Below are 57,671 nucleotides of genomic sequence, written 5' to 3'. Positions count from 1 at the left end.
AGGTGGCGGCGGCCTGCATCGCGGGCGCCCTCAGCCTGGACGAGGCCATGCGCATCATCTGCCGCCGCAGCGCGCTGATGCGCCGCACCAGCGGGCAGGGCGCCATGGCCCTGGTCGACATGCCCATGGACGAGGCGCAGCGGCGCCTGGCCGGCCACGAGCACGAGGTCTCGGTGGCGGTGAGCAACAGCCCGCGCTCCAGCGTCATCTCTGGCCGGCCCGAGGCCGTGCAGGCGCTGATGGCCGCCTGGGCCGCGCAGAACGTGTTCTGCCGCCTGGTGAAGGTGGACGTGGCCTCGCACAGCCCGCAGATGCAGCCCCTGGCCGAGGAACTGCGCGCCGAACTCGCGGGGCTGAGCCCCGGGGCGCTGGCCGTGCCGCTGGTCTCCACCGTGCTGGCTCGCCGCGCCGAGGCGCACGAACTGGGCGCCGCCTACTGGGGCGACAACCTGCGCCAGCCGGTGCGCTTCGGCGCCGCCGTGCAGCGCCTGCTCGACGAGGGCGTCACGGTGTTCATCGAACTGGGGCCGCACCCGGTGCTGCTGCCCTCGGTGGAGCAGACCGCGCAGGCGGCGGGCGCCGAGGTGGCCGTGATCGGCTGCGCGCGCCGCGGCGAACCCGAACAGGCGGCCTGGCTCGCGGCCGTGGGCGCCGCGTTCTGCGCCGGCGTGGCGCCCGACTGGTCGCGCCTGATGCCCGAGGGCGGGCGCTTCCTGGCCTTGCCCACCTACCCCTGGCAGCGCGAGAGGCACTGGATCGCCGCCGCCGAGCGGGCGGCCGCGGGCGCCCAGGGCCATGGGCGAACGGTGCCCAGCCAGCACCCGGTGCTGGGCGCGGGCATCGAACTCGCGGGCACCCCGGTGGGCGCGCTGTGGTCCTTGTCGATCGATCCGCAGCGCGTGCCCGCCTGGTTCGGGCACGCCTTGCATGGCAGCGCGCTGCTGCCGGCCTCGGCCTACCTGGAGCTCGCGCTCGCGGCCGCGCGCGCGCTGTCGCCCGAGCAGCCCCTGGTGCTCGAGGGCCTGAGCTTCGAGCGCGCCCTGCACCTGCAGGCCGATGCGGCCTGCGCGCTGCAGCTGCAGGCCAGCGCGGACGGGCAGGGCGGCCTGCGGCTGGCGTTCCAGACGCACAGCGGCAGCGAGTGGCTGCCGCACGCGCGGGCCCGGCTGGCGGCCCCTGCCGCCAGCGGCGCCAGCCCGGCGTCCCCCGTGGACACGGCCGCGCTGCAGCGCGGCGCGGCGCTGTCGGCGGACGCGGTCTACCAGCGGCTGTCGGCGCTGGGCGCCGGCTTCGCCGCGCCGCTGCATGGCATCGGCTGCGCCTGGCTCTCGGCCGACGAAGCGCTGGTGCAGCTCCAGGCCTTGCCCGACGCCGCCGTCCCCGGTTTTTGTTTTGCGCCCGAGGTGCTGGACGCCTGCTTCCAGGCCGCCGCGCTGCTGGCACCCGAGGGCCAGCTGTGCCTGCCGACGGGTCTCGAACAGGTGCGGGCGCACCGCGCGCCAACGGGCCCATCCGGCGCCGTTGGCGCACCCGGCGCGCTCAGCCTGCACCTGCGCCGGCGCGCCGGCGTCGGCCTGATCGACGCCACCTTGCTCGACGAACAAGGCCCCGTGCTGGCGCTGCGTGGCCTGCGCCTGCAGCCCTTCGGCGAGCGCTCCATGGCCAGCCCCAGCGAGGCCTTCTACGACCTGCGGTGGCAGCCCGCCGAGCCGGCCCCCGCCGCCGCGCCACCGGGCGCGCGACGCTGGTGCCTGATCGCCGATCGCGGCGGCCTGGGCCCCGAACTCCTGAAGGCCCTGCGGGAAGCCGGTGAAACCGCCGAGCTGCTGCACGATGCCCTGCCCACCGCCGAGGCGATGGCGGGCGCCACCACCGAGGTGGTGGACCTGCGCGCGCTGGACCTGTCCGCCATCGACGGCACCCTCGCCGCCGCCTTGCACCGCCTGCTGCTCACCGCGCAGGCGCTGGAGCGCCTGCCGCCCGCGTCGCGCACGCGCCTGTGGTGGGTCACGCGCGGCGCGATGGCCGTGTCGCCGGCCGAGGCCACGGCGCTGGCGCTCGCGCAGTCGCCGCTGTCGGGGCTGGCGGCCGTCATGGCGACGGAGCAGGGCGAGCGCTGGGGGGGGCTGATCGATCTCGACCCCGCCGCCACGCCCGGCGACGCGGCGCTCGCGCTGGCCCAGGCCCTCCCGGGCGCCGCGCCGGGCACCCTGGCCCTGCGCGGCGCGCAAGGCTTCGAGCCGCGCTTGCGCCGCGCGCCCTGGGCGCCCGAGGCGCCGCCGCGCTGGCGCCCGGACGCGAGCTACCTCATCACCGGCGGCCTGGGCGGCATCGGCCAGCCGATCGCGCAGCGCCTGGTGGCGCAGGGCGCGCGCCACCTCGTGGTGCTGTCGCGCACGCCGCTGCCGGCGCGCGCCGCCTGGGCGGGCCTGGGCGCGGACACGCCCGCGGGCCGCGCCGTGGCGGCCGTGCGCGGCCTCGAATCGCTGGGCGCCAGCGTGCGCCACGTCGCGCTCGACGTGGCCGACGAAGCCGCCCTGCGCGACTGGCTCGAGGGCTTCGCCGCCGAGGCCCATCCGCCGATCCGTGGCGTCTTCCACGCCGCCGGCCTCACCGACGACCAGCTGGTGCGCGACCTCGACGCCGCTTCGCTCGCCGCCGTGCTGCGCCCGAAGCTGGGCGGCGCCTGGAACCTGCACCGCCTGCTGCCCGAGCTCGATGCCTTCGTGCTGTTCTCGTCCATGGCCGCGCTGATGCCGCAGGCCGGGCAGGCCAGCTACGCGGCGGCCAACGCCTTCCTCGACGGCCTGGCGCGGCACCGGCGCGCCCTGGGCCAGCCCGCGCTCAGCATCGGCTGGGGCGTGTGGTCGCAGACCGGCGTGATGCGGGGCGAGACCGGCCAGCGCCAGCAAGACGAGCTGCAGCGCCAGGGCATCGGCGCCTTCGCGCCGGCCCAGGCCCTGGCCCTGTTCGACGAGGCCCTGCGCTGGCCGCACGGCCACCTGCTGGCCATGCCCATTGACTGGGCGCGGCTGCGCGCGCAGGGCGGCGCGCGCCAGGCGCCGCTGCTGCGCGACCTGTTCGCGTCCGAGGCCGCCCCGGCGCAGCAGGGCGCGGCGTCGGACGCACCGGCACCGGCCGAGCCCGCCGACCCGGCCGAACGCCGCCGCGCCCTGGAGCTCACGGTGCGCGAGGTGGTGGGCCGTGTGCTCAAGCTCAACCCCGCGCGCATCGACCCGCGCAAGCCCCTGGGCAGCCTGGGCCTGACCTCGCTCATGGCGCTGGAACTGCGCAACCGCCTGGAGCCGCTGCACGGCCAGCCGCTGTCGGCCACGCTGGCCTGGAACTACCCCACCATCGAGGCCCTCACGGGCTTTCTCGCCGGGGCGCACGCCACCGCCCCGGTGCCCTCCGCCGCGCCGGTGGCGGCGCCGGACGCCGGCCCCGCGCCCGACATCGCCACCGTGCTCGATGGCGTGAACCAACTCTCCGACGAGGACGCGGCCCTGCTGCTGCGCCGGCGCCGCTGACCCCCATGAGCGACACGCCTTCTTCTCCTTCGCTGGGCCAGCTGTCGGCCATCAAGCTCGCCTTGATGGCGCAGAAGGTGCGCGCGCAGAGCGAGGCCGTGCTGCGCGCCGACCCGATCGCCATCGTCGGCATGGGCTGCCGCTTCCCCGGCGGCGCGGACTCGCCCGAGGCCTTCTGGCAGCTGCTGGTGGACGGCGTGGACGCGGTGCGCCCCGTGCCCGCCGACCGCTGGGACGTGCAGGCCGTGTACGACGCCGACCCCTCGGTGCCCGGCAAGTCGATCGCGCGCGAAGGCGGTTTCCTGGAGCGCATCGACGGCTTCGACGCCGCCTACTTCAACATCCTGCCGCGCGAAGCCGAGCGCATGGACCCGCAGCAGCGCCTGTTCCTCGAGGTGGCGATGGAGGCGCTGGACGACGCCGGCTTCACGCGCGAACAACTGCGCGGCAGCCGCGCCGGCGCCTTCGTGGCCAGCTACCACAACGACTACCAGCTGCTGGAGTACCGCGACCCCGAGGCCATCGACGCGCGCACGCTCACCGGCACGGTGCACAGCGTGCTGGTCAATCGCCTGTCTTATCTGCTGGACCTGCGCGGCCCCAGCGTGTCGGTGGACACCGCCTGCTCGTCCTCGCTGGTCGCCATCCACCTGGCCTGCCAGAGCCTGCGCCACGGCGAGAGCGACATCGCCCTGGCCGGTGGCGTCTCGCTGATGGTCACGCCCGACCTGATGGTGTCGCTGTCCAAGGTCGGCTTCATGGCGCCCGATGGCCGCTGCAAGACCTTCGACGACAGCGCCGACGGCTTCGGCCGCGGCGAGGGCTGCGGCGTCATCGTGCTCAAGCGCCTGAGCGACGCGCTCGCCGACGGCGACCGCGTGCTGGCCGTGGTGCGCGGCTCGGCCGTCAACCAGGATGGCCACTCCACCCTGCTGGCCGCGCCGAACGGCCTGGCCCAGCAGGACCTCATCCGCGAGGCCCTGGCCTCGGCGCAGCTCGAGCCCGGCCGCATCGGCTTCATCGAAGCGCACGGCACCGGCACGCCGCTGGGCGACCCGATCGAGGTGGAGGCCCTGGCGGCCACCGTGGGCCGCGCCGACGTGGGCGGCGGCACCTGCTGGCTGGGCGCGGCCAAGGCCAACCTGGCGCACATGGAAGCCGCCGCGGGCGTGGCCGGCGTCATCAAGACCGTGCTGGCCCTGCGCCACGAGGCGATCCCGCCGCAAATCCATTTCAAGTCGCTCAACAAGCACCTCTCGCTGGACGGCACGCGCCTGGCCGTGCCCACCGCGCTCACGCCCTGGCCGCGCGGCCCGCTCGCGCGCTGCGCCGGCACCAGCTCGTTCGGCGTGGGCGGCACCAACGCGCACGTGGTGCTCGAAGAAGCGCCGCGCCTGGGCGCCGCGCCGCAGGCGACGGCCGAGCAGCGCACCCATCTGTTGCACCTGTCCGCGCAGAGCGGGCCCGCGCTGCGCGAACTCGCCCGGTCGTGGGCCGGGTTTCTGCCGCGCAGCCCGGCCTCGCTGACCGACCTCTGCTTCACCGCGGGCGCGCGCCGCTCCGCGCTGGACCACCGCCTGGCGGTGCTGGGCCGCGACCGCGAGGAACTGCGCGCCCGGCTCGAGGCCTTCGCGCGCGACGGCGAAGCGCCCGGCGCGAGCCTGGGCCGCGTGGCGCCGGACGCCGCGCCGCGGCTGGCCTTCGTCTTCAGCGGCCAGGGCCCGCAGTGGTACGCCATGGGCCGCGAGCTGTTGGCGCAGGAACCGGTGTTCCGCGCGCGCATGGATGAGTGCGACGCGCTGATCCGCGCGGCCACCGGCTGGTCGCTGCTGGCCGAGCTGTCCGTGGACGAAGCGGCCTCGCGCCTGAACCAGACCGAGGTGGCCCAGCCCGCGCTGTTCGCCATCCAGGTGTCGCTGGCCGCGCTCTGGGCCTCGTGGGGTGTGCGCCCCGGCGCGGTGGTCGGCCACAGCGTGGGCGAAATCGCCGCGCTGCAGGTGGCCGGCGTGCTCAGCCTGGCCGAGGCCGTGCGCGTGGTCTGCCTGCGCGCCCGCGTGATGCAACAGGCCACGGGCCACGGCCGCATGGCCGCCGTCGACTGCAGCGCCGCCGAGGCCGAGGCCCTGCTGGCGCCCTTCGGCGAGCGGCTCTCGCTCGCGGCCCTGAACGCGCCGCGCAGCGTGGTGCTCTCCGGCGAGCCCGCCGCGCTGGACGACGCGCTCAATGCCCTGGCGTCGCGCGGCGTGCACCACCGCCTGCTGCCGGTCAACTACGCCTTTCACAGCGCCCAGATGGCGCCGCTGCAGCGCGAGCTGGTGGCGCGCCTGGGCGAGGTGGTGTCCTCGCCGGCGGCCGTGCCGGTGTACTCCACCGTCACCGGCGCCGCCGCGCCGCGCCAGCGCTTCGACGCCGACTACTTCGGCCGCAACGTGCGCGAACCCGTGCGCCTGCAAGCCGCCATCGAGGCCCTGTCGGACGACGGCTTCAACGCCTTCCTGGAGATCGGTCCGCACCCGGTGCTGAGCGGCGCGCTCGGCGACACGCTGCAGGCCCGGGGCCGCGCCGCCACGGTGGCCGCCTCGCTGCGTCGCGGCAAGCCCGAGCGCGACACGCTGCTGGCCTCGGCCGCCGCGCTGCACGTGGTGGGCCACACGCTGGACACCGAGGCCTTGCTTGGCGGTCCGGGCGAGGTGGTGGACCTGCCGCGCTACCCCTGGCAGCGCCAGCGCTACTGGCTGCGCCCCACGCCGGTGGCCGCTGCCGTCCCCTCGCTGCCCAGCGGCGCGCACCCCTTGCTGGGCGCGCGCCTGCCGCTCGCGGCCACCGCCGACCGCGTCTACCAGGCGCAATGGCGCATGGACAGCGCGGGCGCGCTGCGCGACCACCGCATCGGCGGGCGCCTGCTGATGCCGGGCGCGGCCATGCTGGAAACCCTGCACGCGGCCTGGCGCGCCGAGGCCGGCGCGGGCACGCTCGAGGCCTTCGCCGTCGACCGCCCGCTGCCGCTGCCGGACCAGGGCGAACTGACCTGGCAGGTGGTCGTGCGCGACGGCGCGGCGGGCGCGGTGCTGGAGCTGTTCCAGGCCATCGACGCGGCACCCGGCTGGCAGCGCGTGTGCTCGGCCATCGGGCGGCGCGGGGCCGCGCCATCGCCGGGCGCCGCACCCGCCATGACGGAAGGTATGGCCGTCGACCGCGCCACTTTCTATCAACGCTTCGAATCGCTCGGCGTGGCCTTCGGCCCCGGCTTTCGCGGCGTGCAGGTCTTGGCCGCCGGCGACGGCTGGGCCCGGGGCGAGTTGGCCCTGCCGCCCGAACTGGCGCACGAGGCGCCGCGCTTTGGCCTGCACCCGGCCCTGCTCGACGCGGCCCTGCAGCTGTGCGCGGCCGCCGCCTCGGGCGGCTCGGCGGGGCTGCCCACCCAACTCTGGGTGCCCATGGGCGTCGAGCGCTTCGCGCTGTGGCGCCCGGGCCAGGCGCGCCTGCGCGCCACCGCCACCCTGCGCGCCGAACCGGCGCCGGGCGCCGAGGCCTTTGCGGCCGACCTGCGCCTCGACGACGAGGCCGGCGAGCCGGTGGCCTTCATCACCGGCGCCCGTTTCGCGCGCGCCGACGCGCGGCGCCTGGCCGGCGACGCGCCGGACGAGGGCGTGTACGAGGCGCGCTGGCAGCCGGCGCCCGCCGGCGCCGCGTCCCCTGAGCGTCCCGCCGACGGCGCCTGGCTGCTGTTGAGCGACGCCTCGGGCTTGGCGGCCTCGCTGCGCGCGGCGTTGCAGGCGCGTGGCGCGCGCTGCGTCGAGGTGCGGCCGGGCGAGCGCCTGCAATCCCTGGGCGGGGACCGCTGGACCGTGGACCCGCACAGCCCGCAGGACTTCCAGGCGGTGCTGGACGCGGCCCAGGCCAGCGGCCCGCTGCGCGGTGCGGTGCACCTCTGGGGCCTGGACGCCCCGGCGCTGGAGACCGGCGACCCCGAACAGGCCGAGCGGCTGGCCAGCGGCGCGCTGCTGCACCTGGCCCAGGCCCTGGTCGCGGCGCCGGCACCGCTCACCCTGGTGACGCGCTCGGCGCAATCGGTGCACGCCGGCGAAGCACCGGCGGGCCTGGCGGCCGCGGGCGCCTGGGCCTTCCTCGGTGTGCTGCGCGTGGAACACCCCGAGTTGCAGCCGCGCGCGATCGACATCGAGCCCGCGGCCAGCGACGGTGCGGCGCTGCTGCCCTGGCTGCTGAGCGCCGGTCCCGACACCGCGCTGCGCGGTGGCGGCGCCTGGGTGCAGCGGCTGGTGCCGCTGGCGCTGACCCGCCCCGACGCGGCGGTGGCGCCCGTGGCCGACGCGCCCCGGCGTCTGGAAGTGGCGCAGGCCGGCACGCTCGACGGCCTGGCCATCCGCCCCCTGGCGCGCCCGACCCTGCAGGCCGGCGAGGTGCGCCTGCGCGTGGCCGCCGCCGCGCTGAACTTCCGCGACGTGCTGCTGGCCCTGGGCGTCTACCCCGGCACGGGCATCCCGCTCGGCGCCGAATGCGCGGGCACGGTGATCGAATGCGGCGCCGGCGTCGACGGCCTGCGCGTGGGCGACACCGTGTTCGGCTTCGCCCACGGCAGCATGGCCAGCGAGGCCGTGGTGCCCGCGGCCTTCCTGTCGCGCCTGCCCGCCACGCTCTCGTTCGAGCAGGCGGCCGCCTTGCCGGTGGCCTTCCTCACCGCCTTGTTCGGCCTGCAGCGCATCGCCGGGCTGCGGCGCGGCCAGCGCGTGCTGATCCACGCGGGGGCGGGCGGCGTCGGCCTGGCGGCGGTGCAACTGGCCCTGCGCGCGGGCGCCACGGTGTACGCCACCGCGGGCTCCGAGGACAAGCGCGCCTTCCTGCGCTCGCTCGGCGTGGCGCAGGTGATGGACTCGCGCAGCACCGGTTTCGCCGAGGAACTGAAGCGCGCCACGCAAGGCGAGGGCGTGCACGTGCTGCTCAACTCGCTGGCGGGCGATTTCATTCCCGCCGGCCTGTCGGTGGTCGCGCCGGGCGGCTGGTTCCTGGAGCTGGGCAAGCGCGGCATCTGGACGCCCGAGGCCGTGGCCGCGCGCCACCCCGGCCTGCGCTACCGCGCCTACGACTTCGGTGACGAGGCCTACGCCGACCCCGCGCTGGTGGCGCCGCTGCTGGCCGAGGTGCTGGCCGGCCTGGCCGACGGCAGCCTGCGCCCCCTGCCGGTGACGCCCTTCGATTTCGAGCGCGCCAGCGAGGCCTTCCGCCACATGGCCCAGGCCCGGCACACCGGCAAGCTGGTGCTGCGCCTGCCCCCGGCGCCGCCGGCCGTACAGGCCGGTTTCGTGCGCGCCGACGCCAGCTACCTCATCACCGGCGGCCTGGGCGCGCTGGGGCTGCACACCGCGCGCGGGCTGGCCCAGCGCGGCGCGCGCCACCTGGTGCTGCTGGGCCGCCGCGCGCCCTCGGCCCAGGCGCAGGCGGCCGTCGATGCGCTGCGCGAGGGTGGCGTGAATGTGCGCCTGGCCGCGCTGGACGCCGCCGATGCCGCCGCCATGGGCGCGCTCATGGCCGAGCTCGCGCGTGAGTTGCCGCCCCTGCGCGGCGTGGTGCACGCGGCTGGCGCGCTCGACGACGGCGCGCTGATCCGCCAGACCTGGGCGCGCTGCGCCGCCGTGCTGCGCAACAAGGTGGGCGGCGCGCGCGTGCTGCACGCGCTCACGCGCGAGCAGCCGCTGGACTTCTTCGTGCTCTATTCCGCCGCCGGCGGCTGGCTGGGCGCGCCCGGCCAGTGCGCCTATGCCGCCGCCAACGCCGAGCTCGACGCCCTGGCGCGCGCGCGCCGCGCGCTGGGCCTGCCCGCGCTCAGCGTCGGCTGGGGCGCCTGGGCGCAGGGCGGCATGGCCACGCAGCTGGCGGCCTCGGGCCGCGACCCCTGGGCCGAGCGCGGCCTCAAGCCCATCGATCCGGGGCTGGGCCTGCAACGCCTGGAAGCCCTGTGGCGCGAGGGCGCCACGCACGCCCTGGTGTTGCCGATCGATTGGTCGGCCTTCCTCTCGCACCTGCCGGCCGGCGTGGACGCGGCCCTGTTCCCGGCCGCCGCGCGCCGCCCCGCGCCCGCCGCCGAGGCCCTGCCCGACGCCTCCCTGGCCGCCCGCCTGCGCCAGCTGCCCGCCGGCCAGCGCCGCGGCGCGCTCATGGCCCACCTCGCCGAGCGCGCGCTGCAGGTGCTGGGCCTGGACGCCGGCACCGCCATCGACCCCCGGCGCGCGCTCAAGGACATCGGCCTCGACTCGCTGATGGCGGTGGAGCTGCGCAACGCCCTGACGCGCTCCATCGGCCAGCCGCTGTCGGCCACCTTGCTGTTCGACTACCCCAACCTCGACGCGCTCACCGCCTACCTGATGCGCGCGCTCGGCCTGGAGGGCGCGCCCGCGCCCCAGGCCGCGGCCGGCGCGCCGGCCCATGGCGAGCTCGCCGCGCTGTCCGACGAAGAAGCCGAGGCCCTGCTGATGCAGGAACTCTCGGGCGGACCCGAAAGCCCCTGAACATGAACGACCCGCAGCCCGCCACCGAAGCCCTGTCGCCCGTCAAGCGCGCCCTGCTCGAGATCCGCGAGCTCAAGGCGCAGCTGGCGCGCGCGCAGTCGGCCGCGCACGAGCCGCTGGCCATCGTCGGCCTGGCGCTGCGCCTGCCGGGCGGCGTGAAGGACATGGAGGGCCTGGCCGATCTGCTGTGGAACGGGCGCGACGCCATTGGCGCCATTCCCGCCGATCGCTGGCCGCTCGACGCGCTGTACGACGCGGACCCGGACGCGCCCGGCAAGATGACCACGCGCCACGGCGGCTTCCTCGACGGCGTGGACCGCTTCGACGCCGAGTTCTTCGGCATCTCGCCGCGCGAGGCCGCCAGCATGGACCCGCAGCAGCGCCTGCTGCTCGAAGTGGCCTGGGAAGCGCTGGAGAGCGCCGGCCAGGCGCCGGGCGAGCTGGCGGGCACGCGCACCGGCGTCTACATGGGCGTGGGCAACAACGACTACGGCCGCGCCATCTACCGCCACCACGAACTCATCGACCCGTATTTCGGCACCGGCAACTCCTACAGCGTGGCCTCGGGGCGGCTGTCCTACGTGCTGGGCGCGCAGGGTCCCGCCGTCACGGTGGACACGGCCTGTTCGTCGTCCCTGGTGGCCCTGCACCTGGCGGTCCAGGGCCTGCGCCTGGGCGAGTGCGACACCGCCCTGGTGGGCGCGGTGAACCTGATGCTCACGCCCGAGATGAACATCAACTTCTCGAAGGCGCGGATGATGGCCGCCGACGGCCGCTGCAAGACCTTCGACGCCGCCGCCGACGGCTACGTGCGCGGCGAAGGCTGCGTGGTGCTGGTGCTGCGGCGCCTGTCGGACGCGCAGGCGCGGCGCGACCGCGTGCTGGCTGTGGTGCGCGGCAGCGCCATCAATCAGGACGGTCGCAGCGGCGGCCTGACCGCACCCAATGGCCCGGCGCAGGAAGACGTGATCCGCGCCGCGCTGGCCAATGCGCGCGTGCGGCCGGGCGAGATCGGCTACGTCGAAGCGCACGGCACCGGCACGCCGCTGGGCGACCCGATCGAGGTCGGTGCCCTGGGGGCCGTGCTCGGTGCGGGCCGCGAGGCCACGCGGCCCCTGCTCATCGGTTCCATCAAAACCAACGTCGGCCACCTGGAGGCCGCGGCCGGCGTGGCCGGCATCGCCAAGGTGGTGCTGGGCCTGCAGCGCGGCGAGCTGCCGCCGCACCTGCACTTCCGCCAGGGCAACCCGCACATCGACTGGGCCGCCTGGCCGCTGCAGGTGCCCACCGCCGTGACGCCCTGGGCGCCCATCGAAGGGCGCCGGCTCGCGGGTGTCAGCGCCTTCGGCTTCAGCGGCACCAACGCCCACGTGGTCCTGGAGGCCGCGCCCGAGGCGCCCGCGCGCGAGGCCCCGGCGCTTGAGCGCACCACGCACCTGCTGGCCCTGTCGGCGCGCCACGAAGGCGAGCTGGCCGAGCTGGCGCGGCGCTACGCGCAGGCCCTGGCCGCGCCCGACCTGAACCTGGCCGACCTGTGCTTTACCGCCAACGCCGGCCGCGCGCATTTCGCGCACCGCCTGGCCGTGCGCGGCCAGAACGCGGCGCAGATGATCGACGGCCTGCGGGCTTACCTGGACGGGCGCGAGGCCGAGGCGCTGGTGAGCGGCCACAACGAGGGCGCCGCGCGCCCGCGCGTGGCCTTCCTCTTCACGGGGCAGGGCGCCCAGCACGTGGGCATGGGGCGCGCGCTGTACGAACAGCAGCCCGTGTTCCGCGCCACCATGGACGCCTGCGACGCCGCGCTGCGCCCGCACATGGACCGGGGCCTGCTGGCGCTGCTGTACGCCCCGCTTGACGCGGCGGTGTCCATCGACGACACGGTCTACGCCCAGCCGCTCACCTTCGCCATCGAGGTCTCGCTGGCCGCGCTCTGGCGCTCCTGGGGCATCGAGCCCGAGGCCCTGCTGGGCCACAGCCTGGGCGAGTACGCGGCGGCCTGCGTGGCCGGCGCCCTGTCGCTGGAGGACGGCCTGCGCGCCGTGGCCGCGCGCGGGCGCCTCACGCACGCGCTGCCGGCCGACGGCGGCATGGCCGCCGTGTTCGCGCCGCGGGCCACGGTGCAGGCCCAGCTGGCCGCCAGCGGCGACCCGGCGCTGACCATCGCCGCCGACAACGGCCCCGAGCACTTCGTCATCAGCGGCCCGCGCGCCAGCGTGATGGCCGCCGTGGCCGCGCTGGAGGCCCAGGGCGTGCGCGCCAAGTCGCTGCGCGTGCCGCACGCGGCGCACTCCGCCCTCATCGAGCCCGCGCTGCCCGGCCTGCGCGAAGCGCTGGCCAGCGCGCGTTTCTCGCCGCCGGCCATCGCCCTGGTGTCCAACCTCACGGGCGAGCCCGTGGGCCCGAACGAGCTGGCCGACCCCGACTACTGGCTGCGCCACATGCGCCAGCCGGTGCGCTTCGCGCCGGCCCTGCAGGTGCTGCTGCGCCAGGGCATCACGCACTTCATCGAGGTCGGCCCGCACCCGGTGCTGCTGGGCATGGGCGCCGAATGCGCGGCCGGCGCAGCCGTCGAATGGCTGCCCTCGCTGCACCGCGAGCGGCCCGACGCCAGCGACATGCTGGAAGGCCTGCAGAAGCTCTACGCGGCGGGCGCCGAGGTCGACTGGGCCGGCTTCGACGCGCCCTTCGCGCGCCGCCGCGTGGCCGCGCCGGGCTATCCCTGGCGCGCCACGCGCCACTGGATGGACGTGGTCAACCAGGCGCCGGGCATGGCCTTGAACGCGGGCCAGCGCTGGGCCGCGCTGAGCCAGGCGCTGGACCGGCAGGCACAACGCGGCCCGCTGGACCTGGGCATCGCCTCCTACCCCGCCAAATGGGCCTGCCTGGAAGGCATCACCCTCGCGCATGCCGCGCACACGCTGCGCGAGGCGGGCCTGTTCCGCGAAGCCGGCGAATCGCGCACGCTCGACGAGGTGCTGCAGGCCGGCGGCATCGCGGCCGGCTACCGCCACCTGGTGGCGCGCTGGCTGGCCGGCCTGGCCGCGCGCGGCGATCTGCGCGCGCAGGGCGAGGCCTTCGTGGCCGACGCGCCGCTGGCCGCGCCCGACCTGCCCGCGCTGTGGGCCGGCGCCCAGGCCCTGTTCGCCGACAACCAGCCCCTGTTCGACTACCTGCGCCACTGCGGCTCGCTGGTCGAACCCGTGCTGCGTGGCCGCGAAAGCCCGCTGGAAACCCTGTTCCCCGGCGGCTCCTTCGAGCTCGCCGAAAACCTGTACCAGCGCTCGGCCACCATGCGCTACATCAACGGCCTGGCCGCCACCGCCTTCGAGTCGCTGGGCGCCTCGGTGCCGCCCGGGCGCCAGCTGCGCGTGCTGGAGATCGGCGCCGGCACCGGCGGCACCAGCGCCGCGGTGCTGGCCGCGCTGCCGCCCGATCGCGCGCGCTACCACTTCAGCGACGTGTCCGACGTGTTCCTCGACCGCGCGCGCGAGCGCTTCGCCGAGCACCGCTTCCTGAGCTTCGGCGCCTTCGACATGGACCAGGACCCGGCCGCGCAGGGTTATGCGCCCGGCGGCTTCGACGCCATCGTCGCCGCCAACGCGGTGCACGCGAGCAAGGACCTGCGCACCGCGCTGCAGCGCCTGCGCGGCCTGCTCGCCCCGGGCGGCGTGCTGGTGCTGGTGGAGTCCACCACCCACCTGGCGTGGTTCGACATGAGCACCGGCCTGATCGAAGGCTGGCAGCACTTCGCCGACGACCTGCGCACCGACAACCCGCTGCTGCCGCCGGCCACCTGGGTGCGCGCCCTGCGCGAGGCCGGCTTCGACGAGGCCGGCGCCTGGCCGCCCGCCGGCTCGCCCGCCGAGGCCCTGGGCCAGCACCTCATCGTGGCCCGCGCGCCGGGCTCGGCCGAGGCCGGCGGTGGCGCGACGCAGGCGATCGAACCGACCGGTGCCCCGGCGGCCGCGCCCACGCGCTCCGGGCCGCAGGAAGCGGCCGAGGCGCTGCGGCGCCGCGTGCGCGAGGCCCTGCCAGGCGAACGCCTGGACCTCTTGCGTGAATTCGTGCGCGATCGGGTCGTTCGCGTGCTGCGCCTGGACCAGAACGAGCCGCCAGGGCGGCACGATCGGCTGATGGACCTCGGATTCGACTCGCTCATGGCCGTGCAGCTGCGCAACCAGCTCGGCACCGGCCTGGGCCTGGACAAGCCGCTGCCCGCCACGCTGATGTTCGACTACCCCACGATCGACGCGCTGGCCACCCACCTGCTGGGCCGCGTGGCGCCCACCGACACGGCCGCGCCCGCCGCCGCGGCCACGGCCGCCCCGGCCACCGCGCCCGAAGCGCTCGGCGCGGCCGCCGTGGCCGCCATGAGCGACGAAGAGATCGAAGCGCTGCTGCTCGCGCGCCTGGACAAGACCTGAACGATGAACGACGCAAGCCCCCCGGCCCCCGCTGGCGAACCCGCCCTGTCGCCCCTCAAGCGCGCCTTCCTCGCGCTGGAGGCGGCGCAGTCGCGCGTGGCCGCGCTGGAGGCCGCGGCGCGCGAGCCCATCGCCATCATTGGCCTGGGCTGCCGCGTGCCCGGCGGCGGCAACGACGCCGACAGCTTCTGGCGCCTGATGCGCGACGGCGTGGACGCCATCGGCCCGCTGCCCGCCGATCGCTGGGACACCGAGGCCCTGTACGACCCCGACCCCGAGGCGCCCGGGCGCATTGCCACGCGCGCGGGCGGCTTCCTCGGCGCCATCGACGGCTTCGACGCCGGCTTCTTTGGCATCGCACCGCGCGAGGCCCAGGGCATGGACCCGCAGCAGCGCCTGCTGCTCGAAGTGAGCTGGGAGGCCCTGGAGCACGCGGGCCAGGCGCCCGACCGGCTGGAGGGCACGCGCACCGGCGTCTACATGGGCATGTGCAGCAGCGACTACGCCTACCTGCAGCTCATGAGCGGCGACCGCTCGCTGCTCGACGCGCATTTCACCTCGGGCATCGCCCACAGCATCGGCTCGGGCCGCCTCTCGTACCTGCTGGGACTGCAGGGCCCCAGCCTCACGCTGGACACCGCCTGCTCGTCCTCGCTGGTGGCCGTGCACCTGGCCTGCCAGGCGCTGCGCGCGGGCGACTGCCGCATGGCCCTGGCCGGCGGTGTCAATCTCATCCTCTCGCCCGACCTGTACATCGCGCTGTCGCACGCGCGCATGCTCGCGCCCGACGGCCGCTGCAAGACCTTCGACGCGTCCGCCGACGGCTTCGCGCGCGGCGAGGGCTGTGGCGTGGTGGTGCTCAAGCGCCTGAGCGACGCGCAGGCCGACGGCGACCGCGTGCTCGCGGTGATCCGCGGCAGCGCCGTCAACCAGGACGGCCCCAGCAGCGGCCTGACCGCGCCCAACGGCCCGGCGCAGGAAGCGGTGATCCGCGAGGCCCTGGCGCGCGCGGGCCTGCGGCCGCACGAGGTCGGCCTGATCGAGGCGCATGGCACCGGCACGCAGCTGGGCGACCCGCTGGAGGTGCAGGCCTTGGGCGCGGTGTTCGGCGCCGGGCGCGAACAGCCGCTGTGGCTGGGTTCGGTGAAGACCAACCTGGGCCACCTGGAAGCGGCGGCCGGCGTCACCGGGCTCATCAAGCTGGTGCTGTCGCTGCGGCAGCGGCAGATTCCGCCGCACCTGCACTTCAAGACGCCCAGCCCGCACATTCCCTGGGACGATTTCGCCCTGCGCGTGCCCACCGCGCTCACGCCCTGGGAGCCCATCAACGGCCGCCGCATCGCGGGCGTCAGCTCCTTCGGCTTCAGCGGCACCAACGCGCACGTGCTGGTGGAAGAGGCCCCCGAGGCACCGGCGGCGGTGAACAGCCCCGCCGGCCGCCAGTGGCCGTTCGTGCTCTCGGCCAAGAACGACGCCGCGCTGGCCGCGCTGGCCGCGCGCTGCGCCGAGGCCTTCGCGGGCCGGCCCGACGAGCAACTGGCCGATCTCTGCTTCAGCGCCGCCGTGGGCCGCGCGGCCTTCGCGCTGCGCGCCGTGGTGCTGGCGCGCAGCGTGGCCGAACTGGTCGAGGGCCTGCGCGCCCTGGCCGAGGGCCGCGAGGCGCCGAACCTGCGGACCGCGCGCGTGCACCGCCGCGACCCGGCGCGTTTCGCCTTCCTGTTCACGGGGCAGGGCGCGCAGTACCTGGGCATGGGCCGCGCCCTCTATGAGCGCGAGCCGGTGTTCCGCCGCGCGCTCGATGAATGCGCCGCCGGGCTGCAAGGCGCCATCGAGCGCCCCTTGCTCGAGCTGCTGTTCGACCCCGAGGCGCCGGCGAAGCGGCTCGACGACACCGGCTTCACCCAGCCCGCGCTGTTCGCCATCGAGTACTCGCTGGCGCAGCTGTGGATCAGCTGGGGCATCCGGCCCGACGCGGTGATGGGCCATTCGGTGGGCGAACTCGTGGCCGCCTGCCTCGCGGGCGTGATGCCGCTGGAGCGCGCCCTGTGGCTGATCGCCCGGCGCGGCGCGCTGATGCAATCGCTGCCCGCCGGTGGCCGCATGGCGGCCGTGTCCGCGCCCGAGGCCGAGGTGGCCGAGGCGCTCGCCCCGCGCGCGGCGCGGGTCGCCATCGCGGCGGTCAACGGCCCGCGCCAGACCGTGATCGCGGGCGCCGCCGCCGACGTGGACGCCCTGTGCGAGGGCTTCGCGGCGCGCGGCCACCGCTGCCAGGTGCTGCCGGTCTCGCACGCCTTCCATTCCCCGCTGGTCGAGCCGGTGCTCGACGCCTTTGAGCAGGCCGCGTCAAGCGTGCCGTTCGCCGCGCCGCGGCTGCGCCTGGTGTCCAACCTCACGGGCGGCTGGGCCGACCCGGCCGAGGTGACCCAGCCCCGCTACTGGCGCCGCCACGTGCGCGAGGCCGTGCGCTTCGCCGATGGCCTGCGCACGCTGGCCAGCGTCTCGCCCGACGTGTGCATCGAGGTCGGCCCGCACCCCACGCTGCTGCCGTTCGTGGAGGCCACGCTGGGCGCGGGCGCGCCCACCCTGGTGCCCACGCTGCGCAAGGGCCGCGACGACCTGGACCAGCTCGCCGAGTCGCTGGGCGGCCTGTTCCTGGCCGGCGCGCCGCTGGACTGGCGGGCCGTCTGGTCCTCGTCCGGCTGCCGGCCCACCGATTTGCCCGGCACCCCCTTCCAGCGCGAGCGCCAGTGGTTCCGCGCGCGCCCCGTGGCGCCCCGGTCCGCGGGCCGCGACACCGCGCACCCGCTGCTGGGCACGCGCCTGCGCGGCGCCTTGCGCGAGGTGGTGTCGTTCGAACAGCGCCTGCGCGCCGCCGACCTGCCGTACCTGGCCGACCACCGGGTCAACGGGCGCGCCATCCTGCCGGCCACCGGCTTCCTGGAAATGGCGCTGGCCGCCAGCCGCCAGGTCTGGGGCGAGGCGCGCGCGCTGCACGACGTGGCGATCGTCGAGCCCCTGGCCTTCGAGGGCGAGGAGGCCCGCACGGTGCAAGTCATCGTGCGCCGGCCCGAGGGCGAGGCCGCCAGCGTCGAGGTGCTGTCGCAGGCCGATGGCGCCGATGAGGACGCGTGGCAACGGCATGCGCTGGGCCGTTATGCCGATGCGGCCGAGCGCGCCGAAGCGCCCACGCCCGAGCCGCGCGAGGCCGTGCGGGCCCGCTGCACCGACACGCGGGACGGCGCCGCGCACCGCGAGGGCCTGCGCGAGCGCCAACTGGACTTCGGTCCCAGCCTGCACGGCGTGCGCCACCTCCACCGCCAGGACGGCGAGGCCCTGGGCGAGATCGAACTGCCCGCCGCCGCCGGCGCGGGCGACTACCTGCTGCACCCGGCCCTGCTTGACGCCTGCCTGCAGGTGATGGCCGCGGCGCTGCCCGCGCGCACCGCTGCTGGCCAGGCCTACCTGCCGATGGCGATCGAGCGCCTGCAATGGCACCGCACGCCGGGGCCGCGGGTGACCAGCCATGCGCGCATCACCGTGGGCGAGGGCGGGGCGGGGCTGCTCAAGGCCAGCGTCACCGTCAGCGACGACCAGGGGCCCGTGGCCACGCTCGAAGGCATCGCGCTGCGCCCGCTGGGCGCGGGCGAGGCCCCGGTCTACGCCATCGAATGGCCGCGCGCGCCCGACGCCGCCTGGCTGCCCGCGCCCACCGAACTGGCGGCCTTGGCCGGCCCGCTGCTCGACGGCCTGGCGCGCGAGCACGGCCTGGACGACTACCAGCAGGCCTTCCTGGCGCTGGAGTCCCTGAGCGCCGACTGGATCGTGCGCGCCCTGGCCGAGCTGGGCTGGCGCCCCGCGGCCGGCGAGCGGGTCGAGGCCGCCGCGCTGGCGCGCGCGCTCGGCGTGGCGCCGCGCTACCACCGCCTGCTGCCGCGCCTGCTGGCCATCCTGGCCGAGGACGGCGTGCTGCGCGCCGAGGGCGGGGCCTGGACCGTGTTGCACTGGCCCACGCCGGCCGACCCGATGCAGCGCCTGCCCGCGCTGCTGCAGCGCCACCCGGCCGCGCGCCCGCGCTTCACGCTCACTGCGAACTGCGGCGAGGCGCTGGGCGGCATCCTGCGCGGCGCGGTGGACCCGCTGCACCGGCTGTTCCCCGACGGCTCGGCCGCCCTCGCCGAGGCCCTGTACCGCGACGCCCCCGAGGCCAAGGCCTACAACCAGCTGGTGCGCGAAACCGTTCGCGCCGCGCTGCGCCAACTGCCCCCGGGCCAGCGCCTGCGCGTGCTGGAGGTGGGCGGCGGCACCGGTGGCACCACCGCCTGGCTGGCGCCCGCGCTGCCCGCCGGGCGCTGCGACTACCTGTTCACCGACGTCGGCCCCTCGATGGTGGCGCGCGCGAAAGAGGCCTTCGCGGCGCACCGCTTCATGGCCTTCCAGGCCCTGGACCTGGAGCAGGACCTGGCCGCGCAGGGCCTGGACGGGCGCCGCTTCGACCTCGTGATCGCGTCCAACGTGGTCCACGCCACCGCCGACCTGCGCCGCACCCTGGGCCGCCTGCGCGGCGCGCTGGCGCCCGGCGGCACCCTGCTGATGCTGGAGGTGGCCGGCGACGAGCGCTGGATCGACATCACCTTCGGCCTCACCGAAGGCTGGTGGCGCTTCACCGACACCGATCTGCGGCCCCGCCAGCCGCTGCTGTCGCGCGAGCGCTGGCTGTCGCTGCTGGCCGAGACGGGCTTCGAGGCCGCCGCCATCGATGCGCCCGACCCGCGTTCGCGCGAGGTGCTGCTGGCCGCGCGAAAACCGGTGGAAGCGCTGGAGCCGATGCCCACGGGCGGGCGCTGGCTGCTGCTGACCGATCAACAAGGCGTGGGCGATGCCCTGGCCGCTGGCCTGCGTGGCGCGGGCCAGGTGGTGGACCTGCGGCCCGCGAGCGCCGCCACCGGGGCCGACGCCGCCGCGTTGCGCGAGGCCCTGGCGGCCGCCGAGTGGCGGGGCGTGGTCCACCTCGGCAGCCTCGACACACCCCCGGCCCAGGCCGGTGCCGTGGTGCCTTCGCTGCGCGCCGGTCTGGGCTCGCTGCTGGACCTGGTGCAGGCCATGGGCGCCACCGCGTTCGCCACCGCCCCGCGCCTGTGGATCGCCACGCGCGGCGCGATGGCCGTCGATGGCGCCGACGCGGTCGACGCCGCGCAGGCGCCGACCTGGGGCCTGGGCAAGGTCATCGCGCTGGAGCACCCCGAGTGGCGCGCCAGCTGCGTCGATCTCGATCCACGGGCCGATGTGTCCGCGATGGCCGAGGGCCTGCTGCGCGCGCTGGCCACGGCCGATGCCGAGGACCAGGTTGCGCTGCGCGGCGGCCAGCGCCACGTGGCGCGCCTGGCGCCCTTCCCGCTGGCGGCCGCCGACGACGCGCCGGTGCGACTGGAAAAGGCCGCCAGCGGCGTGTTCGACGACATGGCGCTGCGCCCGATGGCGCGGCGCGCGCCCGGCCCGGGCGAGGTCGAGATCGCGGTGCGCGCGGCCGGCCTGAACTTCCGCGACATCATGAACGCCGTCGCCCTGCGCGACGACCCCGAGCCCCTGGGCGGCGAGTGCGCCGGGCGCATCGTGCGCGTGGGCGAGGGCGTCACCCGCTTCGCCGTGGGCGACGCGGTGGTGGCCACGGGCGAAGCCTGCTTCGCCAGCCACGTGACCACGCAGGAACGCCACGTGGCGCCGCTGCCGCGCGGCATGGGCTACGCCCAGGCGGCCACGCTGCCCTTTGCCTTCATGACCGCCTGGCACGCGCTGCACACGCTCGGCGGGCTGCGTCCGGGCCTGCGCGTGCTCATCCACGCCGGGGCCGGTGGCGTGGGCATGGCGGCCCTCCAGCTCGCGCGGCGCGCGGGCGCTCAGGTGTTTGCCACCGCCGGCAGCGAGCCCAAACGCGCCACGCTGCGCGCGCTCGGCGTCGACCACGTCATGGACTCGCGCACGCTGGACTTCGCCGACGAGGTGCTGCGCCTCACGCAGGGCCGCGGCGTGGACCTGGTGCTCAATTCGCTCGCGGGCGACTTCATCGCGGCCAGCGTGCGCTGCCTGGCGGCCGATGGCGTTTTCCTGGAGATCGGCAAGCGCGACATCTGGACGCCCGAGCGCTTCGCGCAGGAGCGCCCCCAGGCGCGCTACCACGCCATCGACCTCAACGCCCAGCGCTACCAGGACCCGGCCGCCGCCCAGGCCCTGTTCGAGCGGGTGATGGGCCTGGTGAACGCGGGTGAGCTGCGCCCGCTGCCGTACCACGCCTTCCCGCTGGCGCGCGGCGCCGAGGCCTTGCGCTTCATGGCCCAGGCGCGCCACACCGGCAAGGTGGTGCTCACGCGCCACGATCCGGCGCAGGCCTGCATGGAATCGCTGTCGCCCGAGGCCAGCTACCTGGTCACGGGCGGCCTGTCGGGCCTGGGCCTGATCAGCGCCATGCGCCTGGCCGAGCAGGGCGCGCGCCACCTGGTGCTGGTGGGCCGCCGCGCGCCCGGCGAGGCCGCCCTGGCCACGCTGGACGCCATGCGCGCGCTCGGTGTGCAGCTGAAGCTGGTGCAGGCCGACATGTCGCGCGCCGACGAAGTGGCGCGCGTGCTGGACCTGATCGGCGAGGACCACCCGCTGCGCGGCGTCATTCACAGCGCCGGCGTGCTGGAAGACGGCGCCCTGCAGCAGCAGACCTGGGAGCGCTTCGCGCGCCCGCTGGGCCCCAAGGTGGAGGGCGCCTGGGCCCTGCACGCGCTCACGCGCGAACGGCCGCTGGACTTCTTCGTTCTGTATTCCTCGGTGGCCGGCCTGCTGGGCTCGTCCGGCCAGGGCAACCACGCGGCCGCCAACGCCTTCCTCGACGCGCTCGCGCTGCACCGCCGCGCGCAAGGCCTGCCGGGCCTGAGCATCGCCTGGGGCGCCTGGAGCGAGGTCGGCGCTGCCGCCGACCGCGCGGTGGACCAGCGCGTGGGCGCGCGCGGCATCGATGCGATCACGCCGCGCATGGGCCTGGACCTGCTGCAGTCGCTGATGCGCGGCGAGGCCGCCAGCGTGGGCGTGTTCCCGGTGCGCTGGGAGCGCTTCCTGGACGCGGGCGTGCCGCCGCTGCTGGAGCGTTTCCGCGCCGCCACGCACGGCGAGGCACCCCGCGCGGCGAGCGCGCCGGCGCCCGCGCGCGGCGCCTCGCTGGCCGACGAACTCAAGGGGCTGCCGGGCGCGCAGCGCGCCGAGCGCCTGCTGGCCTTCGTCGGCGAGCATGTGGCGCGCGTGGTCGACGTGGCCGACGCCCGCCGCATCGACCCGCGCCAGCCGCTCAACGAACTGGGCCTGGATTCGCTGATGGCCGTGGACCTGCGCAACCGCCTGGGCAAGGACCTGGGCCTGGCGCGCGGCCTGCCCGCCACCCTGGTGTTCGACTACCCCACGCTGGACGCGCTGGCCGGGTACATCGGGCAGCTGTTGGCGCCGCAGGCCGAGACCGAAGCCGCCGCCGCACCCGTGCCCACGGCCAGCGGCGCGGTCGAGGCCATCGATGACCTGAGCGACGAGGAGATCGAGGCCTTGTTCGCGAAGAAGCTGCAGAGAAAGCAATCGGATGTCTGACTTCCTCGAACGCATCAGCCACTTTTCGCCCAAGCGCCTGGCGCTGCTGGCCGACGGGCTGCAGGAGCGCGTGACGGCGCTGGAGGCGCGGCTCGCCGAGGCCGGCGGCAGCGGCGCGCGCGAGCCGATCGCCATCGTCGGCATCGGCTGCCGCTTCCCCGGCGGGGCCGACACGCCCGAGCGTTTCTGGACCCTGGTGCGCGACGGCGTGGACGCCATCACCGAGGTGCCGCCGCAGCGCTGGGCCATCGACGACTTCTACGACGCCGACCCCGATGCGCCGGGCAAGATGAACACCCGCTGGGGCGGCTTCGTGGGCGACGTGGACGGCTTCGACCCGCACTTCTTCGGCGTCTCGCCGCGCGAGGCGCGCAGCATGGACCCGCAGCAGCGCCTGCTGCTCGAGGTGGCCTGGGCAGCGCTGGAGCACGCCGGCATCCCGGCCGATCGTCTGGAGGGCAGCCGCACCGGCGTCTTCATCGGGATGTCGGCCGGCGACTACTACCAGCTGCTGCGCGACGGCGGCAAGGAGAGCTTCGACGCTTACACCGCCTCGGGCATCGCGCACAGCATCGCCTCGGGCCGCCTGTCCTACGTGCTGGGCACGCGCGGGCCCAGCCTGTCGATCGACACCGCCTGCTCATCCTCGCTCGTGGCCATCCACGAGGCCGTCATGAGCCTGCGCCGCGGCGAGTGCGACGCCGCGCTCGCTGGCGGCGTCAACCTGATCCTCACGCCCGACGTCAGCGTGGCGCTGTCGCGCTCGCACATGATGGCCCCCGACGGCCGCTGCAAGACCTTCGACGCGCGCGCCGACGGCTTCGTGCGCAGCGAGGGCTGCGGCGTGCTGGTGCTCAAGCGCCTGTCCGACGCGCAGGCCGCGGGCGACAACATCGTCGCGCTCATCCGCGGCAGCGCGGCCAACCAGGACGGCCGCAGCAACGGCCTCACCGCGCCCAATGGCCCCTCGCAGGAGGCCGTGCTGCGCGAGGCCCTGGCCGACGCGCGCGTGGACCCGGCGCGCGTGGGCTTCGTCGAGGCGCATGGCACCGGCACCTCGCTGGGCGACCCGATCGAGGTGCAGGCCCTGGCCAAGGTGCTGGGCGAGCCGCGCCAGGCGGGCGATGCGCCGCTGCTGCTGGGTTCGGTCAAGGCCAACGTGGGCCACATGGAAGCGGCGGCCGGCGTGGGCGGCGTGATCAAGCTGGCCCTGGCCCTGCGCCACGGCCAGGTGCCCGGCCAGCCGCACGTGCAAACGCTCAACCCCTACATCCCCTGGGACGATCTGGCGGTGCGCGTGCCCACCGCGCTCACGCCCTGGCCCGGCGGCACCGGCCCGCGCCTGGGCGGCGTCAGCTCCTTCGGTTTCAGCGGCACCAACGTGCACCTGGTGATGGAGCAGGCGCCCGAACCCGCGCCCGCCCCAGCCCCTGCCGGCCCCGACCGGCCGCTGCACCTGCTCACCGCCACGGCCCGCCAGGACGGCGCGCTGCGCGCCCTCGCGGCGGCCTACGCCGAGGCGCTCGACGGCGCCGGCGCCTCGCTGGCGGACTTCGCCTACAGCGCCAACACCGGCCGCGCGCCCTTCGCGCACCGCCTCTCGGTGCTGGCGGCGTCGCCGCAGGAGGCCGCGTTGCGCCTGCGCGCCCACCTCGCGGGCGAGGACCCGCCCGGCGTGTTCGCCGCCACGGCCGGCGCGCGCGCGCCCAAGATCGCCTTTCTGTTCACTGGCCAGGGCGCGCAGCACGCCGGCATGGCGCGCGAGCTCTTCGCCAGCGAGCCGGTGTTTCGCGCCGCGCTGGAGCGCTGCGCCGGCGGGCTCGACGCCCAGCTGCCGCGCCCGCTGCTGGAGGTGCTGTTCGCGCCCGAGGGCGACGGCGCCATCGACGACACCGCCTTCACCCAGCCCGCGCTGTTCGCGCTGGAGTACGCGCTGGCGCAGCTCTGGCTGTCCTGGGGCGTGCGGCCGGCGGCGGTGATGGGCCACAGCGTGGGCGAATACGTGGCGGCCTGCGTGGCCGGCGTGTTCGGCCTGGACGACGCGCTGCAGCTGATCGCGGCGCGCGGCCGCCTGATGGGCGCCTTGCCGCGCGACGGCGGCATGCTGGCGGTGATGGCCGAGCCCGCGCGCGTGGCCGCGCTCATCGGGGCCTGGCCGCGCGAGCTGTCCATCGCCGCGGTCAACGGGCCGCAGAACGTGGTGGTCTCGGGCCTTCTTCGCGCCATCGAGGCGGTCGAGGCGCAATGCCAGGCCCAGGGCCTGCGCTGCTCGCGGCTCAAGGTGTCGCACGCCTTCCACTCGCCGCTGATGGAGCCCATGCTGGCCGAGTTCGAGCGGCTGGTGGCGTCGGTGGACCTGCGCGCGCCGCGCATCGAGCTGATCTCCAACCTCACGGGCCGCCCGGTGGGCGAGGCCATCACCCGGCCCGGCTACTGGCGCGAGCACGTGCGCGAGGCGGTGCAGTTCGCGCCCGCGGTGCAGGCGCTGGCGCAGGCGGGCGTCGAGGTCTTTCTGGAAGTGGGCCCGCACCCAACCTTGCTGGGCCTGGGCCAGGCCTGCCTGCCGGAAGGTTCGGGCGACGGCCAGCGCCATTGGCTGCCCTCGCTGCGCCGAGGGCGCGGCGACTGGGAGAGCCTGCTCGGCAGCCTGGCGCGCCTGCACGGCCTGGGCGCCGCCATCGACTGGACGGCCTTCGACGCCGGCCGCGCGCGCCGCCGTGTCGCGCTGCCGGGCTACCCCTTCCAGCGCGAGCGCTACTGGGCGCCAGACGACCACGCGCCCGCGCGCGGCGCCGAGCCGCGGCCCGCGGCCCTGCACCCGCTGCTGGGCAGGGAGGTGGCGCAGTCGCTCACCAGCGACCGCCTGTTCGAGACGCGCTGGGGCCTGGCGGTCCAGCCCTGGCTGCGCGACCACCGCATCCTGGGCCGCTGGCTGTTGCCCTCGCCCGTGTACATGGAAATGGCGCGCGCCGCCGCGCAACGGCAGTTCGGCGACGGCCCCGTGGAGATCCGTGATTTCGTGGTGCACCGCGCGATGCCACTCCACGGCGACGAACCGGTGCGCGCGCAACTGGTGCTTGGCGCGCCCGAGGCGGGCGTGAGCGCCCTGCGCATCGCCGCCTTCGACGCCGAGGGGGGCGGCTGGCCGGTGAACGCCAGCGCGCGGCTCGCGGCCGCCACCGCGTCGGTGCCCGCGCACGAGGCGCCCGCCGCGATCGCGGCGCGCCTGGGCGAGGCCATCGACGTGGACCATTACTACGGCTGGCTCAAGACCCTGGGCCTGGAATTCGGCCCGCTGTTCCGCGGCGTCGAGTCGATCCGGCGCGGCGAGGGCGAGGTGCTGGCGCGTTTGTCCTGGCCCGACGGCCTGTCGCCCGAGGCCGGCCTGTTGTGGCACCCCGCCTGCCTGGACGCCTGCTTCCACGTCATCGGCGCCGGCCTGCCCCAGCAGGGGGCGACCCTGGACCAGGCCTTCCTGCTGCTGCAGGTCGACCGCATCCACCTGGACCGCGCGCCGGGGCGCGCGGTCTGGAACCACGTGAGGCTGCGCCCCGGCGAAGGCCGCGACCCGGCCCGGGCAGAGACCTTCAGCGCCGACCTCACGCTGCTCGACGACGCGGGCGCGGTGCTGGCCCGGTTCGAGGGCATGCACTTCAAGCGCGCGCGGCCCGAGGCCCTGGCGCCGCAGGGCCGCGTGCCGGCCAGCGTGCGCCGCATGCTGCATGAGATCGTGTGGCGCGAGCTGCCGCCGAACGCGGCCGGCGCGGCCTCGCCCGTCGCCATCGCCCAGGCCCTGGGCCCGCGCGTGGACGAACTCGCGCGCCAGCACGGCCTGGACCGCTACGCCGGCTTCCTGCCCGAACTCGACGCCCTGGCCGCCGACTACGTGCGCCAGGCCCTGCATGGCCTGGGCCTGGACCCGCGTCCTGGCGAAGCCCTCGGCCCCGCCGCCGCGCTCGCCACGCGCCTGGGCGTGCTGCCGCGCCACGGCCGCCTGTTCGAGCGCATGCTGGGCATGCTGGTGGAAGACGGCGCGCTCGCGCGCGATGCCGGTGGCTACTCGGTGCGGCACTGGCCCGGGGCCGGCGACCCCGAGGCGCGGTACCACGATCTGCTGGCGCGCTTCGCCGACTGCGACGCCGAGCTGAACCTCACCGCGCGCTGCGCGCGCGAACTCGCGGCGGTGCTGCGCGGCCAGGCCGACCCGCTGGCCCTGCTGTTCCCGGGCGGCTCGCTGGCCGACACCGAGCGCCTGTACCAGCACTCGCCACCGGCCCAGGTCTACAACGCCCTCATCGCCGACGCGCTGGCGGCCATCGCCGCGGCCTGGCCCGCCGGGCGGCCCCTGCGCGTGCTGGAGATCGGCGCCGGCACCGGCAGCACCACGCACCACGTGCTCTCGCGCCTGCCCACGGCGAACCTGGACTACACCTTCACCGACGTGTCGCCGCTGTTCCTGCACCGCGCGCGCGAGAAGTTCGCCGCCCACGGCTTCATGCGCTACGCCGTGCTCGACATCGGCGCCGCGCCCGCCGGGCAGGGCTTCGCCGAGGCCGCCTACGACGTGGTGATCGGCGCCAACGTGCTGCACGCCACGCCCGACCTCGACACCACCATGGACCACGTGCGCCGCCTGCTGGCGCCCGGCGGCACCCTGGTGCTGCTGGAGGGCACCACGCCCCAGCGCTTCGGCGACCTCACCGTGGGCCTGCTCGAGGGCTGGTGGGCCTACGCCGACACCCAGCGCCGCCAGTACGCGCTGATGCCGCGCGGGGCCTGGCTCGATCTGTTCCAACAGCACGGCCTGGGCGAGCCGGCCGCGCTGCCCGGCGACACGCCACACCCCGTGCTGCAACAGCAGGCCGTGTTCCTGGCCCGCCAGCCGTTGGCCGAGGCCAAGGCCCACGCGGCGCGGCGCTGGCTGCTGCTGCCCGACGCGGCGGGCCTGCAGCAGGCGCTGGCCCGCGAACTGCGCGCGCGCGGCGACGAGGTGCGCGTGCTGGCCGAGGGCCCGGCCGGCCTGGCCGCCGCGCTGGGCGAGGGCCCCTGGCAGGGCGTCGTGCAACTGCAGCCGCTGGACGCGCGCCTGGACGAGGCGCTGGACCCGGACGCCGTCGAACAGCAGCAGCAGCGCCTGATCGGCGGGCTGTTGCCCACGGTGCAGACCCTGGCCGCCCAGGCGGGCAGCGCCGACGGCGCGCCGGGCCTGTGGCTGGTCACGCGCGGCGCGCAGGCCGCGCGCGCGAACGACAGCGCCGACGCCGCCCAGGCCACGGCCTGGGGCCTGGGCCACGTGGTGGCGGTGGAGCACCCCGAGCTGCGCTGCGTGCGCCTCGACCTCGACCCCGCCAGCGGAGACGCCGAGGCGGCGCGCCAGCTGGCGGACGAACTGCAATCGCCCTCGCGCGAGGACCAGATCGCGCGGCGCGGCGGCGCTCGCCTGGCGCGCCGCCTGGTGCGCCACGACGCGGCCACCGCGCCGGCCGGGGGCCCGACGCGCCTCGCCGCCGACCGCGCCTACCTCGTCACCGGCGGCCTGCGCGGCCTGGGGCTGCGCGTGGCCGCGTGGCTGGTGGAGCGGGGCGCGCGCCACCTCGTGCTGATGGGCCGCCAGGCGCCCGACGCCCGCGCGCTGGCGGTGATCGAAGGCCTGCGGGGGCAGGGCGCCCAGGTGCTGGCCGCGCGCGGCGACGTGGCGCGCCGCGCCGACCTGCAGCGCGTGCTGGCCGAGGCCGCCGCGCTGGCGCCGCTGGCCGGCGTGGTGCACGCGGCCGGCGTGCTGGACGACGGCGTCATCGCGGCGCAGACCTGGCCGCGCTTCGCCACCGTGATGGGGCCCAAGGTGCGGGGCAGCTGGAACCTGCACACGCTGTGCCCGGACCTGGACTTCCTGGTGCTGTTCTCCTCGGGCGCCTCGGTGGCGGGGCCGGCCGGCCAGTCCAACCACGCGGCGGCCAACGCCTTCGAGGACGCGCTGGCCTGGTACCGCCAGGCGCGCGGCCTGCCCACCGTCAGCATCAACTGGGGCCCCTGGGCGGAGATCGGCGCCGCCGCCGACCGCCGGCTGGACAAGCCCGGCTCGCTGCGCGCCATCGCACCCGCCGACGGCCTGGCCGCGCTCGAGCACGCGATGCGCCGGTCCGCGCCCGGCGCGCTGTTCCCGAACGCCCAGCTGGCCGTGCTGGACAGCGATTGGGCGCACCTGGCCGACGGCGCGCCGCCGCTGTTCGGCGAGCTGCTGCGCGGGCTGGCGCGGCCCGGCCAGGTGCCGGCGCCCGGCCAGACCGCCGCCGCACCCGAGCCGTCCTTGCGCGAGCGCCTGGCATCGGCCGCCGCGAACCGGCGCAAAACCCTGCTGCGCGACCACGTGCGCCAGCTCACCGTCAAGGTGCTGGGCCTGCAGCGCGGCGAAGACCTGGACGTGACCGAACCCCTGCGCCAGCTCGGCCTGGACTCGCTGATGGCGGTGGAGCTGCGCAACCGCCTGGGCCAGGCGGTCGGGCGCACCCTGCCGGCCACGCTCACCTTCGACCACCCCAGCGTCGCGGCGCTCACCGAGCACCTGGCGCGCGAGGTGTTCGCCGATCTCATGCCCGCGGCCGGCGCGCCGGCGCCCCAGGTGCCCGTGCCCAACCCCGCGCCCACCGCCGCGCCCACCCCCGCGGCCGCTCCCGATGTCGGCTCCTTCGACGAGCTGTCGGAAGACGAGCTGGCCCAGCAGCTGATGCGCCGCCTCGACGGCCTGGGCTGAAGCGACCCATACCTTTAGGAAACACCGTGACCGAACCCCGCCAAGGCACCGACCACGCCGCGCTGCTCAAGCGCTCGCTGGTGGCCATCGACCAGTTGAAAGCCCAGCTGGCGGCCGCGGAACAGGCCCGCAGCGAACCCATCGCCATCATCGGCATGGGCTGCCGCTTCCCCGGCCAGGCCGACACGCCCGAGGCCTTCTGGTCGCTGCTGCACAGCGGCCGCGACGCCGTGACCGAGGTGCCGCCGCACCGCTGGGACGTGGAGCGCTACTACGACCCCAACCCCGACGCGATGGGCAAGAGCTACACGCGCTGGGGCTCATTCGTCGAGGGCGTGGACCGCTTCGACGCGCCCTTCTTCGGCATCTCGCCGCGCGAGGCCGTGAGCCTGGACCCGCAGCAGCGCCTGCTGCTGGAGGTGTCGTGGGAGGCGCTGGAGCGCGCGGGCCTGGCGCCCTCGTCGCTGGCGGGCTCGCGCACCGCCGTGTACATGGGCATCACCACCAGCGACTACGCCGGCCTCATGAACGAGGAGCGCGGCCCCTGCCACGGCGACGCCTACACGCCCTCGGGCACCGCGCACAGCGTGGCGGCCGGGCGCCTGTCGTACTTCTTCGGCCTGCACGGCCCCAACGTGGCGGTGGACACCGCCTGCTCGTCCTCGCTGGTGGCCATCCACTGGGCCATCCAGTCGCTGCGCAACGGCGAGGCGGAGCTCGCGCTCGCGGGCGGCGTCAACCTCACGCTGGCGCCCAACGGCGCGGTGCTGACCTCGCGCGCCCGCATGATGTCCTTCGACGGTCACTGCAAGACCTTCGACGCCTCGGCCGATGGCTACGTGCGCGGCGAGGGCTGCGGCGTGCTGGTGCTCAAGCGCCTGTCGGACGCGCAGCGCGACGGCGACCGCGTGCTGGCCGTGCTGCGCGGCTCGGCGCTCAACCAGGACGGCCGCAGCAGTGGCCTCACCGCGCCCAATGGCGCCGCGCAGGAGGCGGTGATCCGCGCCGCGCTGGCCAACGCGCGCCTGCAGCCGGGCGACATCGGCTACGTCGAGGCGCACGGCACCGGCACGCCGCTGGGCGACCCGATCGAGATGAAGGCGCTCAACCAGGTCTTCGGCGAGCGCCCGCGCGAGCGCCCGCTCATGGTGGGTTCGGTGAAAACCAACATCGGCCACCTGGAGGCCTCGGCCGGCGTGGCCGGTGTCATGAAGGTCGTGCTGGCCCTGCAGCACGCCACCGTGCCGCCGCACCTGCACCTGCGCCAGCCCAACCCCCTGATCGCCTGGGACCAGTACCCCATCACCGTGCCGACCGCGCCGACCGCCTGGCCGCGCCCCGGCGACGCGCCCCGGCGCGCCTGCGTCAGCTCCTTCGGTTTCAGCGGCACCAACGCGCACGTGGTGCTGGAAGAGGCGCCGCCCCCGCCCGCCGCGCCCGCCACCGGCGAGGCGCCGCGCGCCGAGCACCTGGTGGTGCTGTCGGCGCACACCGCCACCGCCCTGGCCGCGCAGGCGCGCCGCCTGGATGAGGCGCTGGCCGCCGGCCCCGCGCTGCCGCTGGCGCCGGTCGCGGCCACGCTGGCGCTGGGCCGCTCGCACTTCGTGGAGCGCCTGGCCCTGGTGGCCGCCAGCACCGACGAGCTGCGCGCCCAGCTCAAGGCCTTCCTGGACAGCGTGGCCGCCCCGGACGGCGAGAGCGTCGCGCCCGCCGGCGTGGTGCGCGCGCGCGCCACGCTCGGCGCCGCGCCCGAGGTGGTCTTCATGTTCACCGGCCAGGGCGCGCAGTACGCCGGCATGGGCCGCCAGCTCTACGAACAGGAGCCGGTGTTTCGCGCCGCCCTGGACGAGTGCGACCGCCTGGTCTCGCCGCTGCTGCCGCACGGCCTGCTGGACACGGTTTTCGCCAGCGGCGAGGACGCCGCGCGCCTGGACGACACCGCCTTCACCCAGCCCGCGCTGTTCGCCATCGAGTACGCGCTGGCACAGCTCTGGCGTTCCTGGGGCGTGGTGCCCACGGCCGTGATGGGCCACAGCGTGGGCGAGTACGTGGCCGCCTGCCTGGCGGGCGTGTTCAGCCTGGCCGATGGCCTGCGCCTGATCGCCGCGCGCGGCCGCCTGATGGGCCAGCTGCCGCGCGACGGCGGCATGGCGGCGGTGTTCGCCGACGAGGCCACGGTGCGCCAGGCCATCGCGGCCGACGCGGCGGTGCTGTCGATCGCGGCCGTCAACGGCCCGGGCAACACCGTCATCTCCGGCCGCAGCGACGCGCTCGCGGCGGCGCTGGCGCGCCTGCGGGCGCAGGGCGTGGAGTCGCAGCCGCTGGTGGTGTCGCACGCCTTCCACTCGCCGCTCATGGAGCCCATGCTCGAGGCCTTCCGCGCCGAGCTGGCCACGGTGCGGCTGAACCCGCCGAGCATGGACCTGGCCTCCAACCTCACCGGCACCCTGGCCGGCGAGGAGGTGTGCACGCCCGAGTACTGGTGCCAGCACGTGCGCGACGCGGTGCGCTTTGGCGACGGCATCGCCGCGCTGCAGAAAGAGGGCTACCGCGTGTTCGTGGAGGTCGGCCCGGCGCCCACGCTGGTGAACATGGCCCAGCGCGCCAGCGCGCTCGCCGACGCCAGCTTCATCCCCTCCCTGCGCAAGGGGCGGGCGGACACGCGCTGCCTGCTGGAAAGCCTGGGCCGCCTGCACGCGCGCGGCCTGCCGGTGCAGTGGCGCGCGGTGCTCGGCGAGGCCGCCGCGCGCCAGCGTGTGGTGTTGCCCACCTACGCCTTCCAGCGCGAGCGCTACTGGTTCGAGCCGGGCGGCCGGGCCGAGGGCGCCGCGCTCGCGCCCACGCGCAGCGGCCACCCGCTGCTGGGCGGCGTGGTGCCCAGCCCGTTGTCCATCTTCCAGAGCCACATCGGCGTCGCCTCCCAGCCCTGGCTGGCCGACCACCGCATCTTCGAGTTCACGCTGTTCCCGGGCACCGGTTTCCTGGAGCTGGCGCAGATCGCCGGGCGCGAGGCCGCGGGCACCGACGATGGCCAGCTGTTCGACGTGCTCATCCGCGAAGGCCTGCCGCTGCCCGAGGAGGGCCAGCGCACGGTGCAGGTGGTCGTGGACGAACCCGATCAGGGCCGCTACGCGGTGCGCGTGTTCAGCCGCGCCGACGCCGACGCGCCGGGCGCCGACGCGCCGGCCTGGAAGCTGCACGTCGGTGCCAACTTCGTGGTGGGGCAGGGCAGCGCCGCGCCCGCGCCCCTGCGCCGGGCCGGCCTGCTGGGCGCCGCCGCGCGCGAGCACGACGTCGAGGCCTACTACGCGCGGCTCGCCGAGCAAGGCGCGCACTACGGCCCGGCCTTCCGCTGCATCACCGAGATCCGCAGCGAGGGCCGCCAGGTGCTGGGCCGCGTGGCCCTGCCGGCGGGCGTGGCCGCCGCGGCGCCGTCCTTCGTGCTGCACCCGGCCCTGCTCGACGCCTGCCTGCAACTGGTGGGCGTGGGCCTGTCCTGGGGCGATACCGCGCCCGACGGCACGCCCAGCGACGACCTCTGCGTGCCCGTGGGCATGGGCAACTACCGCGTCCACCAGACCGGCCTGTCGCAGGCGTGGTGCCACGTGAGCGTGGACGAGGCGACGCCCGATGCCGAGGCGGTGGGCGCCGACGTCACCCTGTTCGACGACCACGGCGTGGTGGTGGCCGAGGTGCGCCGGCTGGTGCTCAAGCGCGTCACGCGCGCCCTGCTGCAGCGCGCAATGGCCGGCAACGCGCCGGCCACGGAGTGGGCCTTCGAGGCCGACTGGCAGGCGCTGCCGCCGACCCCGGCGCCGGATGCGGACGCCGAGGGGCGCTGGCTGGTGCTGGCCGACGCCAGCGGCGTGGGCCAGGCACTGGCGGCGCGGCTGCGGCGTGACGGCGCGGGCGTGGCGGTGATCGCCCGGGGCGAGGGGACCGCCGAGTGCGGCGCCGACGGCTGGCGGGTGGACCCCTCGGACGCCGCGCAGGTCCGCCGGGCGATCGAGGCCGCGGCCCGCGCCGATGCGCGCGCGCTCAAGGGCATCGTGGTGGCCTGGACGCTCACGCCGCCGGCCGGCGGCGCCGACCTGCAGGACGCGCATCTGGCGCTGCTGGGCGACCTGCTGCGCGTGGTGCAGTCCCTGGGCGAATCCCACGCGCGCCTGTACTGGCTCACGCGCGGCGCGCAGGCCGTGGCCGGCTCGGTGCCCGACCTGCTGCAGGCGCCGCTGTGGGGCCTGGGCGGCGTGGTCGCCTCCGAGTACCCCGCCCTGCGCTGCGTGCGCGTCGACCTCGACCCCACGCACCGCGACGACGAGACCGAGCTGCTGTGGGCCAGCCTGCGCGTGGCCGACGCCGAGGACCGCGTGGCGCTGCGCGGCGGCCTGCGCCACGTCTCGCGCCTGGTGCCCGGCGACTTCGTGCCCGAGCCCCGGCCGCTGCGGCTGGAGATCACCGAGCGCGGGTCGCTGGACCGCCTGGCCCTGCTGCCGGTGCCGCGCGAAGCGCCCGGGCCGGGAGAGGTTGAGATCCGCGTGCACGCCACGGGCCTGAACTTCCGCGACGTGCTCAACGCCCTGGGCATGTACCCGGGCGACCCGGGGCCCTTGGGCAACGAATGCGCGGGCGTCGTCTGCGCCGTGGGCGAGGGCGTCACCGACCTGGCCGTGGGCGACGAGGTGGTCGCCATGGTCGACAAGAGCTTCGCCACCTGGGTCATCGCGCCGGCCGTGATGACGGTGAAGAAGCCGCCCAGCTTGACCTTCGCCGAGGCCGCGACCATCCCCGTCACCTTCCTCACCGCCGAGTACGCGCTGCGCCACCTGGCCGGCATGAAGAAGGGCGACCGCGTGCTGGTGCACGCCGTCACCGGCGGCGTGGGCATGGCCGCGCTGCAGCTGGCGCGCCGCGCGGGCGCCGAGGTCTTCGGCACCGCCGGCTCGCCGGCCAAGCGCGCCCTGGCCACCGAGCTGGGCACCCACCACCTGGCCGATTCGCGCTCGCTGAGCTTCGTGCCCGACGTGCGCCGCGACTCGAAGGGCGAGGGCGTGGACATCGTGCTCAACTCGCTGGCCGGCGATTTCATCCCCGCCAGCCTGGGCCTGCTGCGCCCGGGCGGCCACTTCATCGAGATCGGCAAGACCGGCATCTGGGACGCGGCCAAGGTCGGCGCCGAGTTCCCCGGCGTGCACTACCACCCGCTCTACCTGGGCGAGGTGGCCGCCGAGCGGCCCGAGTTCGTGCGCGACATGCTGCGCGATCTGCTGGCCGACTTCGAGACCGGCGTGCTCAAGCCGCTGCCGCAGCGCCTGTACCCCATCGAAGCCGCGGAGGACGCCTTCCGCTTCATGGGCCAGGGGCACCACGTGGGCAAGATCGTCATCACCCAGCACCACGCGCCCGCCGTGCGCGCGGACGCCAGCTACCTCGTCACCGGCGGCCTCACCGGCCTGGGGCTGGTGACGGCGCGCTGGCTGGCGCGCGAAGGCGCGCGCCACCTGGTGCTGATGGGCCGGCGCGCGCCCTCGGCCGAGGCGCAGGCCGCCATCGCCGAACTGGAAGCGGCGGGCGTGCGCGTGCGCGTGGCGCAGGGGGACGTGGCCGACGCCGCGCAGGCGTCGGCCGTGGTGGACGGTCTGGGCCGCGACATGCCGCGCCTGCGCGGCGTGGTGCACGCCGCCGGCCTGGTGGACGACGGCACCCTGGCCGAACTCGGGCCCGAGCGGTTCGAGGCCGTGCTGTCGCCCAAGGTGCGCGGCGCCTGGAACCTGCACCAGGCCACGGCGCGGCTCGCGCTCGACTTCTTCGTCTGCTTCTCGTCGGGCGCGGCGCTGATGGGCTCGCCCGGCCAGGGCAACTACGCGGCGGCCAATACCTTCATGGACGCGCTGGCGCACCTGCGCCGCAGCCAGGGCCGCCACGCGCTCAGCATCAACTGGGGCAGCTGGGCCGAGGTCGGCATGGCCGCCGGCCTGGGCGAGCTGCACCACCGCCGCTGGGCGGCCATGGGCCTGGGCATGATCACGCCCGACGAGGGCATGCGCATGCTCGGGCAGATGCTGCGCGGCGCGCGCGCGCCGCAGATGGCGGCGATGCCGCTGGTGCGCGCGCGCCTGCCCGCCAACCTGGGTCCCTTCTTCAGCGCGCTGGTCAGCGCGGCGCCGACCAAGGCGGCCGCGCCGGCGGCCGAGGCGGTGGACATCCTGCCGCGCCTGAGCGAGACGCCGGCGCCCGAGCGCCACGCCGTGCTGTCGGACTTCCTGGCCGACCAGGTGGTGCGCGTGCTGGCCCTGGGCGCGGCCCACCACGTCGATCCGCAGCGCTCGCTGATCGACCTGGGCATGGACTCGCTCATGGCCATGGAGCTGCGCAACCGCATCCAGGCCTCGCTCAAGGCCACCGTGGCCGTGGCCGATCTGCTGCAAGGCCCCAGCGTGTCCTCGCTGGCCAGCAGCCTGCTGGACGGCCTGGACCTGCCGTCTGGCGAGGCGGCGCTCGAGGCCGGTACGGTCGAGGGCGTTGAATGGGAGGAGGGAACCCTGTGAACCGTTTGCCGTTCGTGCGCCCCGCGCGCCGCTGGCTGGCCCAGCGCTCCACCCGCCAGGGGGCGGTGCTGTTCGCGCTGGCCTTCGCGCTGGTGTGGTCGCTGGTCGAGGTGCTGGTCACGCAGTTGCACCAGGCCTACAGCCTGGTGCAGGTCGAGGGCGTGCGCTTCGGCGTGCAGCTGCTGCTGATGCTGCTGCTGTGGACCTGGCGCGGCGACGCCGGCCAGCGCTGGTGGCGCAGCCGGCGCGCGCCCTGGCACGTGCTGCGCGGCCTGTCCATGCTGGCCTTGCCCTTCGCCTTCGCCGCCGCGGTCTACTCGGGCGTGTCCATCCCGCTCGCGCTCTCGGGCCTGTGGTTCGCGCCGCTGTTCGCGCTGGCGCTGGCGGCGCTGTGGCTGCGCGAGCGGCCGGCCGCCGTGCTGTGGCTGGGCGCGCTGGCCGGGCTGGGGGCCGTGCTGCTGCTGTTCCAGCCCGCGCTGCCGGGCTCGCTGGCGGCGCTGCTGATGCCGCTGCTGTCGGGCGCGGCCCTCGCGGTCTACCTGGCGCTGACGCGCCTGCTGCGCGACGAACCCGTGCAGACGGGGCTGTTCTTCGTCGCCGCCGTGGGCCTGCTGGTGCTGCTGCCCTTCCTGCCCGGCGTGTGGGTGCGGCCCAGTGGGCGCGACCTGGCGCTGCTGGCGGGCGTCGGCGCCTTCGGCTACCTGGCGCTGTGGCTGCTCGACCAGGCGCTGCGCCGCTGGTCGCTGTCGCACCTGGCGCCCCTGCTGTACGCGCACGTGCTGGTGCTGCAGTGGCTGCCGGGGCTGTTGCGGGGCCAGTGGCCTTCGTGGCGGCTGGTGCTGGCCTCGGCGCTGGTCGGTGGGGTGGTGACCATCGTGTGGTGGCGCGCCTCGGCGCGCCGCGTGGCGGGTGTCGGAACCCGCGATTCGGCGCTCGGCGATTCGGTGCTCGGTGCGCCGGTGTCGGTGCGGGGGGGCCTGTGATGGGCGCCGCCGCGCCGCGCGCCGCACGGAGGGTGGTCCCATGACCACCGGTCTGGCCACGCCGGCCTGGGCCGCGCCGCTGGGCGACGGGCGCCGCGCGCTGCTGCTGCTCGCGCTGTTCGTGCTCTCGTGGACGCTGCTCGAAGGCGTGGTGGGCGCGCAGTTCCAGCAGCCCTACCACCTGATGCAGATCGTGTGGTGCCGCTACGCCGTGCACCTGGCCTGCCTGCTGCTGGTCTGCGGCTGGCGCGAACCCTCGCGGCTGTGGCGCACGCGCCGCCCGCTGTTCCAGCTGCTGCGCTCGCTGTGCATGCTGGTCATGCCCCTGAGCTTCGCGCTGGCCCTGGTCGGCGGTGTGACCGGGCACACCGTGTGGGCGCTGTTCTGGGTCGCTCCGCTGCTGATCCTGGCGCTGGCGCGCGGCTGGCTGCGCGAATCCGTGCCGCCCCTGGCCTGGGCGGCGGCCGCGCTCGGCGCGCTGGCCGCGTTGCTGCTGCTGCAACCCCATTGGCCCGCCGCGCCGGGCCGGCTGGCCTGGCCGCTGGCCATGGCGGCCTCGTTCGCCCTGTACGTGGCCATGACGCGCCAGCTGCGCGAGGAGGCCGTGCAGGCCAATCTGTTCTACACCGCCGCTGGCGTGTTCGCGCTGCTGACGCCGCTCATGCCCTGGGTGTGGGTGACGCCCAGCGCGCACGACGCGCTGGTGCTGGCCGGCATCGGCGTGGTGGGCCTGCTGGGCCTGTGGGCGCTGGACCGCGCCTGCGAGGCCGCGCCGGTGTCGCTGGCCGCGCCGGTGCTGGTGCTGCACCTGGCTGGTATGTTCGGCATCGAATCCCTGGCCCGGGGCGCCGGGCCGTCGCGCGGGCAGTGGCTGGCGCTGTTGTTGATCGGCGTGGCCGTGCTGCTCGCCTGGCGGGTGTCCGCCGGCCCGCGCGGCGCGCCAGGGACCTCCCCATGAAAGGCAATGAGCACGTGTCCGAGGAGCTGAGGCAATGGATGGCCGCCCTGCAGGCGCAGGGCGTGGAGCTGTGGGCGGAGGGCGGCCAGCTGCACTTCCGCGCCCCGCCGGGCGCGCTCTCGCCCGAGACGCGCCAGCAACTGGCGGGCCGCCGCGCGGAGCTGCTGGCCGCGCTCGGCGACAAGGCCGCGCCCACGCCGCTGGCCTCGGGCGGCGTGGCCGATCTGCTGGCGCGCCTGGCGCGGCTGGACATCCGCCTCTCGGTCGACGGCGACAAGCTCAACGTCAGCGCGCCCAAAGGCGCGCTGACCCCGGCGCTGCGCGAGGAGCTCGGCCGGCGCAAGGAAGAGGTCAAGGCGCACCTGGGTGCGCAGGCCGGGGCGGGCGCGGCCCCCGCGCGATCGGCGCTGCCCCCGCTGGTGCCGGTGCCGCGCCAGGCCGACATGCCGGTGTCGCACACCCAGCAGCGCCTGTGGTTCCTGCGCCAGGTCGATCCGCACAGCCACGCCTACAACATCCCGGCGGTGCTGCGCTTCACCGGTGCGCTCGACGACGGCGCGCTGGAGCGCGCGCTGCAGATGCTGGTGGTGCGCCACGAAAGCCTGCGCACGCGCTTCATCACCGTGCAGGGCGAGCCGCGCTGCGTGATCGAGGCGCAGACGCCGCTGGCCATCGAACGAATCGACCTGTCCCACCTGCGGGGCGAGGCGCTGGCGGCGGCGTCCACCCGGGCGGCGGAGGGCATCGTGCAAAAGCCCTTCGACCTCACGCGCGCGCCGCTGCTGCACGTGGGCCTGATCCGCGAGGCCGCCGATCGCCACGTGCTCGCCATCGCGATCGACCACATCGTCTCGGACGGGCTGTCGATCGGCATCTTCATGCTGGAGTTCCAGTCGCTCTACACCCACCTGGTCACCGGGCAGGAACCCAATCTGGCGCCGCCGCCCGTGCAGTACCACGACTACGCCGAGTGGGAGCGTCAGGCCTTCGCGCAGGGCGCGCTGGACGAGCACGCGGCGTTCTGGAAGCGCGAGCTGCACGACCTGCCCTCCCTGCTGCAGTTGCCCACCGACCGGCCGCGCCCGCCGGTGCAGACCACGCGGGGCGCGCGCCGCACGCTGCAGCTCTCGCCGGACCTGTCGCAGCGCCTCAAGGCCTTCGGCCGCCAGGAGGGCGTCACGCTGTACATGGTGCTGATGTCGGCCTTCCAGGTGCTGCTGCACCGCTACAGCGGCGAAACCGACATCGCCATCGGCTCGGCCATCGCCAACCGCAACCGCACCGAGGTCGAACACGTCATTGGCTTCTTCGCCAACAACCTGGTGCTGCGCGCCGACCTCTCGGGCAACCCCAGCGTGCGCGAGCTGATGGCGCGCGTGCGCGACCGCGCTCTGAAGGCCTACCAGCACCAGGCCATGCCCTTCGACATGCTGGTCGACCTGCTGGGCACGCGCCGCGAGCTCGACCACTCGCCGCTGTTCCAGGTGCTGTTCGTGCTGCAGCACATGCAGCTGACCGGCCTGGACCTGCCCGACCTGCGCTGCGAGCCCGTGGAGCTGGAGGTGAAGTCGGCGCGCTTCGACCTCGCCGTCGACGTCTTCGACATCCCCCAGGGCCTGCGCTGCTACTTCGAATACAACGCCGACCTGTTCGACGACAGCACCATCGCGCGCTGGCAGGGCCACTACGAGCGGCTGCTGCGCGGCTTCATCGACGCGCCCGAGGCGCGCATCGCCGACCTGCACCTGCTCACCCCGGCCGAGGAGCGCCAGCTGCTGCTCGACTGGAACGCCACCGCCCGGGACTACCCACGCCAGCAGACCGTGCACGGCCTGTTCGAGGCGCAGGCGGCGCGCACGCCCGAGGCGGTGGCCGTGCGCTTCGAGGAGCAGGCGCTGGGCTACGGCGAGCTGAACGCGCGCGCCAACCGCCTGGCCCACCACCTGCGCTCGCTCGGCGCGGGGGCGGGTTCGCTGGTGGGCGTGTGGATGGAGCGCGGCCTGGACATGGTGGTCGCGGTGCTGGGCATCCTCAAGGCCGGCGCCGCCTACGTGCCGCTGGACCCGGCCTTTCCCAAGGACCGGCTCGACTACATGATGGAAGACGCCGAGCTGGGCATCGTGGTCACGCAATCCGCGCTGGCCGATGGCCTGCCCGATGGCGTGCACGGCGTGCGCCTGGACGCGGGCGAGGCCGAACTGGCGGCGCTGTCGCCCCTGAACCCGCCCGCCGCCGCGGGTCCCCACGACCTGGCCTACGTCATCTACACCTCGGGCTCCACCGGCCGCCCCAAGGGCGTGATGCTGGAGCACCGCTCGGTGGTGAACTTCCTGCTGTCCATGCAGCGCGAGCCGGGCATTGGCGCGCAGGACCGCTTCGTGGCCGTGACCACGCTGTCCTTCGACATCGCCGGCCTGGAGATCCATGGCCCGCTGACCGTGGGCGGCACCGTGGTGCTGGCCGCGCGCGCCACCGCGCTCGACGGCCTGCGGCTGGCGCAGCTGCTGGACCGGCACGAGGCCACGCTGCTGCAGGCCACGCCCGCCACCTGGCGCCTGCTGCTCGACAGCGGCTGGCGCGGCCGGCCCGGCCTGAAGATGCTGTGCGGCGGCGAGGGCCTGCCGCGCGAACTGGCCGACAAGCTCATCGCCACCGGCGGCGAGCTCTGGAACATGTACGGGCCCACCGAGACCACCATCTGGTCCACGGTTCAGCGCATCACCGACACCGCGCGCGGCATCTCCATCGGCCGGCCCATCGCCAACACCCAGGTCTACGTGCTGGAGCCCTCGGGCCTGCCGGCGCCGATCGGCGTCGGCGGCGAGCTGTGCATCGGCGGCGACGGCCTGGCGCGCGGCTACCGGCACCGCGACGAGCTCACGGCCGAGAAGTTCGTGACGCTGGAGCTGCCCGGCGTGGGCCTCACGCGCGTGTACCGCACCGGCGACGTGGTGCGCTTCCTGGCCGACGGCCGACTGGAGTTCGTGGGCCGGCGCGACCACCAGGTGAAGGTGCGCGGTTTCCGCATCGAGCTGGGCGAGATCGAGACCGTGCTCTCGCGCCACCCGGGCATCAAGGGCAATGTGGTGCACGTGCGCGAGGACACGCCCGGCGACCAGCGCCTGGTGGCCTACGTGGTGCCCGAGGCCGGCGCCCGGCCCGAAGCCGAGGCCATGCGCGCCACGCTGCGCGCGCAGCTGCCCGAGTACATGGTGCCCGGCCAGTTCGTGGTGCTGGAGGCCTTTCCGCTCACGCCCAACGGCAAGGTCGACCGCAAGGCCCTGCCGGTGCCCGAGGCCGCCGCGCCGAGCGAGGCCGACGAGGTGGCCGAGGCCCTGATGTCGCCGGTGCAGCGCCAGGTGGCCGCGCTGTGGCGCGAGGTCCTCAAGCTCGATCGCGTGGGCCTGCACGCCAACTTCTTCGACATCGGCGGGCACTCGCTGCTGCTGGTGCGCCTGCAGGCCGCGCTCAAGCGCGAGTTCGGGCAGGAGATCGCGCTGGTCGAGTTGTTCCAGCGCACCACGGTGGCGGCGCAGGCGGACCGCCTGGGTGCGCCGGCGGGCGCGAGTTCGGCGCTGGAGCGCGCGCGCGCCCGGGCCGCGAAACAGATTCAGGGTTGACGGATGAACCTCAAGGACCAGTACCCCGCGCACGCCATCGCCATCGTCGGCCTGGCGGGGCGTTTCCCCGGCGCGGCCGACCTCGACGCCTTCTGGCGCAACATCCGCGAGGGCGTGGAATCGCTAGAGGACTTCAGCGACCAGGACCTGCGCGAGGCCGGCGTGGACCCCGCGCTGAGTGCCTTGCCCGGCTACGTGAAACGCGGCACCGTGCTGCAGGAATCGGAGCACTTCGACGCCGCCTTCTTCGGCCTGTCGCCGCGCGAGGCGCAGGTGATCGACCCGCAGCAGCGCCTCTTCCTGGAGTGCGCCTGGGAGGCGCTGGAGCACGCGGGCTACGCGCCGGGCGCCATCGAGGCACCGGTGGGCGTGTACGCGGGCGCCAGCATGAACACCTACCTGATGTCGCAGATCCTGCGCCAGCCCGCGCTGGCGGCGGCGGTGGGCGGCTACCAGCTCATGCTGGGCAACGACAAGGACTTCCTCTGCACGCGCGTGTCCTACAAGCTGGACCTGCGCGGCCCCAGCATGACGCTGCAGACCGCCTGCTCCACCTCGCTGGTGGCGGTGCAGGCGGCCTGCCGCGCGCTGGAGCGCCACGAATGCGACATGGCCTTGGCCGGCGGCGTGTCGCTGAGCTTCCCGCAGCGCGGCGGCTACCTCTACCAGGAGGGCATGATCCTCTCGCCCGACGGCCGCTGCCGCCCCTTCGATGCCGAGGCCAAGGGCACGCGCCCCGGCGCGGGCGCGGGCATCGTGGTGCTCAAGCGCCTGGCCGATGCGCTGGCCGACGGCGACACCATTCACGCGGTCATCCGCGGCGCGGCCATCAACAACGACGGCGCCGGCAAGGCCGGCTACACCGCGCCCAGCGTGGACGGCCAGGTCGAGGCCATTGCCACCGCGCAGATCCTGGCCGGCGTGGCGCCGCGCAGCATCGGCTACATCGAGGCGCACGGCACGGCCACGCCGCTGGGCGACCCGATCGAGATCGCCGCGCTGCGCCAGGTGTTCGAGGGCGACACCGACCAGCGCGGCTTCTGCCGCCTGGGCTCGCTCAAGGCCAACCTGGGCCACCTGGACGCGGCGGCCGGCGTGGCCGGGCTCATCAAGGCCGTGCTGGCGCTCCAGCACCGCGAGCTGCCGCCGCTGGTGAACTTCCAGCGGCCCAACCCGCAGCTCAACCTGGAGGACTCACCCTTCACCGCGAGCGCCGAGGCCGCGCCCTGGCCGGCCGGGCCCACGCCGCGCCGCGCGGGCGTCAGCTCCTTCGGCATCGGCGGCACCAACGCGCACGTGGTGCTGGAAGAGGCGCCCGAGCAGGAGCGCCCGCTGGCCGATGAAGGCCCGCAGCTCATCGTGCTGTCCGCGCGCACCGAGGCCGCGCTGGACGCCGCCACCCAGCGCCTGAAGCAGCACCTGCAGGCCCATCCCGAGGCGGCGCTGCGCGACACCGCCTGGACCCTGCAGACCGGCCGGCGCGCCTTCGCGCAGCGCCGCGCGGTGGCCGCGTCCTCGGTGGCCGAACTCATCGCCGCGCTCGACGCGCCGCAGCGCCCGCCCATGCACGGCGCGCGACACGAGGGCGGCGAGCGCCCCGTGGCCTTCCTGTTCAGCGGCCAGGGCAGCCAGTTCGCGGGCATGGGCGCGGGGCTGTACGCGCAGTACCCCGTCTACCGCGAGGCCGTGGACCGCTGCGCCGGGCTGCTGCGCGAGCCCCTGGGCACCGACCTGCGCGAGCTGCTGTTCGCGCCGGCGGGCGACACCACCATCAACGAGACGCGCTACGCCCAGCCCGCGCTGTTCGTCACCGAGTACGCGCTGGCCCTGCTGTGGCAGAGCTGGGGCGTGCGCCCCGCGGCCATGCTGGGCCACAGCATCGGCGAGTACGTGGCCGCGCACCTGGCGGGCGTGCTGTCGCTGGCCGACGCGCTGGCGCTGGTGGCCGCGCGCGGCCGCCTGATGCAGGGCATGGCGCCCGGCGGTATGGCGGCCGTGCACATGGACGAAGGCGCGCTGCGCGCCTGGCTGGCGGCGAACGCGCCGGCGCTGGAGATCGCGGCCGTGAACGCGCCCGGCCTGTGCGCCATCGCCGGCCCGCGCGAGGCGCTGGACGCCGGGCTGGCCGCGCTCGCCGCGATGGGCACCGAGGCGCAGCCGCTGCACACCTCGCACGCCTTCCACTCCTCCATGATGGACGGCGTGCTTGAGCCCTTCACCGCGCTGGTGCGCGGGATCGCGTTGCACGCGCCCACGCTGCCCTACGTATCCAACCTCACGGGCCAGTGGATCACCCCCGAGCAGGCCACCTCGCCCGCGTACTACGCCGAGCACCTGCGCCGCGCCGTGTTGTTCGACGCCGGTGTGCGCACGCTCTCGGCCGACGCCTCGCTGCACCTGCTGGAGGTGGGCCCGGGCCGCGCGCTGGCCACGCTGGCCGCCATGGCGCTGGGCCCGCAGGGCGCGCGGCGTGTGGCCGCTTCGCTGGGCGGCGCGCGCGAGGCGAAGCAAGAAGCGCCGGCCGCGCTGGACGCGGCGGGCCGCCTGTGGCTCGCGGGCGTGGCGCTGGACTGGGCCGGCCTGCACGGCGGGCACCCCGCGCGCCGCGTGCCCCTGCCCACCTACCCCTTCGAGCGCCAGCGCTGCGCGATCGATGCGCCCGCGCCGGTGCCCGCGCCGGCCGCCAGCGCGCCGGCTGCGAAGCCGGGCGAGGCCCAGGGCCTGGCCTTCAGCCGCGACGTGGCCGACTGGCTCTACGCGCCCACCTGGTCGCGCGCGCCGCGCAACCGCGTGGCCGGGCTGTCGGGCACCTGGCTGATCGCCGGTGGGGCCGAAGCGCTGGCCGAGGCGCTGGCGCGCCAGGTCGGCGACGCCGGTGGCCGCGCCGTGCGCATCGCCTCGCCGGCCGAGGCCGAGGCCGCCGTGGCCCAGGCCCGCGCGGCCGGTCAGCCGGTGGCGGGCGCCTTCGCGCTGTGGGGCCTGCAGGCGCACGAGGGCAGCGACACAGAGGCCACCCAATGGCTGCACCACGCGCCCGTGGCGCTGGCCGCCGCGCTGGCGCCCACGGCCCGCGAGCCGGTGCGGGTGATCCTGGCCACGGCCGGCGCGCACAGCGTGCTGGGCGAGGCGGTGGCGCGCTCGGCGGCCGCGCTCGCCATCGGCCCGGTGCTGGCCCTGCCACTGGAAATGCCGGGCCTGCGCCTGCGCCAGCTCGACCTGGAGGCCACGGGCGCCGCATCCGCCGAGTCGGCGGCGCAGGGCCTGCTGGACGAAGCCCTGGCGCGCGACGAGGAAGACATGGTGGCGCGCCGCCAGGGCCAGCGCTGGCTGCGCCGCCACGAGCGCACCGCTTTGCCCGCCGTGGGCGCCGACGCCCTGCCATTGCGCGAAGGCGCGGTGGTGCTGATCACCGGCGGCCTGGGGGGCATGGGCCTGGCCATCGCGCAGCGCCTGGCCGAGCGGCGCCGCGCGCGCCTGCTGCTCACCGCGCGCACCGCGCTGCCGCCGCGCGCCGGCTGGGACGCCTGGCTGGCCACGCACGGCGGCGATGACCGGCACGCCCAGACCATCACGGCGCTGCGCGCCATCGAGGCCGCGGGCGGCGAGGTGGAGCTGGCCCAGGCCGACGCCGCCGACGCCACGGCCATGGCCGCCGCCGTGCAGGCCGCACGCGCGCGCTGGGGCCGCATCGACGCCGTGGTGCACGCGGCCGGCGTGGCCGGCGAAGGCGCGCTGTCGGCGCTGAAGACGCCCGAGTCCATCGAGGCCGTGCTCGCGCCCAAGCTCGGCGGCCTGCGCGTGCTGCGCGAGCTGCTGGCCGAGACGCCGCTGGAGCTGGTGGTGCTGATGAGCTCCATCAACGCCGTGCTGGGCGCGCCCGGCGTGGCCGACTACGCCTCGGCCAACGCCGTGCTCGACGCCTTCGCCGAATCGGCCGAGGCGCCGCCGGCCTGGCGGCGCGTGGTGGCCTTCGACTGGGGCGCCTGGCGCGAGGTCGGCATGGCCGCGAAGCTGGAGGTGCCCGCCTGGCGCCGCGCCGCCTGGGACGCTTATCTGGCCCAGGCCATCGGCACGGCCGACGGCCTGGACGCCTTCGAGCGCGTGCTCGCCAGCGAGCTGCGCCGCGTGGTGGTGGTGCCCTACGACCTGCCGCAGGCCTTGTCGCTGGCGCGCTCGGCCGCGCTGAACCCGCCGATCGAGGCGCCGCGCGCCGAGGCGGCGGCGCGCGGCACCGCGCTGGAGGGACAGGCGGCGCCGGCGCGTGCCGCGAATGCCGACGACCCGCCGCCGGGCGATGTGCAGGCCCGCCTGGCCGCCATCTGGGTGGAGCTGCTGGGCGTGGACCGCGTGGCCGCGCACGACGACTTCTTCCACCTGGGGGGACACTCCCTGCTGGCCACGCGGGTGCTCGCGCGCATCCGCGAATCGCTCGGGGTGCAGCTGGCGCTGCGCGACATGTTCGACGCGTCCACCCTGCAGGCCCTGGCGCAGCGGGTGCAGGAGGGCCTGGCCACGACCGAAGCCAACGACGACGATCGGGAGGAGATCGAGTTTTGAATGCGCGAGAACTGCTGCACCGGCTGGAGGGGCTGGGTGTGGATCTGGAGGTGGCCGAAGGCCGGTTGCGCGTGAGCGCCAGCCGCGGCCGGCTCGACGATGGGCTCAAGGCCGACATCGCCGCGCACAAGGCCGAGCTGATGGCGCTGCTGGCCGAGCGCGGCGCGGTGGCGCACACGGGGCAGGCGCCGAGGGCCGACGAGGCGCCGCGCGCCCGCGTGGCGCACGATGGCCTGCTGCCGCTCTCGCTGTTCCAGGAGCGCCTGTGGATCCTGCAGCAGCTGGAGCCCGAGAGCACCACCTACCTGCTGGCCCTGGCCTGGCCCGTGCGCGGCGAGGTGCCGCGCGAGCAGCTGCTGGCCGCCGTGCAGCGCGTGCACGCGCGCCACCTCGGCCTGCGCGTGCACTTCGTGCAGGAGGACGGCGTGCCCGGCGCGCGCCGCGTCGAGGTGCCGCCCGTGACCGTGCACGACCTGCGCCACCTGCCGGCCGGCGAGCGCCTGGCCGCCGTGCAGGCCGCGCGGGAGCGCGCGGTGCACACGCCCATCGACCTGTCGCGCCAGACCCCGCTGCGCTTCGAGCTGCTGGACTTCGCGCCCGACGGCTACGGGCTGATCGTGGCGGCCCACCACATCGCGGTGGACGCCTGGTCGCTGCAGATCCTGCTGCGCGAGCTGGCGCGGGAGCTGCAGTCGCCGGCGCCCGAGCCGCACGGCGGGCCCGCGCGCCTGCAGTACGCCGACTACGCCGCCTGGCAGCGCGAGCACCAGCGCCCCGAGGCCATCCGCGCCGACCTCGACTGGTGGGACGACGCCCTCAAGGGCGCGCCGCCCACCTCCATGTTCCCGCCCGATCTGCCGGCCAGCGACGCGCCCGCGCGCGGCGCCACGGTGGACTTCGAGTTCGACGCCACCTTCAGCGCCGCGCTCAAACGCTGGGTGCAGGAGCGCCACGCCACCGTCTACATGGCTTTCCTGGCCGCCGGCGCCGCGCTGCTGCGCGCGCACACGGGGCAGGGCGACGCGCTCATCGGCAGCCCCATGGGCGTGCGCGAGCGCGCCGAGTTCGAGGACCTCATCGGCCCCTTCGTGAACCTGCTGGTGATCCGCCTGCGCCTGGCCGACGACCCCAGCTTCAGCGAGCTGCTGCGGCGCGCGCGCGGCGCGCTGCTGGACGCGCACGCGCACCGCGAAACCCCCTTCGAGGCCGTGGTGGAGCGCGTGCGCCCGGTGCGCAGCTTCCAGCACTCGCCGCTGTTCCAGCTGGCGGTGGTCTACCACCAGGCCGCCACCGCGCCCGAGCAGGGCGACGTGGTGGTGCACAGCGGCGGCGCGCTCAACGAGATCACCTGGTTCGCGCGCGAGCACGAGGGCCGCATCCTGTGCAGCCTGGAATACCGCAGCGACCTGTACTCCGCCGCCCACATGCAGCGCCTGGCCTCGCAGCTGCAGGTGCTGCTGCGCGCCGCGCTGGCGCAGGGCGAGGCGCCGATCAGCCGCCTGCCCCTGCTCACCGACGGCGAGCGCCGGCAACTGCTGGTGGACTTCAATGACACCGCGCGCGCGCTCGACACCGCGCCCTTCGCGCGCCAGTTCGAGCGCCAGGCGGCGAGCACACCCGGGCGCACCGCCGTGGGCTTCGAGGGCGAATCGCTGAGCTACGGCGAGCTCAACCGCCGCGCCAACCAATGGGCGCGCCACCTGCGCGGCCTGGGCGTGGCCGCGGGTGTGCGCGTGGGCGTGTGCATCGAACGCTCGCTGGACATGCTGGTGGCCTTGCTCGCCGTGCAGAAGGCCGGCGGCGCCTACGTGCCGCTGGACCCGGGCTTTCCCGCCGATCGCCTGGCCTACATGCTGGACGACAGCGGCGCCACCGTGCTGCTCACCACCGGCGAGGCCGCCGACGCGGTGGACCCGCCGCCCGGCGTGCGGCTGTTCGACCCCGCGCGCGAGGCCGGCGCGCTGGCGGCGCTCGACGGCGGCGACCTCGACGGCACGCCCGCGCCGGGCGACCCGGTCTACGTGATCTACACCTCCGGCTCCACCGGCCGCCCCAAGGGCGTGGTGGTGTCGCACGGCGGGCTGAGCAACTTCCTCGGCGCCATGCGCCAGGCGCCCGGCCTCGCGGCCGAGGACGTGCTGGCGGCCATCACCACCATCTCCTTCGACATCGCGGGCCTGGAGCTCTACCTGCCGCTCCTGGTGGGGGCGCGCGTGGAACTGCTCTCGCGCGACACCGCGAGCGACGGGCCCTCGCTGATCGAGGCCTTGCGGGCCAGCGGCGCCACGGTGCTGCAGGCCACGCCCGCCAGCTGGCGTTTGCTCATCGAATCGGGCTGGACCGGTTCGCCCGCGCTGCGCGCCTTCTGCGGCGGCGAAGGCCTGCCGCGCGAGCTGGCCGACGCGCTGCTTAACCGCGTGGGCGAGTTGTGGAACCTCTACGGCCCCACCGAGACCACCATCTGGTCCACCGCCGAACGCGTGGCGCCGTCGCCCGCGGTGGTGGGCATCGGCCGGCCCATCGCCAACACCCAGGTCTACGTGCTCGACGCGCACCAGCAGCCCCTGCCCGTGGGCGTGCCCGGCGAGCTGTGGATCGGTGGCGCGGGCGTGGCCCTGGGCTACCACGGGCGGCCCGAGCTCACGGCCGAGCGCTTCGTGGCCGACCCTTTCGCGGCACAGGCCGGCGCGCGCCTCTACCGCACCGGCGACCTCGCGCGCTGGGACGCCGAGGGCCGGCTGCACCACCTGGGCCGGCTCGACCACCAGGTGAAGATCCGCGGTTTTCGCATCGAACTGGGCGAGATCGAGGCCCGCCTGGCCACGCACGAGGCCGTGCGCCAGACCGTGGTGATGGGCCGCGAGGCCGCGCCCGGCGACCTGCGCCTGGTGGCCTACATCGTCTTCGCGCCCGGCGCCGACCTCACCGCCAGCGACGTGCGCCGCCACCTGCGCCGCGACCTGCCCGACTACATGATCCCTTCGGTGGTGGCGGCGGTGGACGCGATCCCGCTCACGCCCAACGGCAAGGCCGACCGCGCCGCGCTGCCCGACCCGTTCAAGAACGCGGTGCAGGCCGCGCGGCATTACGTGGCGCCCGAGGGCGGCCCCGAGCAGACCATGGCCGAGATCTGGCGCGACATCCTGCGCGTGGAGCGCGTGGGCGCCGAGGACAACTTCTTCGAGCTCGGCGGTCACTCGCTGCTCTCGCTGCGCGTGGTGCTGGCGGTGGAGCAGAAGCTGGGCTGGCGCATGGACGCGCGCACGCTGTTCTTCCAGAACCTGCGGCAGGTGGTGGCCTCGGCCGCGGCTGGAAAGGGCGTGGTCAAGGCATGACACCCCTGTACTTCGGCGAGCGGTCGCGCCGCCTGTTCGGCCTCTACACCCCCGCGCGCGCCAGCGGTGGCCGCGCGCGCGGCGCCGTGCTGTGCGCGCCCTGGGGCCCCGAGTACCTGCGCGCGCACCGCAGCATGGCCCAGCTGGGCAAATGGCTCAGCGAGGCCGGCGTGCACGTGCTGCGCTTCGACTGCCACGGCACCGGCGACTCGGCCGGCGACATGGTCGACGCGCGCATCGACGGCTGGACAGACGACGTGATGACCGCCATCGACGAACTGAAGGACACGGCGGGCCTGCAGCGCGTGACCCTGGTGGGCCTGCGCCTGGGCGCCACGCTCGCGGCGCGCGCGGCCACGAAGCGCCGCCGCGACGTGGACGGCCTGGTGCTGTGGGACCCGGTGCTCAGCGGGCGCGAGCACCTGGCCGAACTGCGCGCGCTGCACGAACAGACCCTGCGCACGCGCGGCCTGAGCGCGGGGCCGTCGGAGCTGCTGGGCTTTGCGCTGAGTGAGGCGCTGGTGCGCGACATCGAGGCCATCGACTTGTTGAACCCCATGCCCAGCTGGCCCGCGCGCAGCCTGGCCGTGGTGAGCGAAGCGCGCGAGGCCTGGGGCGCGCTGGGCGCGGCGCTGCCGCCGGGCGATGGCTCGGCGCTGGAGCGCATCGATGTGCAGCCCGCCTGGCTGGAAGACCGGCACTCGGGCGCGGGGGCCGTGCCGGTGAAGCTGCTGCGCCGCGTGGTGGAGTGGACGGTGTCATGACGAGCCCCCACGCCGCCGAACAAACGCTCCTGCTCGGCCCGGCCAATGGGCTGGTCGGCGTCATCACGCCGCCGCTGCCGCCGGCGAATGGCCAGGCGCCGCGCGAAGACCCGCCCTTCGTCATCATCCTCAACGCCGGCATCATCCACCGCGTGGGCCCCAACCGCCTGCACGTGTCCCTGGCGCGGGCCCTGTCGGCCGACGGCTTCCCCGTGCTGCGCGTGGACCTGTCCGGCCTGGGTGACAGCCAGGGCCGCGAGGACGGATCGGCCCCGCTGGACGCCGCCCTGGCCGACATCCGCGACACCATCGACACCCTGCAGGCCACGCGGCAGGTGAAGCGCGTGGTGCTGGTGGGCCTGTGCTCCGGCGCGGACCATTCGGTCATCTACGCGGCCGGCGACCCGCGCGTGGCCGGTGTGGTTCTGCTGGACCCCTCGATCCCGCGCACCAAGGGCTACTACCTCAAGCACTACTCGGGCCGCCTGCTGAGCCTGCGCACCTGGAAGAACGTGGCCCTGGGCCGGCACCCCGTGTGGCAACTGCTCAAGCGCCGCGCCCACGGGGCGCCGGTGGACGAGGGCGGCGCGGCGGGCGGTGACATGGCCGCGGCCCGCCCGGCCGTGACCCTGGAACACCCCGAGGTGCGCGCCTACCTGGAAAACGCCTACGGCCGCGCCCTGGCCAACGGCGCTCAGTTCCTCACCGTGCTCACCTCCGACCGCGAACGCCAGCACAACTACCGCCGGCAGCTGCAGGACGCGTTTCCCTCTTTGGATTTCAACGGCCGCCTGCTGATCGAGTACTTCGAGCGCTGCGACCACACCTTCACCACGCTGGCGAGCCAGCAGAGGTTGGTGGGGTTGGTGAGAAGGTGGATGGGGGAGGCGGGGTTTCGGTGAAGGCCCGCCTGGCGGGCTATGGGTGAGCAGGATGAACACCTTGGGTGCGTCTGGTTCAGTTCGGCACAATCGTCTGTCGCGCTTGCAAGCCTTAGCCTTCCGTCAAGGCTCGCTCGGTAGCGAGCAGCAGGTTTTCCAAGACTGTCACATCAGCAAGGGTGGCGCCGATTGCCTGGTGCTTCAACCGCAGCTCATAGTGGTGCCGAACCCGTGCTTGCAAGGCCTGCGCGCCGACTTCACCCGTGAGGCCAAGAAGACTATGCAGAGCCTGCAGTTCAGCAGTGCCGTCATTGCGGGCGATCGCAGCCCGCAGCGTGTCCAAGTGGCAGCGAATTCGGGCCAAACCCTCGGGCAGGAGCTCGTCGATCAAACCCAGGCGACGAAAATCAGCCAGCCTCTGCGTGTTGAGCAACGCCGGTGATCGATTGGTCGGAAAGAGTGCCTCGTCGCCGAGCACCTTCTTGAATTCGCGCTCCAGTGCCAATGGGTCGAGTGGCTTGCCCAGCATGGCCTGCATGCCCGCTTCACGGGCAGCGGCCTCTTGAGCGGGCGAGTCGTTCGCGGTAACCGCTAGAACGGGTACCCGGCCGGCCGCGCCCGCGAGGGTGCGCAAGCAGCGGGTGGTGGCCAGACCGTCCAGTCCAGGCATGTTCACGTCCATGAGAATCGCGTCTGGCAGACAGCCGCCCCTCAGCAGGTCTAAGGCCTGTTCGCCGTGCTCGGCCTGCAAAACCTTCGCCCCTTTTTCCCTGAGCAAGGCCTCTGCGACCGACCGATTCAATGCCTGGTCATCGACCACCAACATCGTGCGTCCGCTCAGAACGCAGGACGTCGCTTCTGGTGGCTGCGGCCTTGTGGCATGCGTGGCCTTGAGCGCTGGAAACGACAGTGTGAACTCGGTAAAGCTGCCCAGTTCAGAGCGACATTCGATCGTCCCACCGAATTCGCTCATCACGCGTCGGCAAAAGGCCAGACCGAGGCCCGTGCCATTGGCCTTGCCAAGGGTCTCGAACTCACCGAACAGGTGAGGCAGAAGCGACGGGGCGATGCCAGGGCCTGTGTCGCGCACAACGACGCAGGGCTGGGGTTGGCGCCCGATCCGGACCCGCACCTCCAGGCCCGGATGCACCGGCAGGTAGTACAAGGCGTTCTTGAGCAGATTGAATAGCACCAGTTCGAATGCGGTCTGATCTCCCAGAAAACAGAAGTCCTCGTCGACCTGAAGGCGAACCCTTTCGCGGGACTCTGCCGATTCATGGGCGTACGAATTCAGGGTCTCGCTCACGCACCTGGCCGCCGACAACGGGATGAATTCGCTGGCATTCAAAGGCCTGCCATTGATCTGCTGGAGCGTGATCGATACGGCCTGCAAGCCTCGGCGAACCGCTCGCTGTCCCTGCATCAGCAATTGCGCAGCGTCGGATGTGGGGGGTAGCCGCGCTACGGCTTGGTTGATGGCATGCTGGATCTGGGCCAATGGCGTTCGCACCTCGTGGGCGATGGAGCCGGCGAGTCCGGCATACACGCGCCGCAAGCGCTCCAGTTCGGCACGTTTCTCCACGTGCTTGCCGATGCCGCCCCCAGCGACCAGCACGCCGCACACGGGGAACCACCACAGCAGAAAGTCCACAGGCCAGCGTGGGTCGGTCGCCGTGAACCAGTACGCCATGAAACTCAACGCATAGCCGAATGCCAGCATCACCAAGGTGTTGCGCCAGTCCGTCAGCAGAACGATGAGCACCACGCTGACTACCATGTTGACCGCCGAAGGTGCGGTGGCCTGGTTGTGCAGCAGCGTTAGCGGCAGCATGAAGGCCAGGCAATAGAGGACGGTGCCGTAGGAGAAAGGGTGGTAGCACCGCCGCCAGCGCTCGGGCCACCATCGGCGCAACGCCAGCAGGATGCAGCTACTGGTGGCCACCGCACGAAGAGCGAAATCGTCGTAGAGGGGTGGCATCTTGCCCGTGAACCGCAGCGCATACAGAAGCGGGAAGGCGATCGCACCAACCAAGCCGATCCATTCAAGCAGCGACTGGTTGGTGTCGTGATAGGAGCGATAGCCTTCCGAGAGACGCAGGACCAAGGCGCGCATGTGTTTCCCCTTTGTGGCCCGAAACGGTAGAGGCCGCGGAGGGTGCATACCCTCAGGGTGTTTCTTCCGTGGCCCCTTGCGCGCGTTCAGCCGATCGGCATGGCCCGACGCGAAGCCGCTGCGACGTGGGCCCGAGAAGCTGCCGGAGAAGGCCCGGGCATCAGCAGGTTCTTGGGCAGCTTGAGAGCCTTTGCCACGTCAACGGCGCGCCCCTGAACAACTTTGTATTCCGTTCCGCTGACGCCATGGATCGTAGCGGCCACCTGCATGCCGTAGCGCCTCCATAGCCGCGCCACAAGTGGCGTGGCGATGGCATAGAACTGTTTGACCGGGCGCATTCGGGTGATCTCCACCAGGGCGAGCGAGAAGCATTGCCCCAACATATCGGGATGCCGATCCTCCGGCGCCACCACGACCCGGCCCACTTCGCAGCTGTGTGGGGTGACGATGTCCTTTGGCAATGCCGCTCGATAAAGCAGACGTTCGAGTCCTGTCATGCCGTGCCCACTCGGCACAAAGCGCAGGGTGGCCACGAGACGGCGATCGCGCTCATAGGCCAAGACGGTGCCAATCTGGTCGCGCACGTTTTCGAACGGCGAAAGACCAAGGCCCAGGTCGTCCTCGACGCCGACAGGTGAGAGCCGGCGCAGTTCAGCAATAGACAGGCGTTGTTCCGACGTGTGCAGTACCCGCATGGACAGTTGAGGTCGTTCGTTGAGCCTGATGGCTTTTGGCAGGTCATTGGCGAGAGCGATGTGCATGGTTCCTCCTGAATGGACGTCGGACGTGGCGTGCCAGCTATTGGCACGCAACCATTGTTGGGCTCGATGTAGGGCGGGACCTTGATGTGCCGATGGCAGCGCTTTGAAGTCCCGCTGTTGGCGGCTACGAGGGAGTGATCCTTCAGGGAATCGTCATGATCGACGGAAGCGTTTCCGACGAATTGGCCCCGCAGAGGCCGTGTCGTGACCGGGGCGGTGGTGCGTTGGCGGCCTGCGTCAAGCGCGCGAGGTGATCCCGCCCCCACACACGACTCACTCTCTCGCCTACCCGGCGATCACCACCACGAAGGCCTGTGGCGTTCAGGGGTGCTTGACTTAGCGTGCGTAAAAACGTACGCTTTTCGTCTTGCTGGAGTCCCCATGAACGTCCTCACCGCATCCGCCGCGCGCGCCAACCTCTACCGCCTCATCGACCAGGCGACGGAGTCCCACCAACCCATCGTCATCGCGGGGAAGAACGCTTCCGCCGTCCTGGTGTCGGCCGAAGACTGGGCTGCGATCCAGGAAACGATGCACCTGCTGTCGGTGCCCGGGATGCGGGAGTCCATCCGCAAGGCCATGGCCGAGCCGCTGTCGAAGAGTGCCCGTGCGCTGAAATGGTGAAGTGGGAGCTGGCCTACTCGAAGCAGGCCCTGAAGGACGCGAAGAAGGTCAAGGCGGCCGGGCTCAAACCGAAAGTCGAAGAACTGCTGGCGATTCTCGAGGCGAATCCGTTCAAGAATCCGCCGGCCTTCGAGAAGCTGGTGGGAGACCTCGCCGGAGCCTACTCCCGGCGGATCAATATCCACAACCGGCTGGTCTACGAGGTGTTTGCGAAGGAGCGGGTGGTGCGCGTTCTTCGCCTTTGGACGCACTATGAGTGACGGCCCGCCCCCGGCACCACCCGCTCCCGCACCCACCCCGTCGTCATGTCGATGAACGCCCGTTTGGCCGGCCCGCTGGTGATCAGGTGGTCGGTGGTTTCCAGCAGTTCGAAGGACACCTTGGGCAGCCAGGCTTGCCCCGCGAACATGGCGGCGAACTGGCCGCGGTGGTTGAACCACTCGGGTTGCCCGCCGCAGTAGGCGAACAGCAGTTCCACGCCCTGGTTGGTGAGCCGGTCGACGCGGCCCATGAATTCGTCCTTCGGCGGCGACACCGACATCTCGCCCTTGGGCTTGGCCGGCGCGTCGTCGGGCGGCATCAGGCGCAGTTTTCGCAGCAGCATCACGCCGGCCTTCTGCGCCGAGCCCAGGAGCCCGGCGCGGCCGATCTTGAAGGCCAGCTTGCGCAGGCGCGACTGCAGCGTGGGGTAGGCGTACATGTCCCACAGCAGCACGGCGCGCATGCGTGGGTCTTCCAGCGCCACCAGGTGGCCGATGATGGCGCCCGAGCACAGGCCCACCATCACGAAGCGCGCGCAGCCGAATTGGGCCTGGGCGGCGTCCATCACCTCGCGCGTGTCGGCCACCCATTGCTCGGTGACGGAGCGGGTGCTGTCGCTGCGCTGGCTGTCGCCCAGGCCGCTCATGTCGAAGCGCACCGAGGGGATGCCCATGGCGGCGAACTCGCGCGCCAGCAGCACGTTGATGCGGTGCGGCCCGCCGCGCGGGATGACGCCGGAGTTGCTGAGCACGGCCACCACGGGCGGTGCCGCGCCGGGCGCGCCCTGGGCGGGGGTGAAGGTGGCGACGAGGTGGCCTTCGGCGCCGACGGTTCGGGTCTGCTCCTGCATGCGGGTCAATCGAGGGTGGCGAGCAGCACGCGCGGGATGTCGGGCGGCGCGATGGCGGTGCCCATGGCCTGGCTGGACATCCAGTCGGTGGGGTGCTCCACGGTGTGCAGCTTCAGGGCCGACAGGCCGGCGTGGGCGGCCAGCGGGTGGGGCTGGTCGCCGCGCACGGCGCAGGTGATGCGCAGGCCGCGGCGCAGCGCGGGCAGCACGTTCAGGTCGGGCAGGGCGCACAGGTCGGCGACCAGGCGCTCGCCGAAGTGAAAGCCCAGCACGTCGCCGGGCAGCGTGGGTTCGGCCACCTTGCCGCTGGCCGCGATCTGTTCCCAGGGCTGGGCGAACATCATGGCCAGCTCGGCCTTGTGGCCGGCGATCAGGGCCTGCAGGTAGCCCGGGCCGTTGAACACCGGCTCCCACAGCACCAGGTGGCGCGGCGGGTGCTTGGCCAGCAGCGCGGCGCGCAGGGCGATGACGGCGCCCAGGCCCATGCCGAACCAGTGCACGGGCGGCTCGCCGCCGCTGGCACCCTCGCCCAGGAGCTGCTCGTGCGCGGCCAGGGTGTCGCGCACCCAGTCGTCCAGCGACTGCGCGCCCTCGTCGCCGGGCGAGTCGCCGGTGCCGTGGTAGTCGAAGCGCAGGGATTCCACGCCCTCGCGCGAGAGCCGTTCGCCAGCCACGCGGAAGACGGCCGAGCTGCGCACGGCTTCCTGGCCCAGGGGGCGGCAGAGCAGGAAGCGCGCGCGCGGCCTGGCGCCGCCGTCGGCCGCCATGTGAATGCCCACCATCGGCCGGTCCCAGTGGCCGAAGTGCCGGATCGAGATCGTCATGGATGGCGACGGTAACAGGCTTGGCTGTTCACCGCTTCAGGCGCCTTGCACCAGGCGACGCAGGCGCGACATCAGGCCGCCACCGTTCTTCGGCGGGAGGGACGGGGCATCGGTGTCGGGGGCGGTGGTGGCGCCGGCCGCCTGGCCGTCGTAGGCGGCGGCGAGCTGGGCCAGGGTTTCCGAGACGTAGCGGCGCGGGCTCACCTGTTTGCCCACGCGCTTCTCCAGCTTCTGGACCGCCTGCATGGCGCTCAGCGAGGTGCCGCCGAGGTCGAAGAAGTTGTCGTTGCGGCGGATGGCGGTGGTGCCCAGCAGTTCGCTCCAGACGAGGAAGATCTCGCGCTCGGTGGCCGTGCCCTGGAAGTGGTCGGCGGCCGAGGCGGCGCTGTCGCGGCGGCGCAGGCGCGAGGCGGTGGGCGCGAAGCGGCCCTCGGCGGTGGTGGCCAGGCGTTCGCAGCACAGCACCTGCAGGTGGGCGCGCGCGGCGGCGGGCAGGTGCTGGGCCAGGCGCTGGTCCACGCGCTGCAGCAGGGCGTCCAGGCCGGCGTCCTGCAGGCCGGTGTCGGGCTCCAGGCCCAGCAGCAGGCGGCGTTCGCCTTGCGGGCCGATCTGCAGCGCGGCGGCGGCGCGGGCCACCAGGGGCAGCTGGGCGATGTCCTGTTCGATGGCGTCGAGCGCCAGGCGCTGGCCGGCGATCACGGCGTGCGCGCCGTCTTCGCCGATGGCCTGCAGCACGCCGTCGGAGCGCCAGCGCGCGAGCGTGCCGGTGGCGCGCCAGGTGCCGTCGGCGCCGCGCGCCCACAGCGGCGCGGCCACGCCGATGGCGGCGGGCCGCTCGGCCGCGTCGCCGATGCGCAGGCTGTCGGGCAGCAGCGGCTTGCCGAAGCTGTTGTGGTCGGCCGGGCCGTGCGCCCAGCCCATGGCCAGGGGCAGGCCGGTGGCGGGGTCCAGGGCCAGGTTGAGCGCGCTGGCCTGGGTGTCGGCCAGGGCCTGCATGCCTTCGGGGCTGGCCTCGCGCACGTCCAGTGCGGCGATGAGCGAGAGCGCGCGCCCGGCGTTGGCCTGCAGCAGCGTGGCCCAGCCGTTGGCGTCGGCAAAGACCAGGGCGGTGTTGTCGGCGTGCAGGGCCTCCACGGCCTCGGGTGCGCCGGGGTCGTCGGCCAGCACCAGCTCCACGCCGTGGCGCAGCGCCAGGCCCAGCAGGGCCAGCCGCAGGCCGGGGTGGCCGCCGTGGGCGACGAGGCGGTCGCCGGGCAGCAGTTGCACCTGGGCGGCCAGGGCTTCCACGGTGTCGCTCCAGCGGCGGGCGTCGGTGTCGGCGCCGCCGGGCCAGCGCAGCGCGCGGTTCGCACCGAAGGCGGCGAGGGCGCTGGCCAGGGCCTCGACGGGGTCGGTGGATGCGATCTCCACGGCCCCGCTGCCGGTGCCCAGCCGCTCGCGCGCGGCGGCCACGCGGGCCTGCAGCGCGGCGCCGTCCAGGGCGCTGGCGCCGTGGCGCAGCAGCGGCGCGCCGTCGGTGCGGGCCAGGGCCTTGAGCAGGTCGTGGCCGGCCACCGGCGCGGCGTCGAGCGCGCGCAGGCGCTCGAGCTCGGCGGCGCCGGGCAGCAGGGCGTCGGCCACGCGGCGGTTCGGGTTGTCGGCCAGGCCCATCAGCGTGGCCAGGAAGCGCTCGCGCAGCAACTGCGCGGTGCTGGGCAGGAAGAGTTGGGTGTCGTACTGGATGCCGCCTTCGATGCCGCTGGGGATTTC

20 protein-coding genes (2 of these 20 running past the window's edge) are annotated in these 57,671 nt (G+C 74.6%); 15 read left to right on the top strand and 5 right to left on the bottom strand.

The window, feature by feature from the left end; translation table 11 throughout:
- The 13 genes in view from BHU06_RS04955 to BHU06_RS04895 are tightly spaced (at most 40 nt apart) and all read left to right on the top strand, a layout consistent with a single transcriptional unit that may run on beyond the window.
- Positions 1-3,530, top strand: partial view of a type I polyketide synthase gene (locus BHU06_RS04955; RefSeq protein WP_083292943.1) — the 3' portion only. The gene continues 1,891 nt to the left of window position 1, outside the view; 3,530 of the gene's 5,421 nt are visible here — the last part of the coding sequence; its start codon lies beyond the left edge, outside the window; it ends in the stop codon at positions 3,528-3,530.
- Between the two features lie 5 nt (positions 3,531-3,535).
- A complete protein-coding gene (locus tag BHU06_RS04950) occupies positions 3,536-10,054 on the top strand; it encodes a type I polyketide synthase (RefSeq protein WP_083292938.1) in 6,519 nt (2,172 codons plus the stop codon).
- Positions 10,055-10,056: 2 nt separating this feature from the next.
- Positions 10,057-14,478, top strand: coding sequence for a type I polyketide synthase (locus BHU06_RS04945; RefSeq protein WP_070398028.1), 4,422 nt, complete (start codon positions 10,057-10,059; stop codon positions 14,476-14,478).
- Between the two features lie 3 nt (positions 14,479-14,481).
- Complete coding sequence (locus BHU06_RS04940; RefSeq protein ID WP_070398027.1) at positions 14,482-22,092, top strand: type I polyketide synthase; 7,611 nt, start codon at positions 14,482-14,484, stop codon at positions 22,090-22,092.
- Positions 22,085-28,843: a type I polyketide synthase gene (locus BHU06_RS04935; protein WP_070398026.1), complete on the top strand. Its 6,759-nt coding sequence runs from the start codon at positions 22,085-22,087 to the stop codon at positions 28,841-28,843. The genes BHU06_RS04940 and BHU06_RS04935 overlap by 8 nt, the downstream gene beginning before the upstream one ends.
- A gap of 26 nt (positions 28,844-28,869) precedes the next feature.
- Entirely contained in the window at positions 28,870-35,391 is a 6,522-nt protein-coding gene (locus BHU06_RS04930; RefSeq protein WP_070398025.1) for a type I polyketide synthase, read from the top strand.
- Positions 35,388-36,374, top strand: coding sequence for an EamA family transporter (locus BHU06_RS04925; protein ID WP_070398024.1), 987 nt, complete (start codon positions 35,388-35,390; stop codon positions 36,372-36,374). The genes BHU06_RS04930 and BHU06_RS04925 overlap by 4 nt, the downstream gene beginning before the upstream one ends.
- A gap of 40 nt (positions 36,375-36,414) precedes the next feature.
- A complete protein-coding gene (locus BHU06_RS04920; protein WP_070398023.1) occupies positions 36,415-37,332 on the top strand; it encodes a DMT family transporter in 918 nt (305 codons plus the stop codon).
- A complete protein-coding gene (locus BHU06_RS04915) occupies positions 37,329-40,952 on the top strand; it encodes a non-ribosomal peptide synthetase (RefSeq protein WP_139146954.1) in 3,624 nt (1,207 codons plus the stop codon). The genes BHU06_RS04920 and BHU06_RS04915 overlap by 4 nt, the downstream gene beginning before the upstream one ends.
- A 3-nt stretch (positions 40,953-40,955) precedes the next feature.
- Positions 40,956-45,509, top strand: coding sequence for a type I polyketide synthase (locus BHU06_RS04910; RefSeq protein ID WP_070398022.1), 4,554 nt, complete (start codon positions 40,956-40,958; stop codon positions 45,507-45,509).
- Positions 45,506-48,844, top strand: a complete 3,339-nt coding sequence (locus BHU06_RS04905) for a non-ribosomal peptide synthetase (RefSeq protein WP_070398021.1) — start codon at positions 45,506-45,508, stop codon at positions 48,842-48,844. Before BHU06_RS04910 ends, BHU06_RS04905 begins: the two co-directional genes overlap by 4 nt.
- On the top strand, positions 48,841-49,608 hold the full coding sequence (locus BHU06_RS04900) for an alpha/beta hydrolase (protein WP_070398020.1): 768 nt from the start codon (positions 48,841-48,843) through the stop codon (positions 49,606-49,608). The genes BHU06_RS04905 and BHU06_RS04900 overlap by 4 nt, the downstream gene beginning before the upstream one ends.
- Positions 49,605-50,510, top strand: a complete 906-nt coding sequence (locus BHU06_RS04895; protein ID WP_070398019.1) for an alpha/beta fold hydrolase — start codon at positions 49,605-49,607, stop codon at positions 50,508-50,510. The genes BHU06_RS04900 and BHU06_RS04895 overlap by 4 nt, the downstream gene beginning before the upstream one ends.
- A gap of 91 nt (positions 50,511-50,601) precedes the next feature.
- Here the strand turns inward: BHU06_RS04895 and BHU06_RS04890 are convergent, their stop codons facing one another.
- Entirely contained in the window at positions 50,602-52,602 is a 2,001-nt protein-coding gene (locus BHU06_RS04890) for an ATP-binding protein (RefSeq protein WP_070398018.1), read from the bottom strand.
- Between the two features lie 86 nt (positions 52,603-52,688).
- On the bottom strand, positions 52,689-53,363 hold the full coding sequence (locus tag BHU06_RS22365; RefSeq protein ID WP_139146953.1) for a hypothetical protein: 675 nt from the start codon (positions 53,361-53,363) through the stop codon (positions 52,689-52,691).
- A gap of 381 nt (positions 53,364-53,744) precedes the next feature.
- On the opposite strand from BHU06_RS22365, the gene BHU06_RS04875 reads away from it, so the two are divergent.
- Both BHU06_RS04875 and BHU06_RS04870 read left to right on the top strand, forming a co-directional pair.
- Positions 53,745-53,987, top strand: coding sequence for a type II toxin-antitoxin system Phd/YefM family antitoxin (locus BHU06_RS04875; protein ID WP_070398015.1), 243 nt, complete (start codon positions 53,745-53,747; stop codon positions 53,985-53,987).
- Positions 53,984-54,247 carry a Txe/YoeB family addiction module toxin gene (locus tag BHU06_RS04870; protein ID WP_070398253.1) on the top strand — a complete coding sequence of 88 codons (264 nt, stop codon included), beginning with the start codon at positions 53,984-53,986 and terminating at the stop codon, positions 54,245-54,247. The genes BHU06_RS04875 and BHU06_RS04870 overlap by 4 nt, the downstream gene beginning before the upstream one ends.
- Here BHU06_RS04870 and BHU06_RS04865 read toward each other — a convergent pair.
- The 3 genes in view from BHU06_RS04865 to BHU06_RS04855 are tightly spaced (at most 36 nt apart) and all read right to left on the bottom strand, a layout consistent with a single transcriptional unit that may run on beyond the window.
- Positions 54,238-55,098, bottom strand: a complete 861-nt coding sequence (locus BHU06_RS04865; protein WP_070398014.1) for an alpha/beta hydrolase — start codon at positions 55,096-55,098, stop codon at positions 54,238-54,240. The genes BHU06_RS04870 and BHU06_RS04865 overlap by 10 nt on opposite strands.
- A gap of 5 nt (positions 55,099-55,103) precedes the next feature.
- On the bottom strand, positions 55,104-55,922 hold the full coding sequence (locus BHU06_RS04860; protein WP_070398013.1) for an alpha/beta hydrolase: 819 nt from the start codon (positions 55,920-55,922) through the stop codon (positions 55,104-55,106).
- A gap of 36 nt (positions 55,923-55,958) precedes the next feature.
- Positions 55,959-57,671, bottom strand: partial view of a non-ribosomal peptide synthetase/type I polyketide synthase gene (locus tag BHU06_RS04855; RefSeq protein WP_175442795.1) — the 3' end only. The gene runs 10,953 nt beyond the window's last position; 1,713 of the gene's 12,666 nt are visible here — the last part of the coding sequence; its start codon lies beyond the right edge, outside the window — the gene reads right to left on this strand; the stop codon is at positions 55,959-55,961.

Source organism: Hydrogenophaga sp. PML113 (assembly GCF_001777155.1).
Classification (GTDB): Bacteria; Pseudomonadota; Gammaproteobacteria; order Burkholderiales; family Burkholderiaceae_C; genus Hydrogenophaga; species Hydrogenophaga borbori.
Note: the sequence above shows the minus strand (reverse complement) of the source record. Positions and strands in the feature narration are given on the sequence as shown.

Coding starts and splice junctions, on each gene's coding strand:
- BHU06_RS04875 (WP_070398015.1), top strand. CDS start 53,745: ATGAACGTCCTCACCGCATCCGCCGCGCGCGCCAACCTCTACCGCCTC.
- BHU06_RS04895 (WP_070398019.1), top strand. CDS start 49,605: ATGACGAGCCCCCACGCCGCCGAACAAACGCTCCTGCTCGGCCCGGCC.
- BHU06_RS04865 (WP_070398014.1), bottom strand. CDS start 55,098: ATGCAGGAGCAGACCCGAACCGTCGGCGCCGAAGGCCACCTCGTCGCC.
- BHU06_RS04940 (WP_070398027.1), top strand. CDS start 14,482: ATGAACGACGCAAGCCCCCCGGCCCCCGCTGGCGAACCCGCCCTGTCG.
- BHU06_RS04915 (WP_139146954.1), top strand. CDS start 37,329: ATGAAAGGCAATGAGCACGTGTCCGAGGAGCTGAGGCAATGGATGGCC.
- BHU06_RS04950 (WP_083292938.1), top strand. CDS start 3,536: ATGAGCGACACGCCTTCTTCTCCTTCGCTGGGCCAGCTGTCGGCCATC.
- BHU06_RS04945 (WP_070398028.1), top strand. CDS start 10,057: ATGAACGACCCGCAGCCCGCCACCGAAGCCCTGTCGCCCGTCAAGCGC.
- BHU06_RS04920 (WP_070398023.1), top strand. CDS start 36,415: ATGACCACCGGTCTGGCCACGCCGGCCTGGGCCGCGCCGCTGGGCGAC.
- BHU06_RS04890 (WP_070398018.1), bottom strand. CDS start 52,602: ATGCGCGCCTTGGTCCTGCGTCTCTCGGAAGGCTATCGCTCCTATCAC.
- BHU06_RS04935 (WP_070398026.1), top strand. CDS start 22,085: ATGTCTGACTTCCTCGAACGCATCAGCCACTTTTCGCCCAAGCGCCTG.
- BHU06_RS04900 (WP_070398020.1), top strand. CDS start 48,841: ATGACACCCCTGTACTTCGGCGAGCGGTCGCGCCGCCTGTTCGGCCTC.
- BHU06_RS22365 (WP_139146953.1), bottom strand. CDS start 53,363: ATGCACATCGCTCTCGCCAATGACCTGCCAAAAGCCATCAGGCTCAAC.
- BHU06_RS04910 (WP_070398022.1), top strand. CDS start 40,956: ATGAACCTCAAGGACCAGTACCCCGCGCACGCCATCGCCATCGTCGGC.
- BHU06_RS04860 (WP_070398013.1), bottom strand. CDS start 55,922: ATGACGATCTCGATCCGGCACTTCGGCCACTGGGACCGGCCGATGGTG.